Origin of the sequence: Kitasatospora sp. NBC_01300 (genome assembly GCF_041435235.1) — a bacterium.
In the GTDB taxonomy this organism is placed as follows: domain Bacteria; phylum Actinomycetota; class Actinomycetes; order Streptomycetales; family Streptomycetaceae; genus Kitasatospora.
Genome location: NZ_CP108409.1, coordinates 947,501 through 1,005,171, shown reverse-complemented (window position 1 = coordinate 1,005,171; position 57,671 = coordinate 947,501). Strand labels below are relative to the sequence as shown.

Annotated in this window: 43 protein-coding genes, 2 tRNA genes, 1 pseudogene and 2 riboswitches (1 of these 48 cut by a window edge); of the genes and pseudogenes, 21 read left to right on the top strand and 25 right to left on the bottom strand. The window is 72.7% G+C overall.

Annotation, left to right across the window (positions count from 1 at the left end; genetic code table 11):
- The 3 genes from OG556_RS37850 to OG556_RS37840 form a co-directional block, all read right to left on the bottom strand.
- Nucleotides 1-1,010, bottom strand: partial view of an ABC transporter substrate-binding protein gene (locus OG556_RS37850; protein WP_331744694.1) — the 5' portion only. The gene continues 649 nt to the left of window position 1, outside the view; 1,010 of the gene's 1,659 nt are visible here — the first part of the coding sequence; it begins with the start codon at nt 1,008-1,010; its stop codon lies beyond the left edge, outside the window.
- Between the two features lie 141 nt (nt 1,011-1,151).
- The gene (locus tag OG556_RS37845) at nt 1,152-2,150 is read right to left on the bottom strand and encodes an agmatine deiminase family protein (RefSeq protein WP_331744692.1); all 999 of its coding nucleotides are present in this window, start codon (nt 2,148-2,150) and stop codon (nt 1,152-1,154) included.
- Between the two features lie 108 nt (nt 2,151-2,258).
- Entirely contained in the window at nt 2,259-3,494 is a 1,236-nt protein-coding gene (locus tag OG556_RS37840; protein WP_331744690.1) for an agmatine deiminase family protein, read from the bottom strand.
- Between the two features lie 255 nt (nt 3,495-3,749).
- Here OG556_RS37840 and OG556_RS37835 point away from each other — a divergent pair, with 255 nt between their 5' ends.
- Together OG556_RS37835 and OG556_RS37830 are read left to right on the top strand one after the other, a co-directional pair.
- The gene (locus OG556_RS37835) at nt 3,750-4,346 is read left to right on the top strand and encodes a TetR/AcrR family transcriptional regulator (protein ID WP_331744689.1); all 597 of its coding nucleotides are present in this window, start codon (nt 3,750-3,752) and stop codon (nt 4,344-4,346) included.
- 273 nt (nt 4,347-4,619) lie between these two features.
- Nucleotides 4,620-5,354, top strand: a complete 735-nt coding sequence (locus OG556_RS37830) for an alpha/beta hydrolase (RefSeq protein ID WP_331744687.1) — start codon at nt 4,620-4,622, stop codon at nt 5,352-5,354.
- Between the two features lie 208 nt (nt 5,355-5,562).
- Here the strand turns inward: OG556_RS37830 and OG556_RS37825 are convergent, their stop codons facing one another.
- Together OG556_RS37825 and OG556_RS37820 are read right to left on the bottom strand one after the other, a co-directional pair.
- Nucleotides 5,563-6,723: an agmatine deiminase family protein gene (locus OG556_RS37825; protein ID WP_331744685.1), complete on the bottom strand. Its 1,161-nt coding sequence runs from the start codon at nt 6,721-6,723 to the stop codon at nt 5,563-5,565.
- Nucleotides 6,724-6,914: 191 nt separating this feature from the next.
- Nucleotides 6,915-8,498 (bottom strand): hypothetical protein, encoded by a 1,584-nt coding sequence (locus OG556_RS37820; protein ID WP_331744683.1) that lies wholly within the window; start codon nt 8,496-8,498, stop codon nt 6,915-6,917.
- 363 nt (nt 8,499-8,861) lie between these two features.
- Here OG556_RS37820 and OG556_RS37815 point away from each other — a divergent pair, with 363 nt between their 5' ends.
- Together OG556_RS37815 and OG556_RS37810 are read left to right on the top strand one after the other, a co-directional pair.
- Nucleotides 8,862-9,785, top strand: a complete 924-nt coding sequence (locus tag OG556_RS37815) for a DUF4436 family protein (RefSeq protein WP_331744681.1) — start codon at nt 8,862-8,864, stop codon at nt 9,783-9,785.
- Between the two features lie 236 nt (nt 9,786-10,021).
- Nucleotides 10,022-10,654: a cyclase gene (locus OG556_RS37810; protein WP_371523119.1), complete on the top strand. Its 633-nt coding sequence runs from the start codon at nt 10,022-10,024 to the stop codon at nt 10,652-10,654.
- Between the two features lie 81 nt (nt 10,655-10,735).
- Here OG556_RS37810 and OG556_RS37805 read toward each other — a convergent pair.
- A tRNA-Met gene (locus tag OG556_RS37805) sits at nt 10,736-10,809 on the bottom strand.
- Between the two features lie 116 nt (nt 10,810-10,925).
- Nucleotides 10,926-13,253, bottom strand: coding sequence for an MMPL family transporter (locus OG556_RS37800; RefSeq protein ID WP_331744678.1), 2,328 nt, complete (start codon nt 13,251-13,253; stop codon nt 10,926-10,928).
- A gap of 343 nt (nt 13,254-13,596) precedes the next feature.
- Between OG556_RS37800 and OG556_RS37795 the strand changes: the two genes are divergently transcribed.
- Both OG556_RS37795 and OG556_RS37790 read left to right on the top strand, forming a co-directional pair.
- A complete protein-coding gene (locus OG556_RS37795; protein ID WP_331744675.1) occupies nt 13,597-14,835 on the top strand; it encodes a histidine kinase in 1,239 nt (412 codons plus the stop codon).
- A complete protein-coding gene (locus OG556_RS37790; RefSeq protein ID WP_331744672.1) occupies nt 14,832-15,533 on the top strand; it encodes a response regulator transcription factor in 702 nt (233 codons plus the stop codon). Before OG556_RS37795 ends, OG556_RS37790 begins: the two co-directional genes overlap by 4 nt.
- A gap of 439 nt (nt 15,534-15,972) precedes the next feature.
- Here the strand turns inward: OG556_RS37790 and OG556_RS37785 are convergent, their stop codons facing one another.
- Nucleotides 15,973-16,545 (bottom strand): TetR/AcrR family transcriptional regulator, encoded by a 573-nt coding sequence (locus OG556_RS37785; RefSeq protein ID WP_371523118.1) that lies wholly within the window; start codon nt 16,543-16,545, stop codon nt 15,973-15,975.
- A gap of 137 nt (nt 16,546-16,682) precedes the next feature.
- Here OG556_RS37785 and OG556_RS37780 point away from each other — a divergent pair, with 137 nt between their 5' ends.
- Nucleotides 16,683-17,108: an SRPBCC family protein gene (locus OG556_RS37780; RefSeq protein WP_331744666.1), complete on the top strand. Its 426-nt coding sequence runs from the start codon at nt 16,683-16,685 to the stop codon at nt 17,106-17,108.
- A gap of 263 nt (nt 17,109-17,371) precedes the next feature.
- On the opposite strand, the gene OG556_RS37775 is transcribed toward OG556_RS37780, so the two are convergent.
- Both OG556_RS37775 and OG556_RS37770 read right to left on the bottom strand, forming a co-directional pair.
- Nucleotides 17,372-18,538: a serine hydrolase domain-containing protein gene (locus tag OG556_RS37775; RefSeq protein WP_371523117.1), complete on the bottom strand. Its 1,167-nt coding sequence runs from the start codon at nt 18,536-18,538 to the stop codon at nt 17,372-17,374.
- Nucleotides 18,539-18,680: 142 nt separating this feature from the next.
- Nucleotides 18,681-19,847, bottom strand: a complete 1,167-nt coding sequence (locus OG556_RS37770) for a serine hydrolase domain-containing protein (RefSeq protein WP_371523116.1) — start codon at nt 19,845-19,847, stop codon at nt 18,681-18,683.
- Between the two features lie 211 nt (nt 19,848-20,058).
- On the opposite strand from OG556_RS37770, the gene OG556_RS37765 reads away from it, so the two are divergent.
- Nucleotides 20,059-20,373: a hypothetical protein gene (locus tag OG556_RS37765; RefSeq protein WP_331744663.1), complete on the top strand. Its 315-nt coding sequence runs from the start codon at nt 20,059-20,061 to the stop codon at nt 20,371-20,373.
- Between the two features lie 117 nt (nt 20,374-20,490).
- On the opposite strand, the gene OG556_RS37760 is transcribed toward OG556_RS37765, so the two are convergent.
- Nucleotides 20,491-20,670, bottom strand: a complete 180-nt coding sequence (locus tag OG556_RS37760; RefSeq protein ID WP_331744660.1) for a hypothetical protein — start codon at nt 20,668-20,670, stop codon at nt 20,491-20,493.
- Between the two features lie 122 nt (nt 20,671-20,792).
- Here OG556_RS37760 and OG556_RS37755 point away from each other — a divergent pair, with 122 nt between their 5' ends.
- Nucleotides 20,793-21,884: a polyprenyl synthetase family protein gene (locus OG556_RS37755; RefSeq protein ID WP_331744656.1), complete on the top strand. Its 1,092-nt coding sequence runs from the start codon at nt 20,793-20,795 to the stop codon at nt 21,882-21,884.
- A 98-nt stretch (nt 21,885-21,982) separates the two neighbouring features.
- Here the strand turns inward: OG556_RS37755 and OG556_RS37750 are convergent, their stop codons facing one another.
- The gene (locus OG556_RS37750) at nt 21,983-22,966 is read right to left on the bottom strand and encodes an NADP-dependent oxidoreductase (RefSeq protein ID WP_331744653.1); all 984 of its coding nucleotides are present in this window, start codon (nt 22,964-22,966) and stop codon (nt 21,983-21,985) included.
- Nucleotides 22,967-23,106: 140 nt separating this feature from the next.
- Here OG556_RS37750 and OG556_RS37745 point away from each other — a divergent pair, with 140 nt between their 5' ends.
- A complete protein-coding gene (locus OG556_RS37745) occupies nt 23,107-23,484 on the top strand; it encodes a helix-turn-helix domain-containing protein (protein ID WP_331744650.1) in 378 nt (125 codons plus the stop codon).
- Between the two features lie 85 nt (nt 23,485-23,569).
- Here OG556_RS37745 and OG556_RS37740 read toward each other — a convergent pair whose 3' ends face one another.
- Complete coding sequence (locus OG556_RS37740; protein WP_331744647.1) at nt 23,570-26,773, bottom strand: lantibiotic dehydratase; 3,204 nt, start codon at nt 26,771-26,773, stop codon at nt 23,570-23,572.
- 144 nt (nt 26,774-26,917) lie between these two features.
- Nucleotides 26,918-27,067 carry a hypothetical protein gene (locus tag OG556_RS37735; protein ID WP_331744645.1) on the bottom strand — a complete coding sequence of 50 codons (150 nt, stop codon included), beginning with the start codon at nt 27,065-27,067 and terminating at the stop codon, nt 26,918-26,920.
- Nucleotides 27,068-27,239: 172 nt separating this feature from the next.
- Between OG556_RS37735 and OG556_RS37730 the strand changes: the two genes are divergently transcribed.
- On the top strand, nt 27,240-28,664 hold the full coding sequence (locus OG556_RS37730; protein ID WP_331744642.1) for a lanthionine synthetase C family protein: 1,425 nt from the start codon (nt 27,240-27,242) through the stop codon (nt 28,662-28,664).
- Between the two features lie 416 nt (nt 28,665-29,080).
- Nucleotides 29,081-29,258, bottom strand: a riboswitch (M-box (ykoK) riboswitch).
- A 197-nt stretch (nt 29,259-29,455) separates the two neighbouring features.
- Here OG556_RS37730 and OG556_RS37725 read toward each other — a convergent pair.
- From OG556_RS37725 to OG556_RS37705, 5 genes are all read right to left on the bottom strand, one after another.
- Nucleotides 29,456-30,175 carry a (2Fe-2S) ferredoxin domain-containing protein gene (locus OG556_RS37725; protein ID WP_331744640.1) on the bottom strand — a complete coding sequence of 240 codons (720 nt, stop codon included), beginning with the start codon at nt 30,173-30,175 and terminating at the stop codon, nt 29,456-29,458.
- Entirely contained in the window at nt 30,172-30,984 is an 813-nt protein-coding gene (locus tag OG556_RS37720) for an ABC transporter ATP-binding protein (RefSeq protein WP_371523209.1), read from the bottom strand. Before OG556_RS37720 ends, OG556_RS37725 begins: the two co-directional genes overlap by 4 nt.
- Nucleotides 30,985-30,986: 2 nt before the next feature.
- Nucleotides 30,987-32,066 (bottom strand): iron chelate uptake ABC transporter family permease subunit, encoded by a 1,080-nt coding sequence (locus tag OG556_RS37715; protein WP_331744635.1) that lies wholly within the window; start codon nt 32,064-32,066, stop codon nt 30,987-30,989.
- Nucleotides 32,063-33,034: an ABC transporter substrate-binding protein gene (locus tag OG556_RS37710; RefSeq protein ID WP_371523115.1), complete on the bottom strand. Its 972-nt coding sequence runs from the start codon at nt 33,032-33,034 to the stop codon at nt 32,063-32,065. The genes OG556_RS37715 and OG556_RS37710 overlap by 4 nt, the downstream gene beginning before the upstream one ends.
- 94 nt (nt 33,035-33,128) lie before the next feature.
- Nucleotides 33,129-33,334: riboswitch (cobalamin riboswitch) on the bottom strand.
- A gap of 111 nt (nt 33,335-33,445) precedes the next feature.
- A complete protein-coding gene (locus OG556_RS37705; RefSeq protein ID WP_331744630.1) occupies nt 33,446-34,087 on the bottom strand; it encodes a hypothetical protein in 642 nt (213 codons plus the stop codon).
- Nucleotides 34,088-34,363: 276 nt separating this feature from the next.
- Between OG556_RS37705 and OG556_RS37700 the strand changes: the two genes are divergently transcribed.
- From OG556_RS37700 to OG556_RS37690, 3 genes are all read left to right on the top strand, one after another.
- Nucleotides 34,364-42,742, top strand: a complete 8,379-nt coding sequence (locus OG556_RS37700) for a type I polyketide synthase (RefSeq protein WP_371523114.1) — start codon at nt 34,364-34,366, stop codon at nt 42,740-42,742.
- A gap of 245 nt (nt 42,743-42,987) precedes the next feature.
- Nucleotides 42,988-43,308, top strand: coding sequence for a hypothetical protein (locus OG556_RS37695; RefSeq protein WP_331744627.1), 321 nt, complete (start codon nt 42,988-42,990; stop codon nt 43,306-43,308).
- A gap of 276 nt (nt 43,309-43,584) precedes the next feature.
- Nucleotides 43,585-44,799: an RICIN domain-containing protein gene (locus OG556_RS37690; RefSeq protein WP_331744625.1), complete on the top strand. Its 1,215-nt coding sequence runs from the start codon at nt 43,585-43,587 to the stop codon at nt 44,797-44,799.
- Between the two features lie 137 nt (nt 44,800-44,936).
- On the opposite strand, the gene OG556_RS37685 is transcribed toward OG556_RS37690, so the two are convergent.
- Nucleotides 44,937-45,845 carry a LysR substrate-binding domain-containing protein gene (locus OG556_RS37685; protein WP_331744623.1) on the bottom strand — a complete coding sequence of 303 codons (909 nt, stop codon included), beginning with the start codon at nt 45,843-45,845 and terminating at the stop codon, nt 44,937-44,939.
- Between the two features lie 192 nt (nt 45,846-46,037).
- Between OG556_RS37685 and OG556_RS37680 the strand changes: the two genes are divergently transcribed.
- From OG556_RS37680 to OG556_RS37670, 3 genes are all read left to right on the top strand, one after another.
- Nucleotides 46,038-46,775 carry an acetoacetate decarboxylase gene (locus OG556_RS37680; RefSeq protein ID WP_331744620.1) on the top strand — a complete coding sequence of 246 codons (738 nt, stop codon included), beginning with the start codon at nt 46,038-46,040 and terminating at the stop codon, nt 46,773-46,775.
- Nucleotides 46,776-46,901: 126 nt separating this feature from the next.
- Entirely contained in the window at nt 46,902-47,918 is a 1,017-nt protein-coding gene (locus tag OG556_RS37675) for a 3-hydroxyacyl-CoA dehydrogenase NAD-binding domain-containing protein (protein ID WP_331744617.1), read from the top strand.
- 83 nt (nt 47,919-48,001) lie between these two features.
- Nucleotides 48,002-49,489 carry a CoA transferase gene (locus OG556_RS37670; protein ID WP_331744614.1) on the top strand — a complete coding sequence of 496 codons (1,488 nt, stop codon included), beginning with the start codon at nt 48,002-48,004 and terminating at the stop codon, nt 49,487-49,489.
- A gap of 91 nt (nt 49,490-49,580) precedes the next feature.
- On the opposite strand, the gene OG556_RS37665 is transcribed toward OG556_RS37670, so the two are convergent.
- Nucleotides 49,581-50,786, bottom strand: a complete 1,206-nt coding sequence (locus tag OG556_RS37665) for a cytochrome P450 (RefSeq protein ID WP_331744612.1) — start codon at nt 50,784-50,786, stop codon at nt 49,581-49,583.
- Between the two features lie 91 nt (nt 50,787-50,877).
- Nucleotides 50,878-51,096 (bottom strand): ferredoxin, encoded by a 219-nt coding sequence (locus tag OG556_RS37660; protein ID WP_331744610.1) that lies wholly within the window; start codon nt 51,094-51,096, stop codon nt 50,878-50,880.
- A gap of 698 nt (nt 51,097-51,794) precedes the next feature.
- On the opposite strand from OG556_RS37660, the gene OG556_RS37655 reads away from it, so the two are divergent.
- Both OG556_RS37655 and OG556_RS37650 read left to right on the top strand, forming a co-directional pair.
- Nucleotides 51,795-51,932 carry a hypothetical protein gene (locus OG556_RS37655; protein WP_331744608.1) on the top strand — a complete coding sequence of 46 codons (138 nt, stop codon included), beginning with the start codon at nt 51,795-51,797 and terminating at the stop codon, nt 51,930-51,932.
- Nucleotides 51,929-53,080, top strand: a complete 1,152-nt coding sequence (locus OG556_RS37650) for a methyltransferase domain-containing protein (protein WP_331744606.1) — start codon at nt 51,929-51,931, stop codon at nt 53,078-53,080. Before OG556_RS37655 ends, OG556_RS37650 begins: the two co-directional genes overlap by 4 nt.
- A gap of 64 nt (nt 53,081-53,144) precedes the next feature.
- On the opposite strand, the gene OG556_RS37645 is transcribed toward OG556_RS37650, so the two are convergent.
- A complete protein-coding gene (locus tag OG556_RS37645) occupies nt 53,145-53,531 on the bottom strand; it encodes a hypothetical protein (RefSeq protein WP_331744604.1) in 387 nt (128 codons plus the stop codon).
- 269 nt (nt 53,532-53,800) lie between these two features.
- Here OG556_RS37645 and OG556_RS37640 point away from each other — a divergent pair.
- Together OG556_RS37640 and OG556_RS37635 are read left to right on the top strand one after the other, a co-directional pair.
- Nucleotides 53,801-53,877: transfer RNA gene (locus OG556_RS37640), tRNA-Met, on the top strand.
- A 243-nt stretch (nt 53,878-54,120) separates the two neighbouring features.
- Nucleotides 54,121-54,732, top strand: a complete 612-nt coding sequence (locus tag OG556_RS37635) for an SMI1/KNR4 family protein (RefSeq protein WP_331744603.1) — start codon at nt 54,121-54,123, stop codon at nt 54,730-54,732.
- 811 nt (nt 54,733-55,543) lie between these two features.
- Here the strand turns inward: OG556_RS37635 and OG556_RS37630 are convergent.
- Together OG556_RS37630 and OG556_RS37625 are read right to left on the bottom strand one after the other, a co-directional pair.
- Nucleotides 55,544-56,848, bottom strand: a complete 1,305-nt coding sequence (locus tag OG556_RS37630) for a hypothetical protein (RefSeq protein ID WP_331744602.1) — start codon at nt 56,846-56,848, stop codon at nt 55,544-55,546.
- 131 nt (nt 56,849-56,979) lie between these two features.
- Nucleotides 56,980-57,204, bottom strand: a pseudogene (locus OG556_RS37625) (hypothetical protein); the annotation flags it as partial.
- Between the last annotated feature and the right edge of the window lie 467 nt (nt 57,205-57,671).

Sequence of the window (57,671 nt, the reverse complement as noted above, 5' to 3'; positions counted from 1 at the left end):
AGTCCGGTGCGCACGAAGCCGGAGCGGTCCAGGGCCAGCGACAGCGCCTTGCGGACGCGGACGTCGCCGAGCACGCCCTTCATGTTGGTGACGTTGACGTTGACCGTGCTGAGGCCCTCGCCGAAGTAGAGGGTGCCCACGCCGCTCTTGCTCAGGCGGTCGTAGCTCTCGGTCGGGATCAGGTAGCCGCCGTCCGCCTCACCGCTGATCATGGCGTTGACGCGCGCCGAGGGGTCGGTCAGGAAGCGGAAGTCGACCTTCGCGGACTTGGCCTTGGTGCCCCAGTAGGCGTCGAAGCGCCGCAGCTGGATGGACTGGCCCTTGTTCCAGGAGCCGAGCTGGTAGGGGCCGGTGCAGTCCAGGCTGCCGGAGGTGCCGTAGTCCTTGCCGGCCGCCTCGATGCCGGCCTTGGACGCGACGACGCCCGCGGCCGTGGCCATGTACTGGTTGAACTGCGAGTCGGGCTGCTTGAGTTTGACGGTGACCTGGAGCGGGCCGCTCTTGGTGACGGTGCTGACGTTCTGGAACTGCTGGGCCCAGGCCGCCGCGTTGTCGGGGTTCATCTGCCGGCCGAGGCTGTACACCACGTCGTCGGCCGTCATCACGCCGCCGTCGTGGAAGTGCACGTCGGGCCGCAGGTCGTAGACCCAGGTGGTGGGGTCGGGGCTGGTGGTCTTCGCCGCGAGCCCGGGGGCCAGGGTCAGCTGCGGGGTCCACCGCATCAGGCTCTCGCACACGTTGGACAGGATGGTGTTCTGCGGGTAGTCGAACGCCGAGATGTAGTCGAGGGTCGGCGGCTCGGCGTACAGGGCCCAGCTGAACGAGTCGAGCTGGCCCTTGGCGGCCGGGGTGTCGGCGGACAGCTTGTACGCCTGGTCGCCGCTGCCTCCGTCACCGGTCTTCGGCGGCCCGGCGCAGGCGGCGACCAGGGCGAAGGCTGCCAGGGCGGCGGCCGGCAGGGCGTATCGGCGGTGCGGGGATCTGTGCTCCGGGCGCTGGCTTCGTGGCATCGAGGGTTCTTTCTTCCAGGCTCGACCGGGGTCCGGCGGGCGGGGGGAGGGGGCGGCCCCGGCAGCGGGGGTTAGCTGCCCGGGCCGCCGCGACGGGCGGGGCTGCGGGCGGGGCTACGGGTAACGGGGTGGGCGGGCGGCTCAGGCGGTGGGCACCTGCTGGGTGATGCAGTGGACACCGCCGCCGCCGTAGGCGATCACCCGGGAGCGGACCCCGACGACCTTGCGCCCGGGCAGGGCGGCCGCGATGGCGGCGAGGGCCCCCTCGTCCTCCGGGACGTCGGCGACCGGGACGACGACGCCGCCGTTGGCGATGTAGAAGTTGAGGTAGCCGACCTCGACGTCGGTGCCGTTGACCTCGACGAAGGCGCTCTGCGGCACTTCGAGGATCTCCAGCTTTCGGCCCCGGGCGTCGGTGGCGGCGGCCAGGACGGCGTGGTTGGCGCGCATCCGCTCGTAGTCGGGGTGGTCGGGGTCGGCGGGCAGCTGGACGATCACCTTGCCGGGGGCGACGAACGCGCAGACGCCGTCCACGTGGCCGTCGGTCTCGGTGTCCAGCAGACCGCCGTACGGCAGCCAGATGATCGTGCTGACGCCGAGCTTCGCGGTCAGTTCGGCCTCGATCTCCTCCTTGCTCATCCCCGGGTTGCGGTTCGGGTTGAGCAGGCACTGCTCGGTGGTGATCAGCGTGCCCTCGCCGTCGACGGTGATCGCCCCGCCTTCGAGGATCATCCGGGAGTCGATGCGCTCGACGCCCAGGCGCTCCAGCAGCCGCCCGGCGATCAGGTCGTCGGTGTCGTACGGGTGGTGCTTGCCGCCCCAGGCGTTGAAGCGGAAGTCCACACCGGCCCGCCGGCCGTCCTCGCCGAGGACGAAGATCGGCCCGGAGTCGCGGAACCACGAGTCGTCGATGGGGAGTTCCACGACCTCGACGCCCTCCCCGCACAGCTCCTGCGCCTCGGCGCCCCGGCCCGGCAGCGCGACCATCGTGACCGGCTCGAACCCGGCGATCGCCCGGGCGACCTGGGCGTACTCCCGCTTGGCCTCCTCGAAGGTCTCCCCCCAGAGGTCCGACCTGGTCGGCCAGGCCATCAGGCACCCGTCGTGGGGGGTCCACTCGGCCGGCATCTGGAACGTCATGACGGATCCTTCTCTCTTGTTCTAATTTTCAGTCAGGAGGGGGTCGAGGGTGGCCGACCGAGGTGGTCGGCGGGGGCCCGGCCGTAGCTCGGCCGCGCTCGGCAGAGCTCAGCCGGCGGGCGGTACGGCGGGCTGCGACTGGGTGGAGCAGTGGATGCCGCCGCCGCCGCTCGCGATGTTGTCGATGTTGAGCTGGACGACGGTGCGGTCGGGGTACTTGGCCTGGAGGATCGCGTAGGCGACCCCGTCCGCGTAGCCGTCGCCGAACTGCGGCACGAGGACGGCGCCGTTGGCGGTGTAGTAGTTGGTGTAGCTGGACAGGAAGTCCCTGCCCGTCCCCCGGATGGAGTTGCGGTCGGGGCCGGGCAGCTCCGTGATGGTCAGGCGGCGGCCCTGGGCGTCGGTGGCGTTCTGCAGCGCCTGCCTGGTCTGCTGGTAGACCGCGACCCACCGGGGGTCGGTGCCCGGGCCGGGCTGGTCCAGCATGACCTGGCCGGGGGAGATGAAGCGGGCCAGGCAGTCGATGTGGCAGTCGGTGATGTCCTGGCCGGCCAGGCCCGGGACCCAGATGACCTTGTCCAGGCCGAGCGTCGACTTCAGCGCCTGCTCGACCTGGTCCCGGGTCATACCCGGGTTGCGGTTGGGGTTCACCAGCGAGCTCTCGGTGGCCAGCAGGGTGCCCTGCCCGTCGGTCTCCAGCGAGCCGCCCTCGCCCACGAACGGGGCCTGGACGCGGGCGATCCCGTACTGGGACAGGAGCGTGCCCGCGGCCGCGGCGTCGTTGGCGTACGGCTGGTAGTAGGAGGTGCCGCGCTTGCCCCAGCCGTTGAAGTTGGTGTCCACCCCGGCGACGGCGCCGGGCGCGACGACGAAGGTCGGGCCGAAGTCCCGGATCCACAGGTCGTCGTTCGGGATCTCCAGGACCTCGATGCCGTAGTACGCGCCGGAGCCGCAGGAGTACCGGGCGTCGGCGGCCTGCCCGGGGCGGGCCAGCACTACGACCGGCTCGTAGCGCGAGAGCTCGTACGCGACGTTCGCGATGTCCCGGCGGACGCCCGACAGCTGGTTGCGCCAGACCGAGGACAGGGCGGGCCAGGCCATGAAGGTGCGGGTGTGCCGGTCGGTCTCGGCGGGCATCCGCAGCGTGGCGCCGGAGGGCGTCGTGGCGGCGCCTGCGGCTGCGTCCGTGGCCGCGCCTGTGGCTGCTTCCGGGGCTGCGTCGGTGGTTGCGCCTGCGGTTGCGGCGGCCGCCGGCGTGGCGAACGCGGCGCCGAGGGCCGCTGCGGGCAGGGCGGCGGCGCCGAATCTGAGCAGGCTGCGACGGGTGGGAACGGGCGTGTCCAAGAGGACTCCCTTGGGGGCGGGAGGTGTGGGGTGACGCACATCTTGGCTGCAACTAAAAATTCAGTCAATACCCGATACGTACGGTATCGCGGTTTTCCTTGCCGCACCGGCCTGCTGTGCGCCTGTCGCGAGCCCACCGCGAGCCTGCGTGAGCCCCGGGCTGGGGCTACCCGCCTGGCCGTAAGGGAGTTGGGCCCTGAAACTTTGATCAGGAATTCCTCCACGCGAGGCCCCGGCCCGGTATGGTGATCGCTTGTGTCGGATCGTCGAACAGAGATACTCATCGCCGCCACCCGCGTCATCGCGCGGCGTGGCGTGCGCGGGCTGCGCGTGGGCGAACTGGCCGCCGAGGCGGGGGTGTCCACCTCGCTGCTGTACTACCACTTCACCGACCGGGCCGGGCTGCTCCGCAAGACCCTGGAGTTCATCAGCGACCGGGCGGACCGCTACACCGCCGAGGGCGACTCGGCGGGGTACTCGGACGATCCCCGGCGCGATCTCGAACAGGTCCTGCTCCTGGAACTCCAGGACACCCCGGACGTGCGGGAGAACAGCACGGCCTGGGGGGAGTTGAGGGCCAGCGCGGTCTTCGAACCCGATCTCCGGGAGGAGCTGGCACGCGCCACCCACGCCTGGGTGCACGACGTCGCGGACCTGCTCGGCCGCGCCCGCCCCGAGGCCACGGCGCCGGCCCACACGGCCTCCGCCGAACGCCTCACCGTCCTGATCGAGGGCCTCAGCGCCCGCTGGCTGACCGGTTCGATGCCGCTGGAGCACGCGCGGCACTTACTCCGGGAGGCGATCGAGGTGGAGTTGGAGGCGCTGCCGGCCGTCGTGCGGTGCCGCTGCTGACGGGTCCTCCGCCGGCCCGGGGTCCGGGGCAGACCGCCGCCGGCGCCGGTGCACCCCGCCACCGGCATCGGTGCGCCCCGCCGTCGCAGGCGCTCCGCGAAAACCCGTTTGGCGGACGAGGCGACCGCTGCTATGTTTCCGGAGGCCGTGCGAGAGAACGAGGAGGTGGTACCCGTGAACGCAGTATTCACATGGGTGCTCTCCTCCGGGGTCACGGTCGGGCGATAGGTCGTCCGGGAGCGCCGTATTCGAGCCCTCCCGAAAGGCACGACCATGCATTTCACTTCCGAACAGCGCTTCGACGACGGTGTCCTCGAGCGCGAGTTCACCCTCGGCGAGATCCCCGGCATCCTGTGGACGCCCGCATCCGCACCGGCGCCGGCGCCGCTGATCCTGCTCGGCCACCCGCCCCTCGGACTGCGCAGGATGTACCCCCGACTGGTGGCCCGGGCCCGGCACGCCGCGGCGGACGGCTTCGCCACGGCGACCATCGAACTCCCCGGAAGCGGCGACCGGCCTCGTTGGCCCGCCGTGGAGCAGGCCCGCGCCGACCTGCGCCGGGCGCTGGAGGCCGGCGAGCCGGTCAGCGACGAGATCGTCGACGCCCTCATCCTCCCGCTGGTCGACAAGGCGGTCCCGGAATGGCGGGCCGCCCTGGACGCCCTCCTCGCGCTGCCCGAGGTCTGCGGCCCGGTCGCGTACTCGGGGGGAGTGATCTCCATCGGGGTCCGGCTGGCGGTGGTCGAGCCGCGCATCTCGGCCGCCGTTCTGTTCGCCGGCAGTTTCGTGCCCCGCTCCATGTTCGAGGAGGCCCGGCAGGTCACCATTCCGCTGCACGTCCTGCTGCAGTGGGACGACGAGGGGAACGACCGGCAGGCGGCCCTGGACCTGTTCGACGCCTTCGGCTCGAAGGAGAAGTCCCTGCACGCCAACATGGGCGGGCACACCGGCGTCCCGCAGTTCGCCGGGGAGGCCGCGGCCCAGTTCTTCACCCGACACCTGACGTGAGGCCGGGCCGTCGGACCGGCGGCAGGCGATAGCTGAGGCCGACGGCCTGCCACTCGTCGAGGGCAGGCCGTCGGCCGCCGACAGCCCTCCGTACCGTGGGCTCCTGCCGAACTCTCGGCAGGGGCCCGTGCCGTCTGAAGTCGTCAACTGTTCTGCGGAGCTTCGGGGAGACCGCGCACCTCGGCCGGTGCCAGGCAGAACCGCGCGTTCACCCGACGGCCGGGATGTCGTGGGTGGCGCAGTGGATGCCGCCACCTCCGGCGGCGATGTTGTCGATCTTGACGGGGACGATCTCGCGGTCGGGGAAGTGCTGCTTGAGGATCTGCTGGGCGCGGACGTCGGCGCGGTCGTCGCCGAACTTCGGGAGGTAGACGCCCTTGGAGCCGACGTAGAAGTTCATGTAGGAGGAGACGAAGGCGTCGCCGCGGCCGGTGATCTTGTCGGGGTCGGGCTGCTGGAGCTCGATGACGTCGAGCTTCTTGCCGCGGGCGTCGACGGCGTCCTTGAAGACGCCGCGGGCCTGGTCGGCGGAGCGGGACCAGACGTCGGCGGGTGAACCGGGGAAGGCCTGGTCGAGCAGGACGACGCCGGGGGCGGCGAAGCGGGTGAGGCAGTCGACGTGGGCGTCGGTGATGTCCTTGCCCCTGACGCCGGCCAGCCAGATCACGGTGGTGACGCCGAGGGCCTTCTTGAGCTCGGCCTCGACCTGGTCGCGGGACATGCCGGGGTTGCGGTTGCCGTTGACGACGGAGCTCTCGGTGACCAGCAGGGTGCCCTGGCCGTCGGTCTCGAAGGAGCCGCCCTCGGCGACCAGCTTCGTCTCGATGCGTTCCACGCCGTACTTGGCCAGGACGGTACGGGCGATCCTGCCGTCGTTGGCGTGCTGCTGCTTGTTGCCCCAGCCGTTGAAGTTGAAGTCGACGCCCTTGACCTTGCCGCCCTCCTCGACGAACACCGGCAGGGTGTCGCGGGCCCACAGGTCGTCGACGGCGATGGGGACGACCTCGACCGCGGAGCCGCACGCGCTCTGGGCGGCGTCCTTCTGCTCGGGGCGGGCCATCAGGACGACCGGTTCGCGGGCGGCGATGGCCCGCGCCAGGCCGGCGATGTCCTTCCGGACGTCGGGGAGCTGGTCGCCCCAGACGTTCTCCGAAGCCGGCCAGGACATCACGGTGCGGACGTGCTTCTCCCATTCGGCACCGAAGCGGCGCGCGCCGGGCGCCGCCGGGGCCCCGGACGGCTGCGGGGTCTGCGTGGCGTCCTCGACGGGTTCGTCGAGGTCCGAACAGGCGGTCAGGCCGAGGGCGAGGACGCCCGCGCCGCCGAGGGAGCGCAGCACGGTGCGGCGGGACAGATCACGGTAGGGCACGGGGATTCTCCGGTCAGGGGTAGCGCCGACATCGAGCTCGCCGTCAACACTTTCATTGACTGAAAAGTCAGTCAAGCTTGGGGGTCGGCCCGTCCGCTGATGACGGGCGCTGGAGACCTGCGCTGGGGACCTGCGACGGCCGCCCCACCGGACCCGTGCTCCGGTGGGGCGGCCGCTGAACTTGTCAGCCGTCAGCTGTCGGAACGGAATGCCCCGTGGACCCGCAGGTCGCCGTTGATCGACACCTGCCCGTCGTTCGTGTGCACGATCCAGGCGTCTCCGGTGCGGACCGACAGGTGCCCGTTGGCGTTCACCTTGCCGTGGAACAGCGAATCCCCCTGGACGCGCAGGACGCCGTCGGTGGTGAGGTCGCCGGCGACGGTCACCGTGCCGGCGGCGAGCACCTCGCTCTCGGCGTCGAGGCGGCCGTGGACGATCAGCCGCGGCGGGCCGTCCTGCGTCTCCAGCACGTTGTCGACGGTCAGCCCGCCCTGGAGCGTGAGACGTTCCCTGACCTGGGCGCGGTGGGTCAGCAGGTCGTTGAGGTCCGCCTTGTCGGCCGCGACGGTTCCCCACCGGTGGCTTCCGGCGCCCTGGTACACGTGCAGTCCGGCGGGTGGGAACTCGATCCATCCGTCGTCGGCCGTGCGGCCCTGGACCCACCTGGTGTTGATGCCGTTCAGGTCGGCCTTGTCGGCCGCGACGGTGCCCCAGTTCTGGTTTCCGTCCTTGCGGATGTTCACCCCGGACTGCGGGAACTCGATCCAGCCCTTGGCGCCGTCGCGGTCGCCCACCCAGGTGGTGTTGATCCCGCTCACCCTGAGCTTGTCCGCCGTGACGGTCCCCAGGTCGCTTCCCCCGCCGTGGCCGACCCTGATCCCGTCGGACGGGAACTCGATCCACCCGGCGTCGCTGTCGCGGCCCCGCACCGACCCGGCGGCCACGACGTCGACCTCCGCCCGGACGGCCGAGACGGTGCCGGCGGAGACGGTGCTCGCCGCGACAGTGCTGGCCGAGAGGGTCCCGGGCGTGTCGGAGTCGTCGCGGACCTGCGCGCCCTGCGGGGTGAAGGTGACCCGCCCCTTGTCCGTGGTGCCCCCGACCCACGGGGTGCGCACCCCGGCCGTCGCGGTCACGGCCTCGAACTCGGGGCTGCGCAGGTGGACGGTGGTGGTGAGGAAGTACCCCGGCTGCTGCTGGCCCTGGGCCGTGGCCGTCAGGGTGTACGTGGCGTCCCGCTTCGGCTCCGCGCCCGGCTGCGGCGACCACTCCCAAGTGGTCGCGCCCTTCTTCGGCTGGACGGGAACCGGGGGGCCGTCCGGCCCCTGGATCTGGTACGTGAGGGTGTCGGGCCCCTCCCACTGCAGGACGACGTCCTTGCCTCCGGCCACCAGGGACGCCTTCGGGCGGAAGTTGCGCGGCACCTTGGGCAGTTGCTTCAGCAGGCTCAGGGTGACGGGGTTGCGCTGCACCCTGGCGCCGTTCGCCGCCCGCTCCGTCACCTGGAGCAGGACCGGCCCCGGCTTGCTGGAGACCGGGAAGCCCTCCAGCGCCAGGACCAGGGAGCCGGCCTCCCTGAACAGCGCGCCGGGCCGGGCGGTCACGGTGAGGACACCGGTGCCGTCGTCCCAGACGGCGGTCGGCTCCTCCGTCGTCTTCGTCGCGTCGTTCTGCGCGATCCGCGCCTTGATCGACTTCGGGTCGACCGTCAGATGACCGTCCTGCTGGCCGCAGGGCACCCGCACCTCGATGGAGTACCAGATCACCTCGTCCATGGTCGGGTTGGCGCGAACCGGACCTGCACTGGCCGAAACGGAATCATGGAGTCCCATTGGCCTCCCGCGCACCCTCTGCCCGCACCCGTAGTGCCCCTTCACCACGGCCTCACCAGGGCCTGTCCGGCGGTGTGGCGCCCGGCCTCGACACCGTGAGCGCCGCAGATCGCCATTCTCTGAATTTGACTGAATTTTCAGTCTGGTAAAAGATGCGGTGGCACCCGGTTCCAGGACCAGCCCGCCGCAGCGCGGGCTCCGTGCCCCCTGGCGGCCCGTCCACCCCCCCACGGAGGCGGGCCGCCAGGGCCTTCGCCGCGCACGCGTCGGCCGCCGCCCGACCCCACAGCTCCAGGAGGGACGACCGTGCAGGTCACCACCGATGACAGCAGCGCCACCAGCCCGGTTGCGCACCGCGCTCCCCGCCACCGCTGGCGGTTCGCCCTCGTCCTGGCGATGGTCGTCGCCCTGTGCGGGGGCGGGATCGGGCTGTACCTCAACGAGCGCAACACCCGGGAGCAGACCCGCGAACTGGCGATCCCCACGGCCCAGGACTGGATCGAACTGGACATCACCGCCCAGGACGTGGACCCGGCGGCCCAGCAACTGACGCTCTACGTCACGCCCGTACCGCACGGCAGGCTCGCCGCCGGCGCCGACGGCCAGGCCTTCAGCCGCCCCGTCGAGATCACCGTCACCGGCACACCCAGGACGACCATCCGGGCCGCCGAGGGCGAGACCGCGGCGCCCCAGCTCGTCCACGTCGGCATGTACGACGGCACCATCACCGACTACCCCTTCGACCGCTACCGCATGGAGGCCGGCTTCACCGCCACCAGCGGCGCCACCCCCGTACCGGTCGGCCTGGTCGTCACCGACACCGATCCGTTCTTCGTCCTGCGCCCGCAGGTCACGGCCGGAGCCACCGGCACCGTGGCCCTGGACGCGAAGATCACCCGCTCCCGCAGCACCTTCATCCTCGCCTGGTTCATGATCGCGGCGATGTGGGCCATCGCCCTCGCCGTCCTCGGCGCCGCCGAGGTGCTCTACCGCAAGCGCGAGGGCCTGGTCTGGCCCTCCCTGGGCTGGATGGCGGCCAGCCTGTTCGCCCTGATCGGCATGCGCAACGCCGCCCCCGGCTCACCGCCGATCGGATCGCTGATCGACTACCTCGCGTTCTTCTGGGCCGAAGGAATCATCGCCGCCAGCCTGGCCTGCACCGCCTGGTGCGGCATCCGCACCGAACACCGCCAGCGCCGCGAACGCGAGGCCGCCGCCGACCAGCCGTGAGCCCGCCGCCGACCAGCCGTGAGGGCCGGGCGCGGCGCGGGCGGAGAATGGCCGGAAAGTGCCGCAACTGCCTTGCGCAGCAGGATTGTTGGGGGCACCTGACGCGCCCATGCTGAATTCGCCCGGCCTGTGCCGGGCCGCAGGGTGGGCGGGCGGCTCAGGTACCCCACGCCCCGACGCTCGCGCGCCCCACCCTCACCCCCCACCTCAGGCTTCGCGGGAGAACCCTCATGGGAATGACCTCTGCTCTGCGACGTGCTTCGGTCGTGCTCGCCGGTGGCGTGGCCGCGGTCGGACTGTTCGCGCCGACCGCCGCGGCCGCGGACACCCCGGTCGTCCTGGCCTGCCAGGCGACCCCGCCGATCGGGTCGGCACAGACCTTCAACCTCAACGCCGGTGTCAACGCCGCCGCGCCCGCCACCGTCGCGGCCGGCAGCCAGTTCACCGTCACCCTGGCCCCCGACGCGCTCACCGTGCCCACCACGGTGGGCGGTTACAGCATCCAGTCGATCAGCAACATCGTCCTCACCGTGCCGGTCCCCGCGAACGCCACGCTGACCGGCGAGTCGCTGACCGGCGGCTCCGGCTACTCGGGCAGCGCGAGCGTCGCGGTGAACAACGGCAACGTCGTGCTCACGGTGAACGGGTCGGTCGGCGGCGGCGGCACCTTCACGCTCCCCGCGCTGACCCTGAACCTGGCCGCCGGGGCCTCCGGCAGCGTCATCAGCACCTCGGTGGCCGGTACGAGCTACACGGACCCGGGGCTGACCTTCACGGCGACCGTGCCCGTCTCGTTCTTCACCGTCGACGTGCCCACCGCCTGCTACCCGGCCACCGCGCAGGCGCTCAGCACCACGACGGTGAGCTGACCGGGGGCCCGCACCGAAGGCGACCGAGGGAAAACAGCACCGGGGCCGGCGCACAGTGTGCGCCGGCCCTGGTGTCGGAAGTAGCGGGGACAGGATTTGAACCTGCGACCTCTGGGTTATGAGCCCAGCGAGCTACCGAGCTGCTCCACCCCGCGTCGGTAGTACCGACCGTACGGCACCGGCCGGCGATCACCTAATCGGTTACCGGTCGGCCGGGTGCCGGGGCACCCGGCCGTTGCGCCCGGTGCCGTCGTCCGAGCCCGCCCGCTTCCTACGGGTGGTGGCTGCTCCGGGTCCAGGAGGAGGCCGCGCCCTGTTCCTCCTGCGGCGCGTACGGCTGAGGGTAGGAGAAGGTGTGGTCGTCCGGCTGCGGCGGGGTGGGCCACTGCGACCAGGGCTGGGACTGCGGCGACTGCGGCGCCTCCGCGCGGGGGTGCCCGGGGGCGGTGCGGGCGGTCGTACGGCCCGGGCGCAGGGGCCACCACAGGCTGCGGCCGAGGAGCGCGGCCAGGGCGGGCACCAGGACGACGGACAGCAGGAACGCGGAGAGCAGGATGCCGAGCGCGGTCGCGAAGCCGATCTGCTGGGTCGAGGGCTGCGGGGTCACGGCGAGGCTGCCGAAGGAGCCGGCCAGGACGAGGCCCGCCGTCGCGATGGCCGGGGCGGTGTGCCGGAGGGCGCGCGCGACCGCTGCCCGGGGCGGCCCGGGGTGTTCCATCTCCTCCCGGATCCGGTCGCTGATCAGGATGTTGTAGTCGGTGCCGAGCGCGACCACGAACAGGAACAGGACCAGCGGCAGCGTGAAGTTGACGCCCGGCTTGCCCATCGCGTGCTGGAACAGCAGGGCGGCCGCGCCGAGGGTGGCCGCGAAGCCGAGGCCGACGGAGAGCATCAGGACGACCGGCGCGAGCAGGCTGCGCAGCAGCAGGAGGAGGATGACCGCGATCAGTGCCGCCGCGACCGGGAAGACCAGCCGCAGGTCGCGGCCGACGGCGGTGGAGACGTCGGCGAAGACGGCCGGGGTGCCGCCGACGTGTGCGTTCAGGTCGGCCGGTGTGCTCTGGGCGACGGCGGCGCGGATCGGGCCGGAGACCAGGTCGCGGGCCTGCTGGGACTGCGAGTCCGCGGTGAGGAACAGGTCGATTCTGGCGGCATGCCGGTCCTCGCTCAGGACCGGCTTGGCGACCTGGCCGACGCCGGTGACGCGGGTGAGGTTCTGGGCGAGGCCGTCCAGCGCGGCGGGGGAGAGCGCGCCGGGGCCCTTGGTCTCGACGTAGACGCTGGTCGGGTCCGCCACGCCGGCGGGCAGGGCGCGGGAGATTTCGAGGGCGGTGGTCTGGGACGCGGTGCGCGGGCCGCCGCCCAGGCCGTAGTCCATCCTGATCCCGGCCAGCCCGCCGGCCAGGGCGCCCAGGAGGGCGAGCGAGGCGAGGACCATGGTCAGCGGCCGGCGAGCCACCAGGTCGGCGAAGCGGGCCGCGGTGCCGTCGCGCGGTTCGGCCTTGAGGGCGCGTGAGGGCCAGAACAGCTTGCGTCCGCAGGCCGCGAGCACGGCGGGCATCAGGGTGAGGCTGGCCAGCAGCATGACCAGGACCGAGACCGCGACGGCCGGGCCGAGCACCCGGAACTGCCCGAAGCTGGCGACCCCGAGGGTGGCGAAGGCGGCGACGATGGTCAGCGCGGCCGAGGTGACCGCTGTGCCGACCCTGTGGCTGACCTCGGCGGCGGTGGCGCGGTGGTGGCGCTCGGGGTGGGCCCGCAGCTGCTCGCGGAAGCGGAACATCAGGAACAGGAAGTAGTCGATGCCGATGCCCAGCAGCACCACGCCGATCAGGCTCGGCACGGACGGGTCGAGCTTGATGCCGGTGAGCAGGGCGGTGCCCACGACGGCTCCGGCGGCCACGCCGCTGACGAGGGCCACCGCGATCAGCGGCAGCAGCGCGGCCAGGGCACTGCGGAAGACGAGGATGTGGAGCAGGATGATCAGGCCGACGGCGCAGGCGGACGCGACGGTCGCGAGGGTCTTGCCGTCGTCGGCGGAGTCGACCTGGTCGGCGAGTGGGCCGGTGAAGCCGGTCCGCAGCCCCTGGGCGGCGAACTCAGCCCGGGTGCCGTCCCGGAACGCCCGGTAGGTGTTCTCCAGACCCGGGTCGGCGGGGTTCCCGGTGAGGTTGGCGGAGAGCAGCTCGAAGGTCCCGTCGGGCGCGGTCATGGCCGGGCTGACCTGGGGGATCTGCGAGTAGTCCCGCTGAAGGGGCGCGGCGTCCTTGGGCGTGGGCATGGTGACCTTGAGGCGGCTCAGCCGCTTCGCCCCGTCGCCGATCTGCTGCCGGTCCGCGGCGGTCAGCGCCCCGCCGTCGGCCCGCGCGACCAGGACGGTCACCGGATTGGCGTCGGGCTTCGTCCCGAAGCGGTCCTGGGCGATCTTCATGGCGGCGGCCGAGTCGTAGCTCTTCGGCAGGAAGTCGGCCGTCTGTGTCTGGGTCACCCGGTAGATCAACGTCTGGCTCAGGACGGTCAGGAGTATTCCCAGGACCGCCCATACGGCGATCACCTTCCACGGATTTCTGGTGGAGAATCCGGTCAGGGCGCGGATCACGATGTCCTCCGGCGGTGGTGCTGTCGCCGGGGGTTTCCGGCACGTCTCCAGACCATCACGGCGTACCGGGCGTTCTCGTCCGAGCGCGGGAGGAGAACGCCGTCGGGACCTGGGCTCGCCACCGGGCCCGGACCAGGACCTGGGTCCTGGTCCGGGATCGGTCCCGGGTGCCGGTCCGGTGCCGGCGTGCGCAGGGAGAATGGACCGCGGACGCCCCCTTCCGGGACGCGCACGCCCCCCCCGGGGAGCGAAGGCCTCCGTAGGGCCGGCTCGCCGGGTACGACGGCTGCGGTGAACGGGCGAAGGCCGGGGCCGACCGGCCACAGAAAGGACCACCACCAGCATGTCGACGCACGACCGGCCCCTGCTGCTGCCGCCGCCGCAGCCGCCGTCGCCGAGATCCGACGGCCTGCCCTGGACGGCCAGTGACGCGCTGGTGGCCGTCGGGGCCGCCGGCCTGGACATCCTCGGCTACTCGATCGGCGGCCCGGACGGGAGCCAGCCGATCGCCCTCACCGCGCTGGTCCTGCTCGTACTGGCGGCCATGCCGCTGCTCACCAGGCGCCGCTACCCGCTGGCGTCACTGACGGCTGTGCTGGCCCTCGGCCTGGCCCTGAACCTGAGCGGGCCGGTGCCGCAGCACTTCAACTGCACGCTCTGCATCGCGCTGTTCGCGGTCGCCCGCTCGCGCGGCCTCGTGGTGGCGGTACCGGCCGCCCTCGCGGCGGCCGCCGTACCGCTGCTGGGCCGGGGGTATCCGCTGCCGCCTCCGCTCCCGGGAGTGGCGGCCAACGTGCTCGCCGCGGCGTTGGTCCTCGCCGCGGCCGAGGCGCTGAAGCGCTGGCAGCACGAGGTGGAGGTCAGGCGCAGGCTGCTGGCCGACCACGCGGTGGCACAGGAACGGCGCCGCATCGCACGGGAGTTGCACGACATCGTCGCCCACCACATCACCACCATGCAGCTGATGGCCGGCGGCGCCAGAGCGAACCTCGGGGGTGACACCGAGGTGGTGCGCGAGGCCCTGGTCACGCTGGAGGGCTCCGGGCGGATGGCGCTGCGCGAGATGCGCCAACTGCTCGACGTGCTCCGGGCCGGCGACGAGCCGGAGGAGTCACCGGCCGAGCCGCAGCCCGGTGTCGGACACCTCGGACGGCTCGTCGAGGAGTCCCGCAGGGCCGGTCTTCCCACCGAGTTCGCCGTCCTGGGGGAGGAGCGCCCGCTGCCGCCGAGCACCGGCCTGGCGGTGTTCCGGATCGTCCAGGAGTCCCTCACCAACACCCGCAAGCACGCCGGCCGGGCCCGGGCGCGGGTCCGGCTGACGTACCACCCGGACCGGATCACCGTCGAGGTGTCCGACAACGGCACCGCCGCGCCGGCCGACACCCTGGTGGGCGCCCTGGCGGGAGCGGGCGGTGCGGCCGGCGCGAGGGCGGGCCGCACCGGGTACGGTCTGATCGGCATGCGCGAACGCGTCGCGCTGCAGGGCGGCAGCATGGTGGCCGGCGCCGTGGACGGTGGTGGCTTCCGGGTGATGGCCAGCCTGCCGGTGGCGCCGGCCGGCGGAGAGGAACGGTTCGGATGACGGGAACCCCGGAGCGGATCAGGGTGCTGATCGCCGACGACCAGCCGCTGGTGCGACGGGGCCTGGCCCTGATCCTGGCACCGGACCCGGCGTTCGAGGTGGTGGCCGAGGCGGACGACGGCCAGCAGGCGGTCGAGCTCGCGCACCGGCACCGGCCCCACGTCGTGGTGATGGACATCCGGATGCCGGTGCTCGACGGCGTCCAGGCGACCGAGCGGCTCACGCGGGAACTGCCGGCCTGCCGGGTCCTGGCGCTGAGCACCTTCGACATGGACGAGTACGTGGTCGCCGCCCTGCGCGCCGGCGCCTCCGGGTTCCTGCCCAAGGACGTCTCCCCGGAGGAGCTCTCGGCGGCCGTGCGCACCGTGCACAACGGGGAGGCGGCGGTGGCGCCGCGCCTGCTCACCCGGCTGATCTCCACGTACGTCACCGCGCCCCGCCTGCCGCCGGCACCGGTGCCGTTGCCGATCTCCGCCCTGGGGGAACTGACGCCCCGCGAGGTCGAGGTGTGGCACCTGCTGGCCACCGGCCTGGACAACGCCGAGATCGCGTCGGCGATGGGCATCAGCGTCTCCACGGTCAAGAACTACATCACCAGCATCTTCGCCAAGCTGAGCGTCCGCGACCGCGCCCAGGCGGTGATCGCGGCCTACGAGTCCGGCCTGGTCGAGGCCCGCCCCGCGAACCCGGCGGGTTGAGGTGGACCGAGGTGGGTCGTTCGCTGCGCACTGGCGGAGACGACTGGTATCGGTGGTGAGCCACCACCGGTGACCTGATGCCGAGGTTGAGATGTCACTGGTCAGCCGGCTTGGAGGTGGAGGTGTTCGACCTCAACCTGGTGGCCGCGGTGTCGAAGTTCGTTGGCGAGGATTTCGGTAAGTGGCTGTTGTTGTACCGGTCAAGGCGCTTGCTGATCGAATGGGAGTCTTGCTGACGGTGGTCTCGCGGGCACCGAGGGCGGTTGAGGTCGGTTTCCTCAGTCGCTCGACTTTCGACGTTCTGACAGGGGGGCAGTGCCCTCCGCGTCAGGTGCTTTGGTCAGGCTGAAGCGCCGCTGCACGAGACGTGGAGTGGCACAGGCGCGAGCCGTGCGTGGCTCGCGCTCGGCGAACCCCTTTTTCACGCGCGTGTTCCCTGTCAGTTGCGCGGTGCGGGGAAACCGGTGGCCACCTCGACTATCGCGTCGATCCGTTCGCGATCGGGGACGGTGCCAGTCATCAGAACGCGGAACCAGATGGGCCCGGCAAGCATGTCGGCAAGCACGTCCGGGTCGGCCTGGCGAAGCCGGCCGGCGTCCTGCACCGCGCTCAAGTGCGGGCGGTAGGCCGCCCTGACCGGCTGGAACATGCGCTCGTTCCAGGCCTGGGCCAGATCGGGGTCGTGCTGAGCAGCACCTACCAGCCCGGTGATCATGGGGCCGAAGGGGCCGCTGAGGGAGTCGGCGATGTTGTACAGCCACTGCCGCAGATCCTGGGCGACGTCGCCGCTGTCGGGGAAGTCAACCGTGGGCAAGTGCCCGATGAGGGCGTCGAGGGCGAGTGCGCCTTTGGACGGCCACCGCCGATAGACCGTGGGCTTGCCGACCTGTGCCCGCGCAGCGATGTTCTCGATCGTGATCTCGGCATAGGGCTGTTCTTGCAGCAGTTCGAAGGCCGCCTTCAGGATCTCGGCGGTCCGATCGCGGCGCGGCTTGTCCGGTGGTGACGACACCCTCGCAGGGTAGCACGACGAAACGTTACGTAACGTATTGACGTGCTGACGCGCCCACTCTATCGTCAGTGAAACGTTCCGGAACGTTTCACTGGCCGCCCGGGTGCCGCACCGGCCCACTCCTCCAAGGGGAGACGATGCACGTCATCACCGTCACACGACATGCCGAAGCCGCTCCTGAAACCATCTGGGGACTCTTCGCCGATGTTCCCGCCCGCACCAGGTGGGACGACTCGCTGGAGCGCGCCGACATACGAGGGCCCTTCCGGCTCGGGGCCTCGGGAACTGTGAAGCTCAAGGGCCAGCCGGAGCGCAGGTTCGAGATCCTCGAGTGCGAGCCGCCCACGCGGTACACGGATCGCTACTTCCTGCCGATGGGCGGAAGGATGGACTGGATCCACGCGGTGAGCGAAACCGCCACCGGCTGCGACGTGACGTTCGACATCCACGTCAACGGACCGACATCGTTCATCCTGCGACCCGTCATGAAGAGGATCCTCGGCCGCGCCTTGCCACCCACCGTCGACAAGCTGGTCGCGGTCGCCGAGGCCACCACCTCCTGACCTCCGGACGTAGCATCGCCTCTGGCGTGGAAGGCAATCCTGAAAGGATGCAGACACGGCCCTTCGGTGATCATGCGGCGAGTTCGAGTCGGCGCCGGCAGTGGACCTGGCGGTTGCGCCAGTCTCCCGACGTTCGCCGTTGCGGGTTCGTGGCCCCGACGGTCGCCGCCGAGTGCGTCCGCCGCGCCCGCCGGGGCCTGACCGCGGCTCCCGGCGTCGGCCCCCCTGCGGGGGCAGGGGGGCCGGCCCGAGGAGCCGGGCGGTCAGTGGCAGAGGGCCGAGTCCAGGGCGGCCGCCATGTGCTGCGCGCCGTCGTCGCCCGGGACGGTGGTGACGGTGATGGTGGCGGCGCGGCCGTCGTCGGTGACGCCGCTGCGGGAGCGGTAGCCGGGGGAGGTGCCGCCGTGGCCCCAGGCCAGGCCGCCGCAGGAGAGCGGCCTGCTCTGCAGACCGAGCCCGTAGCGGATCCCCGGGCCGATGAGTTCGGCGGGGACGGTGGTGCGCATCTCGGCGAGCTGCGCCGGGGGCAGGAGCCGGCCGCCGAGGAGCGCGGTGAAGAACGTGTTGAGGTCGGTGTTGGTGGAGACGACCGCCCCGGTCGCCCAGGCCATCGAGGAGTCCATGTCGGTGTAGTCGATCGGGGCCGCGTCCGGCGAGGTGCGGAGGTAGCCGTGGGGGTGGGCCTCGTGGATGGTGGTGTCGCCGGGGGCGGGGAAGTAGGTGTGGCGCAGGCCGATGCGGTCGATGACGCGCTTGGTGATCTCCTCGCCGACAGGCCGTCCGGTGACCTTCTGGACGATCAGGCCGGCAACGACGAAGTTGGTGTTGCTGTACCCCCAGCTGGTTCCCGGAGGGAAGCCGGCCTTCTGGGTGAGGGCGCCGTCGAGGAGGTCGCGGGGCTCGAAGTAGCGGTACTGGATGGGGACGAAGTCCGAGAAGGGGGGGACTTCCATGTAGTCGGGCAGGCCGCTGGTGTGCTGGAGCAGCTGGCGGACGGTGATGTGGCGTCCGTCGATGCCGTCGCCGCGCAGCAGGCCGGGCAGGTAGGTGTCGACGGGCGCGTCGAGGCCGATCTTCCCTTCGGCGACGAGCTGGAGGACGACGACGGCGGTGAAGGTCTTGGTGTTGCTGCCGGCGCGTATCTGCCCGTCGACGGGGACCTTGGCGCCGGTGGCGGTGTCGCCGACGCCCGCGGTGTAGGTGCGGGTGCGTCCGTCGCGGCCCTTCACCGAGGCCAGTGCGGCGGGCAGGCCGTCGTCCTTGACCAGCGCGTTCAGGCTCTGCTGGACGCTGTCCGGCTTGCCGCCGGCGAACGCCGCGGTCGGTGCCAGCGCCCCGACCGTCATCACGCCGGTGGCCACGGCTGCCGCCACCATGTGCCGACTGCGGCGGCTCCGGGGGGACCGGTTGTGCGGGACGTGCTCGTTCACGGAAGAACTCCTCTACGGGAAGCGGGAATTGGCGAGGTGTGCGGGTGTGCGAGCGCGCGGGTTCCGCGCGCGCCGGGGCGCGCAGAACCCGCGGGTCGTACTGGTGCGGACGCTCAGGCCGGACCGGGGAGGGGCTGTGGGGTCAGCGGCACAGGGCCGCGTCCACCGCGGCCGCAACGTGCTTCTCGGTCGCATCACTCGGGATCATGGTCGCCGCGATGCTGGTGGCCCGGCCGTCATCGGTGGCGCCCCCGGCGGTGTAGTAGCCCGGAATGGTTCCGCCGTGGCCCCAGTAGACGCCGCCGCACGACAGAGGCCGGCTCATCAGGCCCAACCCGTAGCGGGCGCCGGCGACCACCTCGTCGGCGGGGACGGTGGTGCGCATCTCGGCGAGCTGCGCCGCGGGCAGGAGCCGGCCGCCGAGGAGCGCGGTGTAGAAGCGGGTGACGTCGCTGGGGGTGGAGACGGCGGCGCCCGCCGCCCAACCCCAGGACGGGTCCAGCTCGGTGTAATCGCGGAGCGAGCCGTCGGCGTCCCGGTTGTAGCCCTTGGGGTGGGCCTCGCGGATGCCCGTGTCCCCGGGGGCGGGGAAGTAGGTGTGGCGCAGGCCGATGCGGTCGACGATGCGCCGGTTGACCTCCTCGCCGAGCGGCCGCCCGGTGACCTTCTGGATGATCAGGCCGGCCAGCAGGTAGTTGGTGTTGCTGTATTCCCAGCGCGCACCCGGGGCGAAGTGGGCTTTCTGGGACAGGGCCGCGTCGAGGAGCTCGCGCGGTTCGTAGTACCGGCCCGGGTTGGTGAGGATCGAGTCCTTGTCCACGTAGTCGGGCAGGCCGCTGGTGTGCTGGAGCAACTGCCGGACGGTGATGTGGCGTCCGTCGATGCCGTCGCCGCGCAGCAGCCCGGGGAGGTAGGTCTCGGCGGGTGCGTCGAGGTCGACCTTTCCTTCGGCGACGAGCTGGAGGACGACGACGGCGGTGAAGGTCTTGGTGTTGCTGCCGATCCGTACCTGCCCGTCGACGGGGGGCTTGGCTCCGGTGGCGACGTCGCCGACGCCGGCGGTGTAGGTGCGGGTGCGGCCGTCGCGGCCCTTGACGGAGGCCAGTGCGGCGGGCAGGCCGTCGTCCTTGACCAGCGCGTTCAGGCTCGACTGGACGTTGTCCGGCTTGCCGCCGGCGAACGCCGCGGTCGGTGCCAGCGCCCCGACCGTCATCACGCCGGCGGCCACGGCGGTCACGACCGCGACCGCCCGGTGCCGGCCGCTCCGGCGGGAGCGCGGGAGGAGGCTGTGCGGTGCATGCTCGTTCACGGAGGAACCCCTCTGAGGAATGGCGCCGGTGATTCCCGGCCTCGATCAAGAGGACCATTCAGGGGCAGGGGAGTTCGTCCGTACCCAGGACGAACCGCACCCGGGAGCCGGCTCCGGGAGCCGCCCCCGACCAGGACCGTGCTCCCGGCAGAACTCCTGCCGGCCTTCCGGCGGAGCGGCTCTTCGAACGGGGGTGTGTTGTACTGCTGCGGTGAGCGCTGAATACGAGCTTGGCCAGGTCATCGCCAGTCGTGAGCTGGCCTTTACCGCTCCGGACGGGACGCAGAGGCCGGTGCTGCTGGAGGTCGGTATGCCCTGCCGCGACCCGGAGGGGCCGGACTGGTACTGCCCGTGCCGGATCACCGGACACCCGGATGTCGGCGACCGCGTGACGGCGATCTTCGGCGTGGACTCGTTGCAGGCCCTGCAACTCGCCCTGACCCGCTTTCCCAGCGAGCTGAACGACGCCGCCGGGCTGACCTTCCTGGGCGGGAGGGACTTGATGCTGGGGGGCGAGGGTTTCTGAGGGCACAGAGCGGATGAGGCGTGACGGCGGCGACGGGGGCGGCCGCCTCGGACGGGGTGGGTGCCGGACCGCACACGTGTGAGCGGGCCCGGTCCGGCACCTGTCCGGTGTGCTGTCTCAGTCGCGCTTGGCGATGGTGAGGAGCACGGCCGAATCCTCGATCGCCTCGACGCTGTGGCGAGCCTCGGGGATGGGGATCAGGTCGCCCGCGCCGGTCGCCGCGCTGCGTCCCGAGGAGGCTGCCGCCGCGCGCTCCAGGTGTTCACGGGCCTGTGTGTCCAGAGAAATCGTCTGCATGCTCCCCAATATCCCGAACCGGGAGGCCGATGGGGCAGCATGGGTGACGGACCACCACCGGGATCCGTGGCACCTCCGCGCCTGCGCGGGCGCGCGTCCCCGCCCGAACGGAAGACACCTTCGTGACCGATACCGCCGCCGTCCCCACCGAGCAGATCCGGGCCCGTCTCGCCGGGTACGAGCGCCGGTTCGGCACGCTGGCCGAGCAGTACTTCCAGGACCTGGCCGCCGCCTTCGACGCCCCGTCGTCCAGCCGGTTCACCCCGGACTGCCTGGCCCTGCTGCGGGACCTCTCGCTGCGCGGCGGCAAGCGGATGCGGGTGGCCCTGCTCTTCGAGGCCGCCCGGCTGGTGACCGCCGAACCCGTGGCGGGGCTGGACGACGCCGCGCTGAGCATCGAACTGCTCCAGACCCACGGGCTGGTCCACGACGACATCATCGACGACAGCCCCACCCGCCGGGGCGGGCCCTCCACCTACTACGCCTACCGGGAGCGGTTCCCCGACCGGCCGCAGGCCGCGCTCGGGCTCGCCGTCCTCGCCGGCGACCTCGCCCTCGCGCTGTCCCTCCAGGTCCTCCTCGACTCCCGGGCCCCGCTCCCGGTCCGACAGGCCATGGTCGAGGTGCAGACGCGAGCGGCGACGGCCACGTTCGTCGGCCAGATCGTCGACCTGGAGCGGGACTTCACCGCGGACCCGGACGAGGAGGTGCTGCACGACGTGGCCGACTACAAGACCGCCCGCTACTCCGTCCTCGCCCCGCTCCAGCTGGGACTGCTCGCCGCAGGCGTCCAGCCCGCCGCCCACGACGGGGAACTGCGCCGCTACGCCCGGCTGGTGGGGATCTGCGGGCAGCTGCGCGACGACTACCTGGACCTCTTCGGCGACGCGGGGACGATGGGCAAGCCCACCGGAACGGACATCCGGGAGGGGCGGCGCAACTACACCGTCCGCGCCGTCCTGGCGGCGGCCACCGACGCCGAGCGGGCCGTGGTGGAGTCCGCGCTCGGCGACGGGGCCTGCACCGAGGAGACCGTCGCCGCCATCCGCGACATCGCCCGCCGCCACGGCGTTCCGGAGCGGATGCGGGCGGACATGCGGCGCTTCGCGCACGCGGCCGCCACGGAAGCCGCGGCCTGGCGCCCCCGGTGGCGGGAGGAGGCGGTCGCGTTCTTCGAGTACCTGCCGAGGTGGAGCGTCGAGCGAGTCCGGTGAGGCGAGTCCGGTGAGGCGAGTCCGGTGAGGCGAGGTGAGGCGGGGTGGGATGAGGTGAGGTGGGCGAGCCGGGAACCCCACCCGTCCCTGATCGGCGGTCAGTTGGCTCCGGGCCCGACCTCGGTGGTGAGGACGAGCTTGCCGCGGGTGCGGCCCGCCTCGCCGCGGGCATGAGCGGCCCCGGCCTGCTCCAGCGGGAAGGTCCGCTCCACCTCGACGGCGACCTCGCCGGCGTCGATCAGCGCGGCGATCGTCGTCAGCGCGGTGCCGTCCGGCTCGACCAGGAACGGGGTGACCCGCACGCCGACCGCCTCGGCGGCCGCGGCCAGCTCGGGGGAGACGCCGGCCGGGACGGCGACCAGCAGGCCGCCGGGGCGCAGGACCTTCAGGGAACGGATGCTGGTCAGGTCGTGGTCGTCGCCCACCAGGTCGATGACGACGTCGATGCCGGCGGTGGCGTCCTCGAAGCGGGTGCCGGTGTAGTCGATCACCTCGTCGGCGCCGAGCTCCTTGAGCCAGGGGTGCCGGGCGGCGCTGGCGGTGGCGACCACGTGGGCGCCCAGGTGGCGGGCGAACTGGACCGCGAAGTGGCCCACCCCGCCGGCGGCCGCGGTGACCAGCACCCGCTGGCCGGCCCGCACCTGGGCGGTGTCGACGACGGCCTGCCAGGCGGTCAGTGCCGCCAGCGGCACGGCGGCGGCGTGCACGTGGTCGAGCGTGGCCGGCTTGCGGGCGAACTGCCGGGCCGGGGCGGTCACGTACTCGGCGTAGGCGTTCGCGGCACGAGGGAACCACGGCATGCCGTACACCTCGTCACCGGCCTTCAGCGTGGTCACGCCGAAGCCGACCTCCTCGACCACGCCGGACACGTCCCAGCCGAGCGTGAACGGCGGCTCACCCAGCAGGCCGGCCATGCCGGAGCCGTCGCGGGTCTTCCAGTCCACCGGGTTGATCCCGGCCGCGTGCACCCGCACCAGCACCTCCGTCGGCAGCGGCACCGGGCGCGCCACCTCGGCGACCCGCAGCGCCTCCGGCCCGCCGAACGTGTCCTGGACCACCGCGCGCATCGTGTCTGCGGACATGCGTCATCTCCTGAAGCATCAGAGTGTGGAAGGCCTTTCGGCGGCCGTTCCTCGATGCCGGCGACGCTATCCCCGCGGGTATGGTTACCTTCAAGGGCTAGTACTTCCCATCGGGAAGTGTCCTGGTGAGGAGAGTGAGCATGACGACCACCTGCCCCAGCGGCGAGCACTCGCAGCACGACGTCTACGCCGCCCAGTGCCCCTGTCGCGTCCTGCTCGACCTGCTCGCCAACAAGTGGGCCGCCCTCGCCATCGGCGCCCTCCAGGAAGGCCCCCAGCGGTTCGGCGAACTCCAGCGCCGCCTCCAGGGCGTCAGCCCCAAGGTGCTGACCCAGACCCTGCGCCGCCTGGAGGACTTCGGCATCCTCGACCGCACCGTGTACCCCGTCGTCCCCCTGCACGTCGAGTACTCCCTCACCCGCCTCGGCCAGAGTGCCGCGGTGCCGTTGAACGCGCTTCGCTCGTGGGTCGAGGACAACATCGACCAGGCCTTCCGTCCGGAGCCGGTCTCGGGGTAGCCCGGCATCGGCGACGACCGGCTCGCGCCGCCGAGGGGCTGGCCGGCACGCCGCTGACGGTGGGCCCGCGGTCGGGCCCCTGAACTCAGGGTCGGCGCAGGCGGCGGCCCCGTTGGGCCTCCATCGCGCCGCGGGCGACGGAGCGGGCGTGGTCCTCGGCCTCCGGGTCGATGCCGAGCAGCCGGTTGTGGTGCAGGTGCACCAGGCCGGGCAGTTCGGAACCCCGGGGGGCGGCCGCGCGCAGCGCCTCGCCGTAGCGGGCGAGTGCACCGGCCCGGCGCTGCCAGCTCGCCAGCAGCTCGCCGCCGCCGGGCAGGGCGCGCAGGGCCGCCCGGTCGTCGGCGGGGTCGCTCAGCCGCACGGCCGCCGTCCGCAGGTCGCGCAGCTGGGCGTGGACGGCGGATCTGGGATAGGTGGCCAGCAGCCACTCCTCCGCCCGCGCGGCGCCCTCGGCGGTGTCCCCGTGGACGTGCCGGGCCAGGTCGAGCATGTTGAGGGCGCCCAGCAGCCTCGGGTCCAGGTCGAGCCGGCCCGCCTCCAGCGCGTCGAGCTGGGCGAGCACGGCCGCGCTGTCCGCGCCGAAAGCGTCCTCGGCGGCGGTGGTCGCGGCCGGGCCCCCGTAGCGCTCCCACTCGGGCTCGTAGGTGTCGAGCACCAGTCGCCAGGCCAGTCCGGAGCGGCGCAGTTCGGCGAACCAGTCGTGGCAGTTCGGCAGCAGCTGCCGGTTCAGCGCCGCCGGATCGCCGTGGAAGCGCAGCCGTAGGTGCGGTTCGGGGTCGCGGTAGCGCAGGAAGAACCAGCGGTCCACCTCGGCGGGCAGTGCGGCGAGCAGGCGGGGCAACGCTCCGACGAGCAGTTCGTTCTGACGTCGCGTCGAGCAGTAGACCTTGGCGTAGAGCCATTCGCCGCCGGGTGGCTGGGCTCGGAGCGCGGGCGCCGGGCGCACAGCGGGGCGTGGGCGTGGGCGGGGACGGGGGCGCGGGATCGGCGCGTCGGCGAGCAGCGGGAAGACCACCTCCGCGGTGTGCGCGCCCGCCGGGCCGGACAGCCAGCCGTACGCGTCCTCGCCCGTCGGTGCCTCGCGCAGGACGGCCTCCGGCCACCGCGCGACGTCCTGGCGCAGCAGTCGGAGGTGCAGCCCGGCGGAGAGGTCGAGTTCCAGGCCGCGATCGGCGACGCAGAGCAGCACGTGGTCCGGTACGCTCCAGCGCTCCCGCCAGCGGTCGAACTCCAGCCGCCACTCCCGCTCCGGCAGGGTGGTGTCGGCGAAGAACGGCGCGGACGGCCGCCAGCGGGCCGGGGCGAGCACGGTGCGTCCGTAGCGCACGCGCGGGGTGTACGGCGCCTGCTCCAGCGGGCCCCAGTCCCAGGTGAAGCCGGGCCGGACACCCGACAGGCGCAGCTCGCGCAGGAAGCGTCCCACGTTGCCGACCTGGGCCTGTGGGTTGAGCATGTTCCAGGCCAGCGGAACGATCCGGCGGCCGCTGCTCAGTCGCACCAGCTGGAGGCCGGTGAGGTCGGCCCCCACGGCGAGGTCGTCCAGCGGCACCGTGCCGGGGGCCGTGCGGTCGGCGAAGGCGCCGACCACGATCTGCCGGTCCAGCAGACGGCGGACCTGGTTGAGGTTGGCCGACCGCGACCGAGAGGCCCGCAGGACGAGTTGGGCGGCCTCGATGCTGTCGTCGCCAGTGCCGTCGCCAGTGCCGTCGTCAGTCGCGCTTTCGGCGTCCGCGCTCTCGGCCGCCGCGCAGGCCGCCGCGATCCGCTGCGCTGCGTCCGGCAGCAGGTGGGAGAACCTGCCGATGGTCGCGCCGGCGTGGTCCGCGCCGGTCTCCGGGGTCAGCCAGAGTCGGAACCGGCCGCGCGCCAACGCCTCGGCGGAGCCGGCCAGTACCCGGGCGTAGAGCTCCAGCGAGGCGGGCGGGGGCAGGTCGGTGTCGGGGCTGAGGCGCGCGAGCAGGCCGTCGTCGAGGACCACCTCGGATGCACCGGCCATGGCGGCCGCCTGGGCCAGCTCGATCCGCAGCGCGTCCGCGGGCGAGGGCTCGGGCCTGGCGGGCTGCTCGCGCTCGCTGGGCGGCATCAGGTAGCCGGCGGGCGCGCCGAGACCGCGGTCGGGGTCGAGCAGTTCGGTGAGGGGGACCAGCCGGTCGGTGCCGTAGCGTTCGACGAACTCGCCGTGGTACTGGGCCAGGTGGGGCGGCGCGCTGCGGGCGCGGGAGACCCGCCACAGTGCCTCGGCGGCGCGTTCGGCCTCGGCCGCCACCTCGGCGGGCAGCGTCACGTCGGCGTCCAGGGCCAGATCCACCTGGAGCCGGCGGTCGGCCTCGTGCAGGCGTCGCATCCGGCGCAGGACGGACGAGTAGTCGGTGCCGGGCCGGGCCGCGCCCAGTTCCCGGTGGACGGCGGCGAGTTCCGCCCGCTCGGGGCCGGCGGGCAGGCGGTCCAGGACGTGCGCCAGCGGGTCGGTGGCAGTGGTCGGCGGGCGCAGGTCGGTGAGCAGGAACTCGCGCTCGACCAGCTGCACCAGCAGGCCGTTCACACGGTGTTCCGGGGTGCCGGGGAACCGCTCGCACAGCCGACGGCCCAGCTCGGCGAACTGGACGGGCTCCGCCGTCAGTTCCAGTACGGCGCGTACGGCGGGGGTGTGGCGGATGGAGACCTCGATGACGGTCCGGCCGGCCGCGGGCTCCGCGGCGTGGCGCTCGGGCACGTAGGGCAGGACGAGACGGTCGCCGCGGACGAAGGTGAGCTCGTTGGCGACGATCCGCAGGGCCGCCAGGGTGTCGGGCCTGGTCTCCAGGCCGGCGAGCAGCGCGCTCAGCCAGCCCATGTCGGGCCGGGCGACGGGACGGTGGGCGGTGCCGAGCCGTGCGCTCGCGTCACCGGCCTCGGGTGCGGGTACGGCGGCCGTGGGTGCTGCGGGCGTGGCGGTCGTGGGTACGGAGGCCGCCACCCGGACGGCGGCGACACCGGCGAAGAGCCCGAAGGGTGTGGGCCGCGCGGTCATCCGGAGCTGGTAGCGGCTCAGCGAGAGCACGGCCTTGCGCAGGCGCTTCGGCTCGACGGCGCCTCCCTCCCGCACCTTGTCCACGAGACGTGCCAGCGACGGGCTGGCCAGGGCGACGGCGGCCCGCAGCTCGGGGTCGGCACCGAGTCGGGCGAGCTGCCGGGACAGCTGTTCCGGCTCGTCGGCCGCCTCGGCGGGAAAATCCGCGAAGGTTTCCTCGATGCGGTGTCGAGGAAAGACCGGCGCCCGCAACAATGCGGTGTCCGCGCAGCGGAACAATGGAGTTCCAGCCCCTCGGAAAGGTGCGGTTGCGGGCATGCGAGAACTCCTTTTTCAAACCCCTGGAAAACCTGGGGAATTTCCCGTCCTGAATACCGCCCCGGGCGGGCCGAAAGCCCGCCCGGGGCGCTGTGCAGCGACGACTCAGCAGGGGAAGCCGTGGCTGCAGAAGCAGGTGCCCAGCGACGGGTGCTGCACGGCGGCGGCCTCGTCGCCCTGGCTGACGGTCTCCTTCAGGTCCAGGTCGAAGGCGTCGAACTGCAGCTCGGCGTCGGCGAAAACAATGTTCTGCATGATTTTCTCCCTTTCGGAATCAGCCGGTCTGTCCGGCTCGTGAATGACGCTACGAGGCTTTTCGATTTCCGTCAACCGAAGCCCCGTGGGGAATCTTCCGAGATTTGTGGCAAGGTGTCTTCGGGCATGCCGGAAACACGATCCGAAAGAAGGGCATGGCATGGAGAATTCCATGACGGAAAACCGGGGGAAAGGCGCCGTCGAGCGGACGGCGGCGGAGGCGGTGGAGTCGGTCGCGCGGCTGCTGCGCGATCCCGACCGGGCGCCCCGGGTCATGGCGGCCCCGGGGAACGCCGATCCGTACCTCGGAGTGAGCCCGTGGTCAGCGGCGTCGCTCGGCGACGGCTACCCGGGCATCGCGCTGCTGTTCGCCCGGCTGGCACGCCAGGACCGGTCCTGGCGTCCGGTGACGCACGCCCAGCTGTCTTCGGCGGTTTCCCGGCTGGGCGGCGGGACGGCGGCGGACAGCCTCTACCAGGGCGCGCCCGCGCTGGCCTTCGCGGTCCGTACGGCGGTCGCCGGCCCGGGGGACTACGCCGGGCTGCTCGCGGCCCTGGACCGCCGGGTGGCGGAGCGGGTCCACGCGCTGCTGACGCTGGAGCGGGCCCGGCTGGCCGCGGGGGAGCGGGGGCCGGCCATGGCCGTGTACGACGTCATCGGCGGTCTGACCGGGCTCGGCCGCTACCTGCTGGCCTGCGGTGACGGCCAACGGCCGCTGTTGGTCGCGGTGTTGGAGTATCTGGTCGAGCTGAGCCGGCCGCTGCGGATCGGTGGCCGCACGGTGCCCGGCTGGTGCGTGCCGGGGCCGCCCTCGCCCGGAGCGGATGCGCGGTTCCCGGACGGTCACCTCAACCTGGGCCTGGCGCACGGCGTGCCGGGGCCGCTGGCCCTGCTGGCGCTCGCCCGTCGCGAGGGAGTCGTGGTGCCGGGGATGGCCGAGGCCGCGCACCGGATGGCCCAGTGGTTGCTGGCACACCGCCGCCACGACGACGAGGGCGCCGACGGCCCCGACTGGCCGGCCTCCCTCACCCCCGGGCACGAACACCGGCCCGGTGGGGACCGGCCCGGCGGAGTCGACGCCCCCCGGGCCAGGGCCGCCTGGTGCTACGGAACGCCGGGCGTCGCCCGCTCCCTGCAACTGGCGGGGCAGGCGTTCGACGAGCCCGGCTGGGCGGCCGCGGCGGTCCGTGCGCTCCACGCCGTGCTGGACCGGCCGCGCGAGCGGCGGGGCCTGCACGACGCCATGCTCTGCCACGGCGCCGCGGGTCTGCTCCAGGTCACCGCCCGGGTGGCCCGGGACAGTGGTGACGCGCCACTGCTGGCCCGGCTCGGACCGCTGGCCGAGGAGGTCATCGCCCACTACGACCCCGAGGCCGCGTTCGCCTTCCCCTGCCCGCCCCCGCCCGGCGCGGTCACACCTGGCCCGCTCCCGCCCGGCGCGGTCACATCCGGCGGGGAGCGGCCGACCTGGGCGCGCGACCGGGCCGGATTCCTGGAAGGAGTGGCCGGCGTCGCGCTCGCCCTGGTCGACCACCTGGCGGGCGGCGCCGAGGAGGCCGGCGCCCTGCCGTGGGACGCCGCGCTGCTGCTCGCGTAGCGGTCGGCCCGGTGCGGGCGGGTCGGTGCGGTCTGCCGTCGGCGGGCCGCCCGACCCGCCCGTCCGGAGCGGGTGTCGGGGCGCCTGCCCGAGCTGCGTGCAGGCGGAACCGGTCAGGATCATCGGAGGGTGTCTCGTTCTTCGGGGCACGTGAGATGCCGCCGCCGGTGCGCCGGTCAACCGGCGCGGGCGGTACGGGCGGCGCGGACGAGTGGCGAACCACCCCGACCCCGGGCAGCACGGACTGCCGCCCGGATCAGGGCAGTTGGCGCACGTCGGGCCGGAGTCTCAGGCGTGCACGATGGTGAGGGGAGCGCGGCGGTGACACGTACTATGACCGGGTTTCATCGCCCACCTCCCTCGGTTGCGCGCGGACAGGGCAGCGCCGGGCCGTCATCGGCCCCTGCTGCCGGGTGGCGACACCCCTCACGTAAGAGCTTCGGCACTGCACGGCGTATCCCCACCCGAGCGGGCGGGAAGCCACTTCGGGTCACCCCTTAAGCCGAGGAGACCTGTCCTGACCCTGGGCGTCTCTCGACGTCGTCGGATCAGTGGCCTGTATCCGTGCAGACGCCTCACCGAACGAGGAGTCGCGTCGACAAGTAGACGCGCCCCCCGACCAGGGTGTCAAGCCGCTCCGACCCCCCGTCAGAACCGCCCGGACCGCCCGTCATCAGCGCGTTTCCTCCGCGGCACAAACTGTTCGCCTGCGGTGCGGACCTCGGTGGCCACTGACCGACAGAGGCCCTGCCGGAGGTGTCTCCGGCAGGGCCTCTGGCCTTCGGCGTGGGTCAGCTCCTGTGGCGTGGGAGCCGGTGGGACTCGACCGGTCGTCCGTCGGCGAGGTGCTCGGTGACGATGCGGCCGGCGACGGCCGGGTCGATCCTCCCGTACCAGATGTCGTCCGGCTGCACGCTGACGACGGGGGCCTGGTTGCAGGGGAACTGGCACCCCGTCTGGGTGACGAGCACGTCGTCGTCGCCGAGGCCGCGCTCGGTCAGCTCCTGTACCAGGGCGCGCAGTCCCTCCTCCGCGCCCTGGGCCGCGCAACGCGGGCCGCGGCACACCAGGACCTGGTGCCGGTGGCCGGGGACGTCCTCCCAGGCCGCGGACGTGAGGCCGGGCTCCTCGCCGGTGACGGCCTTCGTCACCGCGGCCACCGCGGGGACCGCGTCCGGTGAGTCGGCGAGGCGGGTCGCGACGAGGAGTTCGGGACGGTGGCCCGCGCGCTCGCGCCACCAGTGCGCCGCGATCCGCCGTAGCCAGGACTGGCCCGGGCCGGAAGCCGCGAGGCGGACGCCGATCACGACCACGGTCTCGGTGCCCGCGTCGGCCAGCCTGGTCAGCTCGGCCGACAGGGAGGGGTCCGCCTGCTGAAGGAAAGCGATCGAGGCCCGGTGCGAGGCCGCGGTCCGGAGGAGTTCGTCACGGCGGACGGATTCCCCGATCGACATGCCGACCAGGAGCGTGGCACTGCGGCGGGCGGGTGCGCCCGGGACGGGGAGGGTCATGGTGTTGTCCCTTCGGGGAGCAGTCCGTTCCACCGGATGTGCGGCCTGTCGTGCCGGGGGTGTCGTTCCACGGTCACGTCGACGCCGTAGACGTGCGCGATCGTGGGCGAGGTGAGCACGTCGGAGCTGGGCCCGTGGGCGACCAGCCGGCCGTCGAGCAGGACGGCGACCTCGTCGCAGTAGGCGGCGGCGAGTTCGAGGTCGTGCAGCGCGGCCACCGTGGTGACGCCCAGCCCGCGTACGGCGCCGAGGAAGCCGAGTTGGTGGCGCAGGTCGAGGTGGTTGGTGGGCTCGTCGAGCAGGAGCACGCCGGGCTCCTGCACCAGTGCCCGCGCGAGCTGGACCCGCTGCCGTTCGCCGCCCGACAGCGTCGGCCAGGCCCGGTCGAGCAGGTGTCCGACGTCGGCCGCGGCAACGGCATCGGCGAACACGGACCGCTCGTGGGCGTCGGCGGCGGAGTTCGTCGGCACGGGCCAGCGGCTGCGGTACGGCGTGCGTCCGAGCTCGATGACCTGACGGACCGGCAGCGACAACCGGGTGTCCGCCTGCTGCTCCATGAAGGCCACCCGTCGTGCTCGTCGGCGGGCCGTGAGGGCGTGGAGGTCCTCTCCGTCCAGGAGGACGCGCCCCGCGCTCGGCCGGGTCAGTCCGGCGACCGCGCGCAGCAGGGTGGTCTTCCCGGCGCCGTTGGGCCCGAGCAGGCCCGTGATCCGGCCGGGGGCGAACGCGAGCGAGACCGCGTCCAGCAGGGTGGCTCCGCCGATGCGCACGCGGAGCTCCTCCGCGCGCAGCTCGGCGGGGGGCGGCACGGTCACTGCGGTCCCCCCTCGGCCCGCCCCTGGCGCCACAGCAGCCAGGCGAAGAAGGGCGCTCCGAGCCCGGCCGTGATGACGCCGACGGGGATCTCCCGGTCGGGCAGGACCGAGCGCGCCACGATGTCGCTGCCCACCAGGAGGGACGCACCCACCAGTGCCGACACGGGCAGCAGGAGGGCGTGGCGCGGGCCGCAGACCAGACGGACCACGTGCGGTACGACCAGGCCGAGGAACCCGATGACGCCGGTGTTGGCGACCAGGCACGCGGTCACCAGCGCGGCGGTGGCGACGAGGACCCAGCGGGTGCGCTCGACGTGGACGCCCAGGGAGCGGGCGGCGGTCTCGCCGAAGGCGAAGGCGTCCAGGTCGCGGGCCGAGGAGGCCAGGACCGTGACGCCGACCAGCGCGACCGCGGTCAGGAAGACGGCGGTGGGCCACCGCACGCCGGCGACCGAGCCGAGCGTCCACTCCATGACACCGCGGGCCGCGTTGCGGTCCCCGAGGACCAGCACGACGAACGAGGTGTAGGCCCCGCACATCTGCCCCACCGCGATGCCGGCGAGCACGGTCCGGGTGGTCGGTAGCGACCGGGTGCGGGCGCCGGCCAGCGCCAGGACGACGACGGCGGCGAGCAGGGCACCGGCGAAGGCCGCCGTCGCCACCGCGCCGGTGCCCACGGCGCCGGTCACACCGACGCCGAGGACGATCACGGTGACCGCGCCGGCGGCGGCTCCGTCGGAGATCCCGAGCAGGAAGGGGTCGGCCAGGTCGTTCCCGGTCAGCGTCTGCAGCACCGCGCCGCAGACCGCGAGGCCCGCGCCGGTGGCAGCCGCTCCCAGAACCCGGGGCAGCCGCAACTGCCAGACGATCTGGTCGTCCAGCAGCGTGACGTGCGGGCCGCCCAGCCCGAGACGGCGCGCCACGACATCGATCACCGTCCGGACCGGCTCGGGTTGCGAGCCCACGGCCAGGCCGAGGAGCACGGTGGTCAGCAGCAGGGCCGCACCGATGGCCAGGGCCGCCGTCGTGCGGCCCGGACCGGGGGGCCGCACGGCGGGGCGGGGTTCGGTGGTCATGAACCCGGGTGCAGCTGGCCCAGCCCTGCGGACACCCGGGCGGCACCGTCGGCGAGCCGCACGCCGGGAGTCGACTCCGAGAACGGCACCACCACGAAAGCCTTGCGCTGCACGGCGGTGAGCTTGCTCAGCACCGGGTCGTTCTCCAAGTAGTCGATCTTGGACTGGGCCGTGTCCCAGCCGGCGTCCGCGACCACGATGGCGTCCGGGTCCGCCGCGACGACCTTCTCCCAGCTCACGTTCTGCCAGCCGCCGGGCAGGTCCGCGAAGACGTTGCGGGCGCCCACGGCATCGAGCACGAGCTGAGGTCCGCCGTGGCCGGCACCGACGAACGGCGACTTGGTGTCCGAGTCGTACCACAGGACCTTCAGACCCTTGCCCGCGGCCGTCGCCGTGAACTGGGCGAGCTGCTGCTCCTGCTGCTGCTGGATCGCGGCGGCCCGCTCCGTGACACCGAAGACCTTGGCGACGTCGTTCAGTTCGCCCCACACCGCCTGCCAGGCCGTCGGCGGCACCTGGCTCTTGTCCGAGCAGCCGAACGGGGACAGGTACGACGGGATGCCCTGGCCGCGCAGCTCGTCCCGGGTGCCCGCGACCTTGTCGGTGAACGCGCTGGAGTAGGAGGCGTACAGGAAGTCGGGACGGGCCGCGAGGAGCTTCTCCTTCGTCGGGTAGTCCTTGGAGAGCACCGGGACGGAGTCGTAGGCCGCCTTCCACTTCTCCGGGACGGAATCGTCGAGGTAGGCGGTACCGGCCATGCGGGACTGCAGGCCGAGGGACAGGGCCACCTCGGTGGCACCCTCGTTGAGCGTCACCAGCCGGGCGGGCGGCGCGCCGACCGTCACGGTGGTCCCGCAGTTGTCCACGCTGACCGGCGCGGCACTTCCGGCCGCCCCGCCGGACGTGGCGGGCGCGGGGGCGCCGGTGCAGGCCCCGAGCACGCCGGTGAACAGGACGGCCGCGACCACCCGGCCGACACGTATCGGACCTGTGGGGCGAACAGAACATATCGATCGAAACGGATACAGCAGACCGCTGGGCACGTGTTCTCCAAAACCCTCGTGGAACATGTCGCGCCGTGGCCGGTCTCCTGGCTTCCGCATCAACACGCCGCAGCCGACCTTCCCGGACGGCTCTTCCAGCCCGCCCAGTGGCCCTGACCGCTGGAAAAGCCGGTCAGCGAGGGCCGCGGAACTCCGCGGCAACAGTGGCGAGGGCCGCACCGGACTCAGACCGGTTTCCCGTACACCACGGCGATGGCAAGGTATCAGGCGTGGTCAGGTCGGTGCCGACCGGCTCAAGGACGCCCACCGGCCACGCGAAGCGCCGGCAGCGGCAGCGCCTTGACGGAGGTGTGTGTTCGGCCTGCCGGCGCGCTGTCACGCAGTGGCGGTGGCAGCTTCGGTGGCTCCGCCAGTTGAGGGTGACTGGAGGGAGCAGGCCGAGATCCGGGCCGCGAGCCCCTCGTAGTCGACGGGTTCGCCACACAGCCGGCGTACGGAAGCAAGGCCCAGGCTGGCCTGTCCGGTGGCCTCCACGAGAGCACGGGAAGCGACGTGGAAGCGCCACTGGCCGATGTCGAGCGGGTCGTAGTCGGCGTGGGTGAGCGCGGTATGGAGGGCGAAGACGTAGACATCCGCGTTGTAGGACTGCTCTGCGGCGTCACCGTCCTCGGGAGTCCAGGTGCGTCCGCGCAGCCGGGAGAAGCGAATCTCCGACAGCTGACGCTGACCCCAGGCTTGGAGGTAGGCGCTGGTCTTGACCTCGATCCTGAGCCCGTCAGGCGTCAGGACATCGAAGCTGTCCCATTCCATGTTGCGTGCCACAGCGCCGACGGCGCGGTGGACCAGGAATTCCGCGAGCAGGCCCCGGGTGGTGTTGGTTCGCAAGTCGGGCATCGCGTAGCGCCAGAAGTCCAGCACCGTCCCGGCATCGGTGCCGCGGAAGGCCTCGTTGCCGTCGAGCGGCGCCAGTTCGGCCGGGGTGTGCCAGGCGTTGGGGGCGGCGGAGTCGGAGAGCATTCCCCCAGCCTGACACGGGCGCCGGACGGGGAGGGCGGTATCGGGGGCAGCGCTCAAAGTCCACGGTGCTGTGACCTCGCGCCCTCCTGGGGCTGGAGAGCTGCTGTTTCCGCAGGTCGGAGGCCTGATTGCGGCTTCGAAGCGCCGCAGTTCCTCAGCGGCCGCGAGCGCAGCTGCGGCGAGTCCGCAGGACTCGGTCTGTGCCCGTGTGTTACTGGGTACGGAGGGGATCGACGGGGGAGTGGGTCACGAGTGGCGAGAGGTCGGAGCCGGGGCGTGAGTGGTGAACTGCGGTATGACGATCTGGTGCGGCCGCTGCCGGAGTTGCTGAGGAGGCACGCCGAGCGGTCGGGGGACCGGGTCGCGTTCCACGACTTCTCGCGCGGCGTCAGCTACGCCGAGTTGGAGCGGCGGACCGGGCGGCTGGCCGGGTCGCTCGTGTGGGCGGGGGTCCGGCGCGGGGATCGGGTGGCGCTCTGCCTGGGCAACTGCGTGGAGCTGGTGGAGGGTTGCCTCGCCGTGCTGCGGGCGGGGGCGGTCGGCGTCCTGCTCAACCCCCGCTCCTCCGACGACGAACTCGACCACTACCTGCGGGACAGCGGCGCCTCGGCCATCATCACCGACCCCGCGCACCTCGCGCAGCTCCACCGCCTCGGCGCCGCGTACCGCGGCCTGCACACCGTGCTCACCGGGGCGGGCCCGATCCCGTCGAACGCCCCCGACGGCACCGTCCTCTTCGAGACTGCGGCCTCGACCGGGGGCGGGCCCGCGGCCCCCGACGACCTGGGGCTCGACGACCCGGCCTGGCTGCTCTACACCTCCGGGACCACCCACCGCCCCAAGGGCGTGCTCTCCACGCAGCGCAGCGCACTGTGGTCGGTGGCGGCCTGCTACGCGCCGCTCTTCGGGCTCTCCTCCGAGGACCGGCTGTTGTGGCCGCTGCCGCTGTTCCACAGCTTCGGGCACTCCCTCGCGATCCTGGGCACCACGGCCGTCGGCGCGAGCACCGCGATCGTCGGCGAACTGCCCACGCCCGGCGAGGCCTTGACGCCCGGCGACCTGTGGCGCACGCTGCGCACCCCGAGCGCCGCCCTCGGCGGGCCGTTCACCGTCCTGGCGGGCGTTCCCACGACGTACCACCGGTTGATGGCCTCGGCGAAGGACACCCCGCTCCCCGCGCCGCGGCCCGGGCTGAGGCTCTGCGTCACGGCGGGCGCGCCGTGTCCGCCCGGGCTGCGCGGAGCGGTGGAGGAGACGCTCGGCGCGCCGCTGCTCGACGTCTACGGCAGTACCGAGACCTGCGGCGCGATCGCGGTGGCCCGCCCGAATGGCCCCCGGGTCGACGGGTCCTGCGGACTGCCGGTACCCGGTGTCGAGGTCCGCGTCGTCGATCCGGACAGCGGGGCCGACGTCCTCGCGGGCGGCGAGGGCGAGATCTGGGTCAGCGGTCCGAACCTCATGACGGGCTACCACGACCAGCCGGAGGCGACGGCCGCCGCGTTGCGGGAGGGCTGGTACCGGACCGGGGACCTCGGGCGGCGCGCCGAACACGGCCACCTCGTCCTCACCGGCCGGGTCAGCGAACTGATCATCCGGGGAGGGGAGAACATCCATCCCACGGAGGTCGAGCACGTCCTGCGGGGCTGTCCCGGGGTGCGGGACGCGGTGGTCCTCGGTCTGCCGCACGCCGTCCTCGGGGAGGTCCCGGTCGCCTTCGTGGTGCCCGGCCCGGAGGGCCTGGACCCGCGGCGGGTGCTCGACGTCTGCCGCTCGCAGCTCGCGGACCACAAGGTCCCCGTCGAGGTCCGTGAGATCGCGGCCGTCCCGCGCACGCCGTCGGGCAAGATCGTCCGCCATGCGGTGCTCAGCGACCCGGCTGCGGCGCCGGCCCCGGCCCCGGCCCCGGCCGGCGGCTCCCTGGTGCGCGGGCTGCTGTCGCTGCCCCGGGAGGAGCAGGAACGCGCGTTGTGCGAGAGGGTGTGCGCCGAGACGGCCCGGGTCCGGGGCCGCGCGCCGGAGAGCGGGCCTCAGGAGGACGGTTCGTTCGCTGACAGTACCTTCGCGGACCTCGGGCTGACCTCGCTCGGTGCCATCGAGCTGATCGACCGGCTCGCGGCGTCGACCGGGCTGAGCCTGCCGACGACGCTGGTCTTCGACCACCCCACCCCGGCCGCCGTCGCCCGCCACCTGCACACCGAACTGTTCGCCGCCGAGCCCGCCGAGCCCGCCGTACCCACGGCCGAGGCCGTCACCGCCACCGCACCGCGGACCGCCGAGCCGGAGGAGCCGTACGACCGGGACCCGGTGGTGATCGTCGCCATGGCCTGCCGCTACCCCGGTGACGTGGAATCCCCCGAAGGGCTCTGGGAGTTGGTGTCGCAGGGCAAGGACGCGATCTCGGACCTGCCGACCGACCGGGGCTGGGATCTCGCCGCCCTCTACGACCCCGACCCGGACCGGATCGGCACCTGCTACACACGCAGTGGCGGATTCCTGCACCGCGCCGCGGAGTTCGACGCGGGCCTGTTCGGCATCTCGCCGCGCGAGGCGCTCGCCATGGACCCGCAGCAGCGACTGCTGCTGGAGGTCACCTGGGAGGCGTGGGAGCGGGCCGGGATCGACCCGGCGTCCGTCCGGGACAGCGACACGGGCGTCTTCCTCGGCGTGATGTACGGCGACTACGCCTCCCGCTTCACCGCGCACGAATTGGAGGCCCACCTCGCCCTGGGCTCGGCGGGCAGCGTGGCCTCCGGCCGGCTCTCCTACGTGTTCGGCCTGCGCGGACCCGCGATCACCATCGACACGGCGTGCTCGTCCTCGCTGGTCGCCGTGCACCAGGCGGCCCAGGCGCTGCGCTCGGGCGCGTGCTCGCTGGCGCTGGCCGGCGGCGTCACGGTGATGGCGACGCCCAACCCGCTGGTCGCGTTCAGCCGTCAGCGCGCCCTCGCGCCCGACGGCCGGTGCAAGTCGTTCTCGGCGACGGCGGACGGCACCGCCTGGGCCGAGGGCGCCGGGGTGCTGCTGCTGGAGAGGCTGTCCGACGCGCGCCGCAACGGACACCCGGTGCTGGCCGTGGTGCGCGGCAGCGCCGTCAACTCCGACGGCGCGTCCAACGGCCTGACCGCGCCCAACGGCCGCGCCCAGCAGCGCCTGATCCAGCTGGCGCTGGCGGACGCCGGGCTGCGTGCGCACGAGGTGGACGCCGTGGAGGCGCACGGGACGGGCACCGCGCTCGGTGATCCCGTCGAGGCGCGGGCGCTGCTCGCCGGCTACGGCCGGGGCCGGGGGCCGGAGGACCCCCCGCTGTGGCTGGGCAGCGTCAAGTCCAACCTCGGGCACACCCAGGCCGCCGCCGGAGTCGCCGGGATCATCAAGATGGCCCAGGCCATGCGGCACGGCGAGCTGCCCAGGACCCTGCACGTGGCCGCTCCCACCCCGCACGTCGACTGGTCCGCGGGCCGGGTCGAGCTGCTGACCGCCGCCCGGCCGTGGCCCGCGCCCGCCGGTCGGCCGCGCCGGGCCGGCGTGTCGGCCTTCGGGATCGGCGGCACCAACGCGCACGTGATCATCGAGGAGCCGGCCGCCGCCGACCGCGCCCCTGGCCGGCAACCCGCGCCGCAGGAACCCGCGCAGCCGGGGCCGGCCGTGCCGTGGCTGGTCGGCGGGGCCGACGAGGCGGCCCTGCGGGCCCAGGCCCGACGGCTGGCCGACCACGTCGAGGCCCGGCCGGGCCTGTCGCCGGCGGACGTGGGCTTCTCGCTGGCGGTGTCGCGGTCGGCGCTCACACACCGGGCGATGGTGCCGGCCGCGGACCGCGAGCGCATGCTGTCCGGACTCCGGGCGATCGCCGACGGCACACCTGGCGCGGGGTCGTTGACGCGCCTGGCCGACCCGCGCACCCGCACCGCCTTCCTGTTCACCGGGCAGGGCGCGCAGCGCACGCGGATGGGCGAGGAACTGCGGGAGGCGTTCCCCGTGTTCGCCGAGGCCTTCGACGAGGTCTGCCACGCGCTGGACGGCGAACTCGACCGGCCGCTGCGCACGGTGATCCGCGCCGAGCCGGGCTCGCCGGACGCCCTGCTCGACCGCACGGACTTCACCCAGGCCGCCCTGTTCGCCTACGAGGTGGCTCTCTTCCGGCTGGTGGAGTCCTGGGGAGTGCGGGCCGACTTCCTGGCGGGCCATTCCGTGGGCGAGTTGGCGGCCGCACACGTCGCGGGAGTGCTGGACCTCGCCGACGCCGTACGCCTGGTCGCGGCGCGCGGGCGGCTGATGCGGGCGCTGCCCGACGGCGGGGCGATGGTGGCCCTCGACGCGGCGGAGCACGAGGTCCTGCCCGAACTCGCTGACGTGGCCGACCGGGTGGCGATCGCCGCGGTCAACGGACCGCGCGCGGTGGTGGTCTCCGGCGAACGGGACGCGGTCCTCGCCGTCGCGGCGCGGTTCGAGGCCCGTGGCCGCCGCAGCACGCGGCTCAAGGTCGGCCACGGCTTCCACTCGCCGCTCGTGGAGCCGGTGCTCGACGAGTTCCGCCGCGTCGCCGAGACGCTGGAGTTCCGGCCGCCGCGGATCCCGGTGGTCTCCACCGTGACGGGATCTCGGGTGGCGCCCGAGGAACTGGGCTCCGCAGACTACTGGGTGCGGCACGCGCGGCTTCCCGTCCGGTTCGCCGAGGCCGTGGAGTGGCTGGGCGCCAACGGCGTCGGGGGCTTCCTGGAACTCGGCCCGCAGCCCGTGCTCACCGCGTACGCGCAGGAGTGCCTGGCCCCGCAGGCCAACGGCGGCCCGGTGTTCGCCTTCGCGGCCCGTGACGGCGAGCGGGAGCCGGACACGCTGCTGGCGGCCGTGGCCCGGCTCCACGTGCGCGGCGCCGGCGTCGACTGGCCCGCGGTGTTCGCGGAGCGCGGCCTGCGGCGCGGGTTGCGGCGCGTGGAGCTGCCGACGTACGCCTTCCAGCGCCGGAGGTACTGGCTGGACCCGTCGCGCCCGGCCGGGGCGGGAGTCGGGGCCCGGCCGGGCCCCGGCGAGCATCCGCTGCTCGGCCCGCCGTTCGAGGTGCCGGGCACCGGCCGCACGGTGCTCTCCGGCCTGCTGTCGGCGAGCGCCCAGCCGTGGCTCGCCGACCACGTCGTCGGCGGGGTGCCGCTCGTGCCGGGGACGGCGTTCGTCGAGATGGCCGTGCGCGCGGGTGACGCGGTCGGCTGCGGCACGCTGGAGGAACTCGTGATCCTGCGGCCGCTGGCCCTGCCCGCCTCGGGGGTACGGGTCCAGGTCGTGGTGGGGGCGGTGGACGACTCCGGCCGGCGGTCCGTCGAGATCCACGCGCGACCGGTGGAGACCGCCGAGACCAGCGAGGCTGCCGAGACCGCCGGGACCGCCTGGACGCCGCACGCCACCGGCCTGCTCGCCCGCACGCCCGAGCCGGGGACGGCACCGGAGGGGCACGGTCTGACGCGGTGGCCGCCGTCCGGCGCCACGGAGATCGATCCCGCCGACGCCTACGAAGTCGCGGCGGAGCGCGGTCTGGCCTACGGGCCCGCGTTCCGTGGCGTGCGCGCGCTGTGGCGGCGGGGTGCCGAGGTGTTCGCGGAGGTCCGGTTGCCCGAGCCGTGGACGGCCGAGGCGGACCGGTACGGCATCCACCCCGCGCTCCTGGACGCCGCCGCGCACGCCTCGATGCTCGCCGCGTCCGCCCAGGAAACCGGCCCGGACGCGGACCCGGGCGCGGGCGGCGCCCGGGTGCCGTTCCAGTGGAGCGGCGTGTGCCTGCACGCCGCCGAGGCGTCGACGGTCCGGGTGCGGATCGCGCCGGTCGGCGAGGCAGGGCCCGCCCCGGAAGGCGGCGCGTTCTCGATCACGCTCGCCGACCCGGCGGGCCGCCTGGTGGCGCGCGTCGACTCCCTCTCCACCAGGGAACTTCCGGCCGGGGACGGCGATCCCGGGCCGGACATCGCCCGGCGTGCCCTGCTGCGCCCCGACTGGGTCCCCGTCGCACTGCCCGACCGGGCACCGCAGTCGGCGGGCTGGACGGTCCTCGGGCCGGACCAGCTGAACCTCGCCGCCTTCGTCCCCCTCGCCGGCCCCTCCTCGCCCCTGAACGGTACGGCGGGCGCGGACGCCACGGCCCCGCCCGGCCACCTGGTACTCACCGCCGTCGGTCCGGAAACGGACGGCGGCCCGCTGGCCGACGTCCACCAGCTGACCACGCGGGTGCTCAAGGCCCTCCAGGACTGGCAGGAGGATCCGGCCACCGCGGGCTCGCGGCTCGTGGTGGTGACGCGGAACGCCACCGCACCCACGCCGGACCTGGCGGGAGCCGCGGTCTGGGGGCTGGTGCGCACCGCGCAGTCGGAGCTGCCGGGCTGCGTGGTCCTGATCGAGGTGGACGAGGACCCTGCCTCCCTGCGGCTGCTGCCCGCGGCGGCCGCCAGCGGCGAGCCCCAACTCTCCCTGCGCGCCGGTCGGGCGACGGTGCCACGGCTGGTCGGCGTCCCGGCGGCGGCCCACCTGCCCGAGCCCCGACCGGCCGAGAGCGCCCCGCCCCGCCGCTCCGGCACCCTCGACCCGGACGGCGCCTTCGGCCCGGACGGCACGGTACTGATCACCGGCGGCACCGGAGCGCTGGGCGCGGACCTGGCCGGGCACCTGGTCGACGCGTACGGGGTCCGCCACCTGCTGCTGACCGGGCGGCGCGGCCCGCACGCACCGGGCGCCGACGCCCTGCGCGCGAGTCTGGCGGAACGGGGCGCGCAGGTCAGGATCGTCGCGTGCGACGCGGCCGACCGGGCCCGGCTCGCCGAGCTGATCGAGCAGTGCGACCCCCCGCTGACCGCTGTCGTGCACGCCGCCGGGGTCCTCGACGACGGAGCGCTGGCCGCGCTGTCCCCCGAGCGGCTGGCGGCGGTCCTGCGGCCGAAGGCGGACGCGGCCTGGCACCTGCACGAGTTGACCCGCGACCGGGGCCTGACGGCCTTCGTCCTGTTCTCCTCGGTCTCGGGCGTGCTGGGCCGGGCGGGCCAGGGCAACTACGCCGCGGCGAACTCGTTCCTGGACGCGCTCGCCCAGTATCGGGCTGCCGGCGGTCTGCCCGCCGTCTCGCTGGCGTGGGGCATGTGGGGCCACGACGCGGGCATGGCAGCCCAGTTGACCGACGGGGTGGGGCACCCGAGGCCCGACGACGTGGTGCGGGCGTTCACCCCCGCCCAGGGACTGGCCCTGTTCGACGCGGCACTGCGGACGGGAGCCCCCGTGCTCGCGCCGGTCCTGCTGGACCGGGCCGCGCTGCGCGCCGCCGCAGGGCAACTACCGGCCCCGCTGCGCGACCTGGCGCGCCACGGCCGGCCCGCCGCCGAGGCGCGGAGCGGTGCGACCGAACCTTCCCCGGGCGCCCGGGAGGGTTCGGAGCCCGGAGCGTGGCGCACGCTGCTGGCCGGGCTGCCCGCCGAGGAGCGCGGGGCCGCGCTCGCGGAACTGCTGCGCGGCGACGTGGCCGCAGTGCTCGGCTACTCCGGCGCGCAGGACCTGCCCGCCGGCCGGACCCTGGCCGAGCTCGGCTTCGACTCCCTGACGGCCGTCCAGTTCCGCAGCCGACTGGGCGCGGCCCTGCGTGTGCGGCTGCCCGCGGCCGTCGTGTTCGAGCACCCGGCGATCGAGGACCTCGCCCGTCACGTCCTCGACCTGCTCGACGACCTGCCAGGCGACCTGTCCAACGACTCGCCCGACGGCACACCGCAGGTGCGCCCCGGCCTCCGGCCCGCACCGCCCGCCGGCCGCCCCGCGCAGACGCTCGCGGCGCTGTACCGTGCGCTCTGCGAGCAGGGCCGGCCGGCGGCCGCGATGCACCTGGTGGTCGCGGCGTCCTCGGCCGCCGCGACGTTCGGCGCCGACGACGCCGCGGAGCACGCCGTGCCGCCGCTGCGCCGGGCCCGGGGCCGCGCCGGCTCCCCGGTCGTGGTCTTCTTCCCCGACCACCGTCCGTTCTCCGCCTTCCCGGGCGGCGGGTTCGCGGCCCTTCATGCCTGCTTCGAGGGCGAGTTGGACGTCTTGGAGTTCCCGCACCCGGGCATCGGCGCGGGGTACGCCGTTCCGGCCGACCGGGAGACGCTCGCCCGCCTCCACGCCGAGACGGTGCTGCGGCACGCCGGCAACCGGCCCGTCGTCCTGGTCGGTGCTTCCGCCGGGGGCGCTGTCGCGCACGCCGTGACCCGACACCTCGAACTCGGGGGATCCGCCCCCCTGGGGCAGGTGCTGATCGACACGTACCTCGTCCACCAGGGCAACCACTCCACGGACTGGCTGACCGCCCTGGCCGCCCCGCCGGCCCCGGGCCTCGGCGCGGACGTGAGCGCGGACGTGTACGCGGACGGGTCCACCGGCGACGAGGACGCCGCCGTTGCGGCCATGGGCGCCTACACCGGGCTCTTCCTGGACTGGCGCCCGGAGCCCGTGGACACCCCGACCCTCCTCGTCGGTGCCGCGCGGCCGACCCCGCTGATGGCGGCGCGCGCGGACGGCGACTCCTGGCGCACGACCTGGCCGCTGCCGCACGAGCGCGTCGAGGTGCCCGGCGACCACCTCTCCCTGGCACGGGAGGACGCCGCCACCACGGCAGCCGCGATCCGCACCTGGATCGACTCCCTCGCCCGCACCGGATAAGTCCTGCCCTTCGGATCAGTGCGTGCAGCCGGGGAGTGGGAAGTCGGCCCGTCCGACTTCCCACTCCCCGGCACCGGTAGCCGGATGCACGGGCGAAGGCCCGTTCGGGTGAAGCGCGGTACGGCCCCGTGGAGGTAGTGCCGGGGAGGGGTAACGGGTGATTGGGAGTCACTGGGACGCCGCGCGACGCGGGTTCCCGGGCTCCCGTCGATGCCCCCTGACGAACCCAGCACGGGAGTCCCCTCATGCACCTGCGCTTCAGCCCGCGTGCGGCGGTCGTGGTCACCGCCGGCGTCCTCGCCCTGTCCCTGGTCAGCCCCTCCACGGCCTCGGCGGCCCCCGGCGTCGTGATCATGGATCGCGGGGGCGAACGGGAGGAGGTCACGGACCCGGTGCCCGGCGAGTGCCACCGCGGCCTCGGCCCCGACACCACGATCGTGAACTTCACCAACGGCCCCATCCGGCTGTTCACCGACCGCAACTGTCGGTCGAGGGTCTCCTCCCTGCTGGACCCGGACGGGTCCCGGGAGGACGTGAACGTCGGCAGCTTCGTGGCCATCACCTGACCCTCGCCCCACCCGTTCACCCACCGCCGGACCGGCCGCAAGGCCGTCCGGCGGTCCCGTACCCGAGTCCCCCGCGCCGGCGGCTCGAGGACGATGCCGGCGGCCAGCACGATCACGGTGACGCCCGTCCGCCAACAGGTCATCAGTGATCCATCAGTGATCCATCAGGGAACTGTCAGGGACCCGGGGCGCGGCGTTCGGGCGGACCTAGCATCCGAGCATCGTCCCTTCCCCACGGGCGAACTTCAGCACTCCCAGTGATCGAGGTACTTCGGCATGCGCGGTCTCTCCCGCCGGTCCCACACGCTCGCCCAACGCGCCGTCGCGGGCGTCCTGCTGTCGGGCCTGGCCGTTGCCGGCCTGATGGTCTCGCCGCAGCGGGCCGCCGCAGCCGACTGCGACGGCCAGAGCAGCGTGGGCGGCGGCAACTGCACCACGGCTCTGATCAACTCCATCGGTGCGATGATCGGCGGCTTCCGCAGCGCGGCCCTCCAGGCGCAGGCCGACAACGCCGCGTTCACCCAGGGGATGGCCAGTCAGCTGAGTGCCGCGGCCCCCGGCTACAACGTCATGGTGTTCAAGTACGACGGCACCGACCTCTACGACACCGTCTGGTTCCGCAACGTGTACGAGGCGAACATGAACGGGGTGCTGGTCGACACCACCGTCAAGCTGCAACACCACGATTCGCAGGGCGGTCCGGCCGGCTACGACGACTTCCGCATCTGGGTCTTCGCGGGTGACTCGACCTTCACCAACAAGGGCGACGGCGGGTACGGGAACTGGGCCTTCGTCGGCTCCGACTCCGACCGGACCGTGAGCACCACCAGGTCGTGCGTGCTGATCCGCTGCGTCGACAGCAAGCGGATCATCCACTTCCCCGCCCGCGACATCACGGTCCCGGGCGTCCCCAAGGGTGGTGGCACCCCGATCACCGACACCCCGGGCACCCCCGGCATCCCCGCGCACGACGACGGCGATGACGGTGACGACGGCAACGACGACGGCAACGGCAACGACGACGGCGACGGTGGCGACACCAGCACCACCCCGGCCGTCCCCGCGCACCAGGGCGGCGGCAAGGGCGGGGGCGGCAAGGGCGGCAGCGGTGGCGGTGCCGGCGTCGCCGGGCTGCACCACCCCAAGGTGAAGAACGGCCGGGGCCCGGTGGTCACGGGGTCCTCGATCCTGGCCGCCGCCGGCGGCGCCAAGAACTCCGCCTGGCAGTTCACCGCCCTGGGCAACGGCCGGTACAAGATCACCAGTGCCGTCTCCGGGCTCGCGCTGACCGAGAACACCAAGACCTTCTTCGCCGAGGCCAAGCCGTGGACCGGCGCCGACGCGCAGAAGTGGCAGCTCGTCAGCGCGGGCGGCGGCCAGTACCAGATCCGGATCACCGACCAGGACTGCCTGACCTACGACGAGGACGCCAAGGCGCTCGGCGTCTGGACCTGCAACAACGCCTGGAACCAGCAGTGGAAGCTCCAGTAGCGGTCACCCGCGCACGTTGACCCGACGCACCCCGACCCGACGCACCCCGACCCGCCTCACCCCGACCCGGCACCCGCCCGGGCCGGGGTGAGGCCGTATCCGAACAGTGCCCGGTGGCCGCCGGTTCCAGCCTCCGATCACGCGGCGGTGTGGCGGGCGATCAGTTCCAGCAGGCGGTGCACGGCCTCGTCCACTCCCGGGCGGTGCACGGCGACCACGGCGGTCTCCAGGTGGGGCGACTCTCCCCGCAGCGGGACGTAGGCGACTCCGGGAACGGGGAAGTCGCGCAGGCGTTCGGGGACGAGGCTGACGCACAGGCCGGAGGCGACGTAGCTGAACAGGCCGGTGAGGTCGTCGGCCACCGCGCGACTGCGTGGCGTGAAGCCCGCCTCGTGGCAGGCGAGTTGAACCTGCTGGGCCAGGGTCGGCAGTGCCGTGGCGTCGGGCAGGACGAAGTCCTCGCCCCTCAGGTCGGCCAGGTCGATCCCGTCGGCCCCGACCAGCGGGTGATCGTACGGCAGGGCCGCGGCGATGCGCTCGACGGCGAACTCCCGGCTGGCCAGGTCGGCCGACAGGGGTGACGGGTCGCGGAGGAAACCCAGGTCCAGTTCGCCGGAGCGGACCATGTCGGCGACGGCGACCGACGAGTCCTGATGCAGGTGGATGCGCAGCCCCGGCAGTTCCTCGGCGGCCGCCCGAAGGAGACCGGGCAGGTAGTGGTGACTGAGGATGCTGACGTAGCCCACCCGGACGTCCCCGTCCAGGCCGCTCGCGACCCGCCGGACCCGATCGATCGCAGCGGACTGGGCATCGAGCAGGCGCCGCGCGTCGACGGCGAACGCCTCGCCCGCCGCGGTCACGGACACCCCTCCGGGGCCCCGTCTGAACAGCTGCACCCCCAGGCCCCGCTCCAGGCGCTGAATCGACTGGCTGAGTGGCGGCTGGCGCATGGAGAGGCGCTCTGCGGCGCGGCCGAAGTGCTTCTCCTCGGTCACCGCGAGGAACTGCTCGAGCAGGCGCTTCGTGAGATTAATATCCTCAGCCATATGAATCACGACTCAATCATATATTGGACAGGCCTCCGTCGAGAGGCGTCCAATTGTCAGCGGGCGCTCGGCCAAGGGCGTGGCGCCCTTCCCCCGACATGTCCGATGTGGGAGAGATCGGCGTGATCCCTCCGGGCGCGGAGCCGCAGACCCCGCGGTCCCGGTGACACGCCCCTCTCCCTGGAGGCCAAGATGCTCAAGCAGGATGTCGCCCGGCTGGTCACCACCCCGCTGGACTCCCCGGCCTACGCGCCCACCCGGTACCGCTTCACCAACCGCGAGTACCTCAACGTCGTCTACCGCACCGACCCGGACGCGCTGCGCCGGCTGGTCCCCGAGCCGCTCACCGTCACCGAGCCGCTGGTCCGCTTCGAGGTCATGCGGATGCCCGACACCACCGGCCTGGGCGACTACACCGAGGCCGGCCAGCTCATCGCCGTCGAACACGAGGGCGAGGCGGGCGAGTTCAACCTCGCGATGTACGTCGACAGTGTTCCGGCGATCTCCAGCGGTCGCGAGCTCAGCGCGTACCCGAAGAAGGGCGGCTCGCCCGCGCTCTACGTCGACTCCGACACCCTGGTCGGCACGCTCGACTACGGCACTCTGCGCGTGGCCACCGCCACCATGGGCTACAAGCACCACCCCATGGATCCCGAGGAGGCGCGGGCGGAGATCTGCTCCCCCAACTTCATGGTCAAGACCGTCCCGAACTACGACGGCACCCCTCGCATCTGCGAGCTGGTCCGCACCCGGATCACCGACGTCACGGTCAAGAGCGCCTTCACCGGCCCCACGCGCCTGGAGCTCTTCGCCCACGCGATCGCCCCGCTCGCCGATCTGCCCGTCCTGGAGATCGTCGGCGCCAGCCACATCATCACGGACCTGACCCTCAACCCCGTCGAGCCTGTCCACGACTACCTCGCCGACTGACGTCAGCAGCGGCCGGCCGAGTCCTCCCCCCCCCGGCCCCCCATCGGCACCCCCCGCCGGCACCCGCTCCATCGGCACCCGCGGAGGACGAGCCGTGCACCCCCTCCTCAAGAAAGCTCCGAGATCATGACTTCCGCATCCGAGCCCGCTCACGTCACGGCCACCCGCGAGAACGGCGCCGCCACCCCGGACTCCTACCAGCGTGCCGCGATCATCGGTGGCGGCGTGATCGGCATCTCCTGGGCCGCGCTCTTCCTGGCCCACGGCATCGACGTCGTCATCAGCGACCCGCGCCCCGACATCGAGGAGCTCGTCCTGGCGGGCCTGGACGAGATCACCCCGACGCTGGCCGAGCTCGGCCTGCCCACCGAGAACCTGACGGACGGGCTCACCTTCGAGGCCGACCTGGCCACCGCCGTCGCCGACGTCGACATCGTCCAGGAGAACGGCCCCGAGCGCCTCGAACTCAAGCAGCGGATCTGGCAGACCATCGAGCAGGCCGCCCCGACCCGAGCGCTGCTGGCCTCCTCCACCTCCGGCATCCCGGCGACCGCCATCGCCGAGGCGATGCGGCAGCCCGAGCGCCTCATCGTCGGCCACCCGTTCAACCCGCCGCACCTGGTGCCGCTGGTGGAGATCGTGCCCGGCGAGAAGACCTCCGAGGGCACCATCCAGCAGGCCAGGGCCTTCTACGCAGCGCTCGGCAAGGAGCCCCAGGTCCTGCGCAAGGAGATCCCCGGCTTCGTCGCCAACCGCCTGCAGTCCGCTCTCTTCCGCGAGTGCGTCCACCTGGTGGCCCAGGGCGTGGTGACCGAGCAGGAACTCGACGACATCGTCACCGCCTCGATCGGCCTGCGCTGGGCCGTCGCCGGCCCGTTCCGCACCTTCCACCTCGGCGGCGGCCCGGGCGGCCTGCCCCACTTCATCGAGCACCTCGGCCGTGCCATGGAATCCGACATGTGGCCCGCCCTGGGCAACCCCACCTTCGACGACGCCACCGTCGCCCTGCTCGCCGGCCAGGCGCGCGAAGCCTTCGGCGAGGGGACCGTCGACGAGCTCGCCGCCGAGCGCGACCGCGCGCAGATAGCCCTGATGCGCGCCCTCGGCGGGACGCCGGACTCCGCCGACACCCACCGCGCCTGATCCGCCCTGATCCGCCCTGATCCGGCCCGCTCCGCCCGGATCCGCCTACGCCTACCTCGACACACGTGAGAAACGAGGACGTCATGTCCCTCACCGAAAAGATCACCAAGGCCATCGCCGACCCGGCCACCGACGACGCGTTCGACGTCCACGCCGAGACGAACGAGGTCCTCGTCGGCATCGGGCTCAAACCTCAGGACACCGGCGGCGAGATCACCTTCGAAGGTGCCGACCCGGTGGTACCCAGCACGCTGCGCCTGGGCGCCGCCTCCGGCATCGCCATGGTCGCCAAGTCCGCCGCCATCGCCGCCCTGTGGAAGGACCGCACCGGCCGCGGCCAGGACATCCACATGGACCTGCGGGTGGGCCCGCACCGCCTCTGCCCGTTCTACGAGCAGAAGTGGGAGCTCCTCAACGGCTACACCGGCGGTACCCCGTCGATCATCAACATGGCCCTGGCCAACAACTTCTACCGCACTGCCGACGGCCGTTGGATGATGCCGTTCAACATCTACCCCAACATCAAGGTGGCCGCCGAGCGGCTGCTGGGTGTGGGCGACGTCCCCGAACACGTCGAGGCCGCGATCGCGAAGTGGAACGCCCGCGAACTGGAGCAGGCCGGCGCCGAGGCCGGGTGCGTCATGCCGATGGTGCGCACCCCCGGTGAGATCCTGACGGAGCGCCAGTACACCGATGTCCTGGCCGGCCTGCCGCTGGTGGAGATCACCCGCATCGGTGACAGCGAGCCCGAGCCGCTGCCCGCCAACCCCACCGCCCCGTTCGACGGCGTGCGAGCCCTGGGCATGGGCCACATCATCGCCGGCGCCGGAGCCGGCCGCGCCATGGCCCTGCACGGCGCGGACGTGCTGAACCTGTGGCGCCCCTACGAGCTGGAGCACGACGTCACCTACCTCACCACCGGCGTCGGCGTCCGCTCCGCCACGGTCAGCCCGTACACCCCCGAGGGCCTGGCCCTCATCCACAAGCTCCAGGCCGGGGCCGACGTCTTCTACGCCAACCGCCGCCCCGGCTTCCTGGACCGCATCGGCCTGTCCGAGGACGAGGCCATCGCCCGGCGCCCCGGACTGATCCACGCCACGGTGTCGCTGAACGGCAGGACCGGCCCGTGGAAGGACTACCTCGGCTTCGACCAGACCGCCGGCGCCCTCACCGGACTGCTGCACCTGGAGGGCGACGGCGACAAGCCCGCCCTGCCCCCGATCACGGTCGTCAACGACTACCTCGTCTCCTGGTTCATGACGGCCGGCATCGCCGAGGCCCTGCGGCGTCGCGCCGTGGACGGCGGCAGCTACCGCGTCCACGTGTCCCTGTCCCGGGTCGCCCTGTGGATCCTGTCCATGGGCATCTTCGACAAGGGCTACGCGCAGCAGACCGCCGGCACCGGTGAGCTCCACGCCTACCCGGACCCCGAGGTCTTCACCGCCGAAACCCCGCTCGGCCACTACCAGGGCATCACCGATCAGGTGAGGATGTCGGACACCCCCGGCGCCTACCGGCAGATCCTCGTACCCCGCGGCTCCCAGCGCCCGACATGGCTGCCCACCGCCTGACCCCGCAGCCGCTCTCGTCATCCGGCTCCGCACATGATCGCCCGGACAGCTCCGCCTGGTACTCCGGTGAGAGTTCTCCGTTGGGCCCCGCTCACCAGGTCACGGGCAGTGACCGCATCCCGTAGATGAACGACTCGGTACGGAACTCGCGCTCGCCGGCCGGCCGCAGCCCCGGCAGCCGGCGGAACAGCGTCTCCAGGGCGATCTGGAGTTCGGCGCGGGCCAGCGGCTGGCCCAGGCACTGGTGCACGCCGAAGCCGAACGCCAGGTGCCGCCGGGCGTCCCGGTACAGGTCCAGCTCGTCCGTCGCCCGATGGCCGGCGCCGCCGAACACCGCCTCGTCCCGGTTGGCGGTGGAGAGCATCGCCATCACGCCCTCCCCGGCCCGGACGGTGACGCCGCCCAGCTCCACGTCCTCCAGCGCCACCCGGGGCAGGCCGGTGTGCACGATGGTCAGCAGCCGCAACAGCTCCTCCACCGCGCCCGGCAGGGTGGCCGGGTCGGCCAGGCCGGGGATCTGCTCGGGGTGCTCCAGCAGCAGCGCGGTCGACAGCGCGATCATGTTCGCGGTCGTCTCGTGCCCGGCGACCAACAGCAGCACGCTCATGGCGGCCGCGTCGTCCGGGGTCAGGTCGTCCCGCGCCGCGAGTCGGCTGAGGACGTCGTCCTGCGGCTGTGCGCGCTTGCGGGCCGTCAGGTCGCTCAGGTAGTGCAGGATTTCCTCCTGGGCCTCCCGGAGCTGCTCCACGGTGCTCTCCTGGCTGAGCATCGTGCGGCTCAGGCTCTGGAAGCGGTCGTGGTCCTCGTACGGCACGCCGAGCAGCAGGCAGATCACCAGCGAGGGCACCGGCAGCGCGAAGTCGGTGACCAGGTCGGCCGTGGTCCGGCCCTCGGTCATCCGGTCCAGTGCCTCGTCCACGATCCGCTGGATCTCCGGGCGCAGCGCCTCCACCCGCTTGACCAGGAATTCCCCGGTGAGCATGCGGCGCTGGCGGGCGTGCTCGGGGTCGTCGAGCCGCAGGAAGTCCGGATTGTCGGTGATCAGCTCGCGAGCGCCGGCGATCAGCAGCGGGAAGGTCGGGTGGCGTATGTCGGCACTGAACCGGCGGTCGGACAGCACGGTGCGGACCTCGGCGAGGCCGGTGACCAGCCAGCAGAGGTCGCCGTCGGGCAGCTCGGCCCTGGTCACCGGCCCGGTGGCGGCGGCCTCGGAGTACGCGGGCGGCGGGCCGAACGGGCAGCCGCCGGAGTGTTGGGCCGGCAGCGGGAGGACGGGGGTGGTGGGTGCGGTGGTCAAGGCGGGGGTCTCCTCACGTCGCGGGTGTTCTCGTGGGGTTCGGGGCCCGGGAAGGTTCCCGGCGGCCTGCGGGGCCGGCGGCGGGGGTCCGTCAGGCCTCGGTCCGCGCGGGCTCGTCCCCGGTGACGGTGATCGCCCGGCCCGGGCAGAGCTCGGCGGCGAGTCTGACGTCGTCGAACTGCTCGGGCAGCAGGACGGTCTGACGGAGCCTCACAAGACTGTCCCGGTCGTCCTGGTCGAAGACCGCGGGGGCGTTCATCACGCACATGCCGGAGCTGCAGCAACGGTCCCGGTCGACGCTCACCTGCATGTCGGGCACCTTTCGCCAGGGCGGCGCCGGCTGCCCGGCGGCCGCCTCTCGTTGTCACGGTCAACCTAGCCGTCGCTGGTCCGTTTACGGAGGGGTACGGTGGCCGGGCCGAGAATGGCTGAATCGGTCCCTGTGTGTGAACCCCCTTTGCGGCGCAGTGCGTTGAAACTCGCGGTACTTCGCCGGACGGGTCGGCGGATCCGGCCGCGCGGACGGCCTCACAGGCCTTCGGCGGTGGCCAACTCCCGTACGCAGGGCGCCGTGTCGGCCTCGGCGGCGCTCTTGTCCGGCCGGCAGCGCACCACTTGGGTGGACCGCAGGGCCGGCCCGGCGGGGTGGCGGGGCTGCGCTGGAGGCCATCGAAGGCGACCTCGACGATCAGTTCCGGCCGGACCAGCACCGTCCGGGCGTCCCGCCCGGTCTCCCGGGCGAGCAACTCGGCGGCCTGCCAGACGAACGTCCGGTCGGTCAGACCCTTGAAAGTCTTGCCGAGCAGCCGTTCCCAGCACAAGCGAACCGATGAACACCGCGCGCAGGGCAGGCACTCGGCTATCGAACTCCCATCCCGGGCTGTCGATCGAGGTCCATCCCGCCCGGGGCGGGGTACTACCCCTGCCGCACGGCGGGTACGCGCTGCGCCCCGGGTGCGGCGGGGACAGCACCGCCCCTACAAACCGAACCGAGAAAGGACGCTGACCATGGGAGACGCGAACAAGGGTGGCCCGAACGACGGCAAGGGCGGCGGGCACGCCAAGCCCGGCTCGCCGGCCATCGGCCCGAACCCCTCGAAGGACGGCCGGCAGCCGACCCCGGCACCGAAGCACAAGAAGAGTTGACCCCCGAACAGCAGCGGGCCGCATTGGTGGCGGCGCTCACCGACGCTGGCTCCCTGCCCAGCGAATGGGCTCCGGCTGTGGCGGCCGTGCCCCGACACGCGTTCCTCCCCGACACCATCTGGGCGGACGAGGACGGCGGCGACACCGAGTGCAGCCGGACCAAGGAACCCGAGCGGTGGATGCGGCTCGCCTACAGCGACCTGCCGATCGTCACGCAGTGGGACGACGGTGCCGAGGACGGCGGCCGGCGCACTCCCACGTCGTCGGGCTCCATGCCCACCATGGTGGCCGAGATGCTGTCCGACCTGGACGCGGTCCCCGGGCACCGGGTGCTCGAAATCGGGACGGGCACCGGCTACAACGCGGCCTTGTTGGCGCACCGCCTGGGCGCCGAAACGGTGTCCACCATCGAGGTGGACGCGCAGGTCACCGCGCAAGCCCGCACCGCACTTCGCAGGACCGGCTACACCCCCGAAGTCGTGTGCGGGGACGGCTCGCTCGGGTGGAGCGTACGCGCCCCGTACGACCGGATCATCTCCACCGTGGCACTGCGGGACGTCCCGCCCGCCTGGGTCGCTCAGACCCGGCCGGGCGGGGTGATCGTCAGCCCCGTCTCACCGCTGCTGGGCGGCGGGGCGATCGTGCGGCTCACGGTGGGCGACGACGGGACGGCGAGCGGTCCGTTCACCCGGTCGGCGGCGTTCATGATGCTGCGCCAGCAGCGCTACCAGTGCACTCCGGTGGACGACTACCTGCCCGGTGAATGGCCGGGCGACTCCGCGCAGTCCTGGACGAGCCTCGACCCCGAAGCCATCGGGGGCGACTGGCTCGCGCAATTCGCCTGCGCCCTCGCCCTGCCGGACGTGTACTACCGGCGCAACGAGTTCGGTGACGGCGGCTGGACGTGGTGGCTGTTCGACACGGCCGTCACGTCCTGGGCAACGGTCGACTCCGTGCCCGGGGAGTCCCGGTTCGAGGTCCGCCAGTCCGGGCCCCGGCAGCTGTGGGACGAGACGGAGGCCGCCTACGCCCGGTGGACGGCAGCCGGACGCCCCGGCTACGAGCGGTACGGGCTCACGGTGACACCTGCCGGACAGGCGGCTTGGTTGGACAGGCCCGGCAATCCCCTCCTGGGGCACCGCGAGTAGAGCGACAGCTGCGCCCCTGCTTGCGCCCCTGCTCGCGCGGAGCGGGGATCGGCTCCAGGTCGGGTCAGCAGTTCGGAACGGGGTCGGTCTCGCTGGTGATGGCGGTGTCCTTCATGAAGCCGAGCTGGCCGTTGTCGGCGACGGTCATCAGCCAGCGGGTCGGGTGCGGCCCGCCGACCCAGGCCTGGTTGTCCTCCTTGCAGTAGAACCAGCTGGGGTCGGAGTTCATGTAGCCGACGACGGTGTCCGGGTCCGGGTAGACGTGGTTGTTGCCGACCATGCCGTACACGGGGGAGCCGGGCACGTTGTGGCAGTACCACCGGTTGCTCTCCCCGGGCCAGCAGTTGTCGGTCGCCGAGGCGGACGGCGCGGCCACGACGCCCAGGCTGACGGCGAGGGCGGTGGCGGCAGCGGCGGCGGTGATCCTGGCGGCATGCACGGTGCTGAACATGTCTCACTCCTGGAGTTGTGCCTGCGAGTCGACCCGGACCGCAGCATGCCCAGCAGTCCAGGCATGTCACACATTCGACATGGGCGATAACGCAAAGTAGCCAATTCCCGAGGGTTCGTGGCCGAACGTCTTCGATCGCACGCACGGACGCCGGGGCGGGTGTTCGCCCCTGCTGCATCACCTGTCGGCGAAGGACTGCCCGGCGGGGGCGGCCGCCGGGTCACCGATTAGGCGATCGCCGCCTGGTGCCGTACGGTCGGTACTACCGACGCGGGGTGGAGCAGCTCGGTAGCTCGCTGGGCTCATAACCCAGAGGTCGCAGGTTCAAATCCTGTCCCCGCTACCACGAACGCCGAAGGGGCGGACGCGCACTGCGCGTCCGCCCCTTCGGCGTTCCTCTCGAGCCGGCGACCTATCCCGAAGCCGTTGTTCTCACTGGATTGTTGGTCTCATCGCACGGGCGAGGCCATCCCCAGTTGCCCGCAGAAGCGGCACGGAGTCTCGGCCTCTCTCCCCGGCAGCCGATCACACTGGTGACACCCCTGCCGGTGAGCAGGTAGTTTGCGGCAGGACAGAGAGAAGAGTTCGCATGGACTCCCGGATCGCCCGCATCCGACGCAAGCTCGCCAAGGTGCCCTATGCCGCACCGCGAAGCTACTCCTTCGGCGAAGAGAAGCACGGGTTCCGCCTCGAACCCCCGTTGCCGGACGCGAAGGTCGCCGAGTTCGAGGCCGACCACCACGTCGAACTGCCTGATCTCTACCGCAGCTTCCTGACCACACTGGGCGGGAGCGGAGCCTCGCCGTTCTACGGCCTGCTGCCGTTGCAGTCATGTCGGCTGTTCACGATGGACCCCCGAGGCGAGCCCGGCCGCCCTCGGGGGTTCACGTTCGCCGGCGGCCCGTCTCACCGAAGTGACCTTTTCCTGCACATCATCGAGGCAGGGTGCACCGACCTGGTGCTTCTCGGCATCACCGGCCCCCTGGTCGGCCGCGTCGTCACCGGAAACGCCGACGGCCTCTGGGGCCCCAACGTATCGTCGGCCACCGACTTCCTGGTCTGGTACGAACGCTGGCTCGACCACATGCTCGACGGCCGCGACAACCGCGACCTGGAACTGACCTCACCCGCCCTGCGAGCTCCGGTCGACCGCCTCCTGAGACAGCACCGGAACCGCGCCGGAAGGGGCCATGCCGCGTAGAGCGCCAGCATCACTTCGATCGCGCCAACGATCATGGAGTAGTCCACGGGTGCGCTACCGCGATGTCCCGCGGGTGTCAGGACCCGCAAACGCTGCCATCCGCTGCTTGGAGCGCGACCGACTGATTCCTGGCATCGTCGCCACGGCCGTGAGCGTGTGGTCCGCCCGAGTCCACGGGACCAAGCGACGCTGGAAGCCATGGGAGGCCGAATTCACCTGCCACTGCTGCGGCGAAGGCTGGGCCCGCGACAAGCTCGAAGAGGTTATCTTCATGCTTCCGCCCCGAGCCGCAGGCGAACTACGAGCACGGGTCGAGGATCTGGACGCGGTGCTGCTGCGGCGGACCCATCACGAACCGAGGACAACTTCCGAACTGGCTGTCCCGTCCGATCTGAGTTGGTAGCTGTCACGGCTCTGACCTGCGGGGCTGCCAGATGGTTCGGGAACGGGATCGGGCATCGTCCTCAAACGTCCCACCGACGATGCTGCGGCGCGAGCGATCGAGCAGTGAGCTTCTACCCCAGTGGTCAGCGGCACCCGCGAGCCGAGGTGTTGCCCTTCCTGGCCCGTGCGGTCGGGGTAGACGATCCGCTCGACCTGTGCGACATCCGGAAGGACGGCGGGCGGACGTGCCGTTCGTGCCTGGCGAATCCCCGAATACCTGCAAGGCGCCGGCCGATCAAGCCCACTTGCCTTAGCGCCCTGTAAGGGGGGACCCCGGCCGCGGCGGCTGGGGTCCGCTGGTGTTCTGGAACTGCTGTCGGAATCGGTTCGCCTCGGGCTGTGCCCGCCGGGGTGGGCGCGGCGGCGCCTACAGCCAGGTGACGTCGTCGCCGTCGACGATCAGGTTGCCCCAGGCGGGGATGCGGTAGAACTTCTTGTTCTCGCCGCCGCCCAGGACGGCCTTGCGCCAGACGCCGATGCCGTCGGTGAGGGTGTAGCTGCCCTCGTAGACCTTGTCGTAGGCGGGTACGAAGGTGCCCTGCTCGCAGGTGATCTCGGTGGACCACATGCCGTGTCCGTCGGAGTTCTCGTTGTACCGACGCGGCATGGCATCGCGCCGGTACTGGCCGACGTACTCGGGCTGGGGTTGGGGGTCGGCTTCGCTGGCTGCGGCGGTCACCACAGCCAGCGGTGCGCCGGCCAGGCGGGCGGGAGTGGATGCCTCCTCGGCGTCGGGGGCGATCACGGTGCAGGTGTGGTCGGAGTAGGCCACGCACACGGTGCCGTCGGGGGCGACGGCGATGGCCGGGGCCCCGTCCGGGGCGCTGGGGAAGGTGCCGGTCTCGGTGAGGTCGGCGGCGTTGAGGATGCTGCCTGTACGGTCGGCGTGGACGGCGTAGAGGAGGGTGCCGTCCGGTGACAGTGCGAGGGCGGTCGGGGCGGGGCCCTGGGCGCGGGCGGTGACGGTCATGGTGGCGGTGTCGACGGCGACCAGCGGGTCGGCCTGACGGGGCACGAACGCGTACAGGGTGGCGCCGTCGGCGCTGAGGAGCACCCGGACGGCGTGGTACTTCTCGGCGGGGGCGGCGATGTCGACCGCCTGCCCCGGACCAGGATCGGTCTCCACCGCGTTGTCGTCCTGCGCGTTGGTCCCGTCCTCGGCCTGCTCGGGGACGTCCATGGCCAGCACGCAGGGCGTGTTCTTCCGGTTCGAGTTCTGACCCTGCCTGCCCAGGTAGAGGCGTTTGCCGTCCGGGGACAGCGCGATGGTCGCCCAGGTGCTGAAGACGGGTTCCTGGGGGACGGGGTGGTCCCCCTCCTCCTTCCCCGAGGCCGCGTCCAGCTCGAACACGACCAAGCCCTGGGCCAGGAACAGACGGCTGCCGTCGGCATTCACCGCTGCGTCTGTTGCCGAGGGACTCTCCTGGTCGGAGTAGAGGGTGTCCGTCTCCAGGGTCCGGGTGTCGACCGTGCTGACGTTGTAGCCCCCTTCGGACAGGGCGTACAGCTTCGTGGCGACGCCGCCGGGCTGGGCGGCCAGGCCGCGGTTACCCATCAGGGCCTGGGTCGTCCTGATCCGGCCGGTGGCCGCATCCAGCACCGCGATGCCGCCCGGCTCCGGCCCCGTCTGCCGGTAGGCGATGTAGAAGTGAGACACACCCGACTGCGTCACGCGACGTTCCTCCCGAACGGCGAGCGGCCCCGGCCGCCCCATGCGCCCGTGCGCTGCCACCCGCCGCCACGCAGAGTAGCCACTCCGCCACTCATCCGGGAAGATCGCCAACCCACCCATGCCTGGCATCCGGCCTCATCCGACCGGAAACCGACTCCCCCACCACACCAGTCACCTCCCGGAGGCCATCGGCCGCGAGGAAGCAGCTGTCGTTTGTTGCGCCGCTTGGTGATGTTCTGGAAGTACGGGCAGCGGGCGCGTTGGAGCAGGTTGCCGGCGGCGGTGGCGAGGTTGCGCAGCTGCCGGGACGCTCCCTACAGCAGGGCCTGGGACAGCGCGGGATAGTGCAGCCGGACCACCGTCTCGTCCAGCGGCGACGGCGCCTGCGCGTCGGGGGCCGTCACGGTGCTCGGCCGGCCCTTCGCCGCCTCCGCGAGCATCCCGACCGCTGAGCAGAGCTGCCCAGGGGCCCGCGGCCCGGAACCACCGGTTCGGTCCCGTGCGGCGGCCGCGCGGTCCTTACTTGTCTTGGGCGCCGACCAGGGGTAGTGTTCCCTAGTCGCTCGGCAGGGAGCACCGGACACGCATCGGCGCGGACGGTCCCGGGGCGGCCAATCCTTTTGAAACACCATTTCCTGGTTCGGGCTGGGTCGCGTCTTGTCGCGGCTTGGTTCCTATTCGGCGTGTTCGTTTTATTGGATTGCGGCCGATTCGCTTTTCGGAGCAGGGATCGGCTAGAGTTTGAAACGTCGGACGGGGCGTCAAGCCGCAGAAGACACCAGCGAGTTGGATGAACGAAGCGCCGGAAACGGAGCGGAAAACA

Excerpts from the sequence above, each read along its gene's own strand:
- OG556_RS37845 (WP_331744692.1), bottom strand. The coding sequence starts at position 2,150 with ATGACGTTCCAGATGCCGGCCGAGTGGACCCCCCACGACGGGTGCCTG.
- OG556_RS37830 (WP_331744687.1), top strand. The coding sequence starts at position 4,620 with ATGCATTTCACTTCCGAACAGCGCTTCGACGACGGTGTCCTCGAGCGC.
- OG556_RS37820 (WP_331744683.1), bottom strand. The coding sequence starts at position 8,498 with ATGGACGAGGTGATCTGGTACTCCATCGAGGTGCGGGTGCCCTGCGGC.
- OG556_RS37810 (WP_371523119.1), top strand. The coding sequence starts at position 10,022 with ATGACCTCTGCTCTGCGACGTGCTTCGGTCGTGCTCGCCGGTGGCGTG.
- OG556_RS37795 (WP_331744675.1), top strand. The coding sequence starts at position 13,597 with ATGTCGACGCACGACCGGCCCCTGCTGCTGCCGCCGCCGCAGCCGCCG.
- OG556_RS37790 (WP_331744672.1), top strand. The coding sequence starts at position 14,832 with ATGACGGGAACCCCGGAGCGGATCAGGGTGCTGATCGCCGACGACCAG.
- OG556_RS37780 (WP_331744666.1), top strand. The coding sequence starts at position 16,683 with ATGCACGTCATCACCGTCACACGACATGCCGAAGCCGCTCCTGAAACC.
- OG556_RS37760 (WP_331744660.1), bottom strand. The coding sequence starts at position 20,670 with ATGCAGACGATTTCTCTGGACACACAGGCCCGTGAACACCTGGAGCGC.
- OG556_RS37750 (WP_331744653.1), bottom strand. The coding sequence starts at position 22,966 with ATGTCCGCAGACACGATGCGCGCGGTGGTCCAGGACACGTTCGGCGGG.
- OG556_RS37745 (WP_331744650.1), top strand. The coding sequence starts at position 23,107 with ATGACGACCACCTGCCCCAGCGGCGAGCACTCGCAGCACGACGTCTAC.
- OG556_RS37735 (WP_331744645.1), bottom strand. The coding sequence starts at position 27,067 with ATGCAGAACATTGTTTTCGCCGACGCCGAGCTGCAGTTCGACGCCTTC.
- OG556_RS37730 (WP_331744642.1), top strand. The coding sequence starts at position 27,240 with ATGACGGAAAACCGGGGGAAAGGCGCCGTCGAGCGGACGGCGGCGGAG.
- OG556_RS37725 (WP_331744640.1), bottom strand. The coding sequence starts at position 30,175 with ATGACCCTCCCCGTCCCGGGCGCACCCGCCCGCCGCAGTGCCACGCTC.
- OG556_RS37715 (WP_331744635.1), bottom strand. The coding sequence starts at position 32,066 with ATGACCACCGAACCCCGCCCCGCCGTGCGGCCCCCCGGTCCGGGCCGC.
- OG556_RS37705 (WP_331744630.1), bottom strand. The coding sequence starts at position 34,087 with ATGCTCTCCGACTCCGCCGCCCCCAACGCCTGGCACACCCCGGCCGAA.
- OG556_RS37695 (WP_331744627.1), top strand. The coding sequence starts at position 42,988 with ATGCACCTGCGCTTCAGCCCGCGTGCGGCGGTCGTGGTCACCGCCGGC.
- OG556_RS37690 (WP_331744625.1), top strand. The coding sequence starts at position 43,585 with ATGCGCGGTCTCTCCCGCCGGTCCCACACGCTCGCCCAACGCGCCGTC.
- OG556_RS37685 (WP_331744623.1), bottom strand. The coding sequence starts at position 45,845 with ATGGCTGAGGATATTAATCTCACGAAGCGCCTGCTCGAGCAGTTCCTC.
- OG556_RS37680 (WP_331744620.1), top strand. The coding sequence starts at position 46,038 with ATGCTCAAGCAGGATGTCGCCCGGCTGGTCACCACCCCGCTGGACTCC.
- OG556_RS37675 (WP_331744617.1), top strand. The coding sequence starts at position 46,902 with ATGACTTCCGCATCCGAGCCCGCTCACGTCACGGCCACCCGCGAGAAC.
- OG556_RS37670 (WP_331744614.1), top strand. The coding sequence starts at position 48,002 with ATGTCCCTCACCGAAAAGATCACCAAGGCCATCGCCGACCCGGCCACC.
- OG556_RS37660 (WP_331744610.1), bottom strand. The coding sequence starts at position 51,096 with ATGCAGGTGAGCGTCGACCGGGACCGTTGCTGCAGCTCCGGCATGTGC.
- OG556_RS37655 (WP_331744608.1), top strand. The coding sequence starts at position 51,795 with ATGGGAGACGCGAACAAGGGTGGCCCGAACGACGGCAAGGGCGGCGGG.
- OG556_RS37645 (WP_331744604.1), bottom strand. The coding sequence starts at position 53,531 with ATGTTCAGCACCGTGCATGCCGCCAGGATCACCGCCGCCGCTGCCGCC.
- OG556_RS37635 (WP_331744603.1), top strand. The coding sequence starts at position 54,121 with ATGGACTCCCGGATCGCCCGCATCCGACGCAAGCTCGCCAAGGTGCCC.